Source organism: Streptomyces sp. NPDC018610, assembly GCF_044391765.1.
Taxonomy (GTDB): Bacteria; Actinomycetota; Actinomycetes; order Streptomycetales; family Streptomycetaceae; genus Streptomyces.
The window spans coordinates 204,648-259,646 of record NZ_JBISAL010000004.1 but is presented as its reverse complement, the minus strand read 5'-3'; the positions used below and the strand labels follow the sequence as shown (position 1 = coordinate 259,646).

53 protein-coding genes and 1 pseudogene (2 of these 54 running past the window's edge) are annotated in these 54,999 nt (G+C 71.8%); 20 read left to right on the top strand and 34 right to left on the bottom strand.

The window, feature by feature from the left end; all coding sequences use genetic code 11:
* Nucleotides 1–680 carry the 3' portion of an alpha/beta fold hydrolase gene (locus ACH5A8_RS13025; protein ID WP_399001083.1) on the top strand. It extends 79 nt beyond the left edge of the window, so only the last 680 of its 759 coding nucleotides appear in the window; its start codon lies beyond the left edge, outside the window; its stop codon occupies nucleotides 678–680.
* 36 nt (nucleotides 681–716) lie between these two features.
* Here ACH5A8_RS13025 and ACH5A8_RS13020 read toward each other — a convergent pair whose 3' ends face one another.
* From ACH5A8_RS13020 to ACH5A8_RS13005, 4 genes are all read right to left on the bottom strand, one after another.
* A complete protein-coding gene (locus tag ACH5A8_RS13020; RefSeq protein WP_399001081.1) occupies nucleotides 717–1,400 on the bottom strand; it encodes a GNAT family N-acetyltransferase in 684 nt (227 codons plus the stop codon).
* 380 nt (nucleotides 1,401–1,780) lie between these two features.
* Nucleotides 1,781–2,989: a PLP-dependent aminotransferase family protein gene (locus ACH5A8_RS13015; protein ID WP_399001079.1), complete on the bottom strand. Its 1,209-nt coding sequence runs from the start codon at nucleotides 2,987–2,989 to the stop codon at nucleotides 1,781–1,783.
* 317 nt (nucleotides 2,990–3,306) lie between these two features.
* Entirely contained in the window at nucleotides 3,307–3,747 is a 441-nt protein-coding gene (locus tag ACH5A8_RS13010) for a hypothetical protein (protein ID WP_399001077.1), read from the bottom strand.
* A 200-nt stretch (nucleotides 3,748–3,947) separates the two neighbouring features.
* Nucleotides 3,948–4,526 (bottom strand): TetR/AcrR family transcriptional regulator, encoded by a 579-nt coding sequence (locus ACH5A8_RS13005; protein ID WP_399001074.1) that lies wholly within the window; start codon nucleotides 4,524–4,526, stop codon nucleotides 3,948–3,950.
* A 69-nt stretch (nucleotides 4,527–4,595) separates the two neighbouring features.
* On the opposite strand from ACH5A8_RS13005, the gene ACH5A8_RS13000 reads away from it, so the two are divergent.
* A complete protein-coding gene (locus tag ACH5A8_RS13000; protein WP_399001501.1) occupies nucleotides 4,596–5,189 on the top strand; it encodes a dihydrofolate reductase family protein in 594 nt (197 codons plus the stop codon).
* Between the two features lie 285 nt (nucleotides 5,190–5,474).
* Here ACH5A8_RS13000 and ACH5A8_RS12995 read toward each other — a convergent pair whose 3' ends face one another.
* The 8 genes from ACH5A8_RS12995 to ACH5A8_RS12960 all read right to left on the bottom strand — a co-directional run bounded on the left by ACH5A8_RS12995 (nucleotide 5,475) and on the right by ACH5A8_RS12960 (nucleotide 12,387).
* Complete coding sequence (locus ACH5A8_RS12995; protein WP_399001072.1) at nucleotides 5,475–6,956, bottom strand: hypothetical protein; 1,482 nt, start codon at nucleotides 6,954–6,956, stop codon at nucleotides 5,475–5,477.
* Between the two features lie 352 nt (nucleotides 6,957–7,308).
* The gene (locus ACH5A8_RS12990) at nucleotides 7,309–7,581 is read right to left on the bottom strand and encodes a DUF4190 domain-containing protein (RefSeq protein WP_399001070.1); all 273 of its coding nucleotides are present in this window, start codon (nucleotides 7,579–7,581) and stop codon (nucleotides 7,309–7,311) included.
* A 169-nt stretch (nucleotides 7,582–7,750) separates the two neighbouring features.
* A complete protein-coding gene (locus tag ACH5A8_RS12985) occupies nucleotides 7,751–8,137 on the bottom strand; it encodes a DUF4440 domain-containing protein (protein ID WP_399001068.1) in 387 nt (128 codons plus the stop codon).
* A 368-nt stretch (nucleotides 8,138–8,505) separates the two neighbouring features.
* Nucleotides 8,506–9,273, bottom strand: a complete 768-nt coding sequence (locus ACH5A8_RS12980; protein WP_399001065.1) for an alpha/beta hydrolase — start codon at nucleotides 9,271–9,273, stop codon at nucleotides 8,506–8,508.
* A 427-nt stretch (nucleotides 9,274–9,700) separates the two neighbouring features.
* On the bottom strand, nucleotides 9,701–10,720 hold the full coding sequence (locus tag ACH5A8_RS12975; RefSeq protein WP_399001063.1) for an NADPH:quinone reductase: 1,020 nt from the start codon (nucleotides 10,718–10,720) through the stop codon (nucleotides 9,701–9,703).
* 49 nt (nucleotides 10,721–10,769) lie between these two features.
* On the bottom strand, nucleotides 10,770–11,327 hold the full coding sequence (locus ACH5A8_RS12970; RefSeq protein ID WP_399001061.1) for a TetR/AcrR family transcriptional regulator: 558 nt from the start codon (nucleotides 11,325–11,327) through the stop codon (nucleotides 10,770–10,772).
* A 437-nt stretch (nucleotides 11,328–11,764) separates the two neighbouring features.
* The gene (locus ACH5A8_RS12965; protein ID WP_399001059.1) at nucleotides 11,765–12,142 is read right to left on the bottom strand and encodes a fic family toxin-antitoxin system, toxin component; all 378 of its coding nucleotides are present in this window, start codon (nucleotides 12,140–12,142) and stop codon (nucleotides 11,765–11,767) included.
* Entirely contained in the window at nucleotides 12,142–12,387 is a 246-nt protein-coding gene (locus ACH5A8_RS12960; RefSeq protein WP_399001057.1) for a hypothetical protein, read from the bottom strand. The genes ACH5A8_RS12965 and ACH5A8_RS12960 overlap by 1 nt, the downstream gene beginning before the upstream one ends.
* Before the next feature lie 161 nt (nucleotides 12,388–12,548).
* On the opposite strand from ACH5A8_RS12960, the gene ACH5A8_RS12955 reads away from it, so the two are divergent.
* Together ACH5A8_RS12955 and ACH5A8_RS12950 are read left to right on the top strand one after the other, a co-directional pair.
* Nucleotides 12,549–12,986, top strand: a complete 438-nt coding sequence (locus tag ACH5A8_RS12955; protein ID WP_399001055.1) for a VOC family protein — start codon at nucleotides 12,549–12,551, stop codon at nucleotides 12,984–12,986.
* A gap of 165 nt (nucleotides 12,987–13,151) precedes the next feature.
* The gene (locus ACH5A8_RS12950) at nucleotides 13,152–13,733 is read left to right on the top strand and encodes a suppressor of fused domain protein (RefSeq protein WP_399001053.1); all 582 of its coding nucleotides are present in this window, start codon (nucleotides 13,152–13,154) and stop codon (nucleotides 13,731–13,733) included.
* A gap of 149 nt (nucleotides 13,734–13,882) precedes the next feature.
* Here ACH5A8_RS12950 and ACH5A8_RS12945 read toward each other — a convergent pair whose 3' ends face one another.
* Together ACH5A8_RS12945 and ACH5A8_RS12940 are read right to left on the bottom strand one after the other, a co-directional pair.
* A complete protein-coding gene (locus ACH5A8_RS12945) occupies nucleotides 13,883–14,284 on the bottom strand; it encodes a VOC family protein (protein ID WP_399001051.1) in 402 nt (133 codons plus the stop codon).
* Between the two features lie 267 nt (nucleotides 14,285–14,551).
* Nucleotides 14,552–15,562, bottom strand: coding sequence for a LacI family DNA-binding transcriptional regulator (locus ACH5A8_RS12940; RefSeq protein WP_399001049.1), 1,011 nt, complete (start codon nucleotides 15,560–15,562; stop codon nucleotides 14,552–14,554).
* A 126-nt stretch (nucleotides 15,563–15,688) separates the two neighbouring features.
* On the opposite strand from ACH5A8_RS12940, the gene ACH5A8_RS12935 reads away from it, so the two are divergent.
* Together ACH5A8_RS12935 and ACH5A8_RS12930 are read left to right on the top strand one after the other, a co-directional pair.
* Nucleotides 15,689–16,540 carry a phytanoyl-CoA dioxygenase family protein gene (locus ACH5A8_RS12935; protein ID WP_399001047.1) on the top strand — a complete coding sequence of 284 codons (852 nt, stop codon included), beginning with the start codon at nucleotides 15,689–15,691 and terminating at the stop codon, nucleotides 16,538–16,540.
* 347 nt (nucleotides 16,541–16,887) lie between these two features.
* Entirely contained in the window at nucleotides 16,888–17,865 is a 978-nt protein-coding gene (locus ACH5A8_RS12930; RefSeq protein WP_399001045.1) for an L-threonylcarbamoyladenylate synthase, read from the top strand.
* Nucleotides 17,866–17,934: 69 nt separating this feature from the next.
* Here ACH5A8_RS12930 and ACH5A8_RS12925 read toward each other — a convergent pair whose 3' ends face one another.
* Nucleotides 17,935–18,762 (bottom strand): alpha/beta fold hydrolase, encoded by an 828-nt coding sequence (locus tag ACH5A8_RS12925; RefSeq protein ID WP_399001043.1) that lies wholly within the window; start codon nucleotides 18,760–18,762, stop codon nucleotides 17,935–17,937.
* Between the two features lie 170 nt (nucleotides 18,763–18,932).
* Nucleotides 18,933–19,598 (bottom strand): DUF4097 family beta strand repeat-containing protein, encoded by a 666-nt coding sequence (locus ACH5A8_RS12920; protein ID WP_399001499.1) that lies wholly within the window; start codon nucleotides 19,596–19,598, stop codon nucleotides 18,933–18,935.
* 236 nt (nucleotides 19,599–19,834) lie between these two features.
* Between ACH5A8_RS12920 and ACH5A8_RS12915 the strand changes: the two genes are divergently transcribed.
* Nucleotides 19,835–20,626 (top strand): helix-turn-helix domain-containing protein, encoded by a 792-nt coding sequence (locus ACH5A8_RS12915; protein WP_399001041.1) that lies wholly within the window; start codon nucleotides 19,835–19,837, stop codon nucleotides 20,624–20,626.
* Between the two features lie 153 nt (nucleotides 20,627–20,779).
* Here ACH5A8_RS12915 and ACH5A8_RS12910 read toward each other — a convergent pair whose 3' ends face one another.
* From ACH5A8_RS12910 to ACH5A8_RS12895, 4 genes are all read right to left on the bottom strand, one after another.
* On the bottom strand, nucleotides 20,780–23,728 hold the full coding sequence (locus ACH5A8_RS12910) for a hypothetical protein (RefSeq protein WP_399001039.1): 2,949 nt from the start codon (nucleotides 23,726–23,728) through the stop codon (nucleotides 20,780–20,782).
* Between the two features lie 201 nt (nucleotides 23,729–23,929).
* Nucleotides 23,930–24,862, bottom strand: coding sequence for a GNAT family N-acetyltransferase (locus ACH5A8_RS12905; RefSeq protein ID WP_399001037.1), 933 nt, complete (start codon nucleotides 24,860–24,862; stop codon nucleotides 23,930–23,932).
* A gap of 209 nt (nucleotides 24,863–25,071) precedes the next feature.
* Complete coding sequence (locus ACH5A8_RS12900; RefSeq protein WP_399001035.1) at nucleotides 25,072–26,328, bottom strand: ATP-binding protein; 1,257 nt, start codon at nucleotides 26,326–26,328, stop codon at nucleotides 25,072–25,074.
* A gap of 615 nt (nucleotides 26,329–26,943) precedes the next feature.
* Entirely contained in the window at nucleotides 26,944–28,992 is a 2,049-nt protein-coding gene (locus ACH5A8_RS12895; protein WP_399001033.1) for a discoidin domain-containing protein, read from the bottom strand.
* Between the two features lie 726 nt (nucleotides 28,993–29,718).
* Here ACH5A8_RS12895 and ACH5A8_RS12890 point away from each other — a divergent pair.
* From ACH5A8_RS12890 to ACH5A8_RS12880, 3 genes are all read left to right on the top strand, one after another.
* Nucleotides 29,719–30,552 (top strand): PIG-L family deacetylase, encoded by an 834-nt coding sequence (locus ACH5A8_RS12890; RefSeq protein WP_399001031.1) that lies wholly within the window; start codon nucleotides 29,719–29,721, stop codon nucleotides 30,550–30,552.
* Nucleotides 30,553–30,873: 321 nt separating this feature from the next.
* Entirely contained in the window at nucleotides 30,874–31,245 is a 372-nt protein-coding gene (locus ACH5A8_RS12885; RefSeq protein ID WP_399001029.1) for a hypothetical protein, read from the top strand.
* 361 nt (nucleotides 31,246–31,606) lie between these two features.
* A complete protein-coding gene (locus ACH5A8_RS12880; protein WP_399001027.1) occupies nucleotides 31,607–31,774 on the top strand; it encodes a hypothetical protein in 168 nt (55 codons plus the stop codon).
* 388 nt (nucleotides 31,775–32,162) lie between these two features.
* On the opposite strand, the gene ACH5A8_RS12875 is transcribed toward ACH5A8_RS12880, so the two are convergent.
* The 4 genes from ACH5A8_RS12875 to ACH5A8_RS12860 form a co-directional block, all read right to left on the bottom strand.
* Nucleotides 32,163–32,738, bottom strand: a complete 576-nt coding sequence (locus ACH5A8_RS12875) for a hypothetical protein (RefSeq protein ID WP_399001025.1) — start codon at nucleotides 32,736–32,738, stop codon at nucleotides 32,163–32,165.
* Between the two features lie 448 nt (nucleotides 32,739–33,186).
* Entirely contained in the window at nucleotides 33,187–34,461 is a 1,275-nt protein-coding gene (locus tag ACH5A8_RS12870; RefSeq protein WP_399001498.1) for an MFS transporter, read from the bottom strand.
* A gap of 17 nt (nucleotides 34,462–34,478) precedes the next feature.
* Nucleotides 34,479–35,018 (bottom strand): ArsR/SmtB family transcription factor, encoded by a 540-nt coding sequence (locus ACH5A8_RS12865; protein ID WP_399001024.1) that lies wholly within the window; start codon nucleotides 35,016–35,018, stop codon nucleotides 34,479–34,481.
* Nucleotides 35,019–35,173: 155 nt separating this feature from the next.
* Complete coding sequence (locus ACH5A8_RS12860) at nucleotides 35,174–35,986, bottom strand: class I SAM-dependent methyltransferase (protein WP_399001496.1); 813 nt, start codon at nucleotides 35,984–35,986, stop codon at nucleotides 35,174–35,176.
* Nucleotides 35,987–36,316: 330 nt separating this feature from the next.
* Here ACH5A8_RS12860 and ACH5A8_RS12855 point away from each other — a divergent pair, with 330 nt between their 5' ends.
* Nucleotides 36,317–37,057, top strand: a complete 741-nt coding sequence (locus ACH5A8_RS12855; protein ID WP_399001022.1) for a class I SAM-dependent DNA methyltransferase — start codon at nucleotides 36,317–36,319, stop codon at nucleotides 37,055–37,057.
* 272 nt (nucleotides 37,058–37,329) lie between these two features.
* On the top strand, nucleotides 37,330–39,210 hold the full coding sequence (locus tag ACH5A8_RS12850; RefSeq protein WP_399001020.1) for a M1 family aminopeptidase: 1,881 nt from the start codon (nucleotides 37,330–37,332) through the stop codon (nucleotides 39,208–39,210).
* A gap of 139 nt (nucleotides 39,211–39,349) precedes the next feature.
* Here the strand turns inward: ACH5A8_RS12850 and ACH5A8_RS12845 are convergent, their stop codons facing one another.
* From ACH5A8_RS12845 to ACH5A8_RS12835, 3 genes are all read right to left on the bottom strand, one after another.
* A complete protein-coding gene (locus tag ACH5A8_RS12845) occupies nucleotides 39,350–39,715 on the bottom strand; it encodes a hypothetical protein (RefSeq protein WP_399001018.1) in 366 nt (121 codons plus the stop codon).
* A 244-nt stretch (nucleotides 39,716–39,959) separates the two neighbouring features.
* A complete protein-coding gene (locus ACH5A8_RS12840; protein WP_399001016.1) occupies nucleotides 39,960–40,388 on the bottom strand; it encodes a hypothetical protein in 429 nt (142 codons plus the stop codon).
* Nucleotides 40,389–40,607: 219 nt separating this feature from the next.
* Nucleotides 40,608–40,766, bottom strand: coding sequence for a hypothetical protein (locus ACH5A8_RS12835; RefSeq protein ID WP_399001014.1), 159 nt, complete (start codon nucleotides 40,764–40,766; stop codon nucleotides 40,608–40,610).
* A 165-nt stretch (nucleotides 40,767–40,931) separates the two neighbouring features.
* On the opposite strand from ACH5A8_RS12835, the gene ACH5A8_RS12830 reads away from it, so the two are divergent.
* Nucleotides 40,932–41,738, top strand: coding sequence for a hypothetical protein (locus ACH5A8_RS12830; RefSeq protein ID WP_399001012.1), 807 nt, complete (start codon nucleotides 40,932–40,934; stop codon nucleotides 41,736–41,738).
* 81 nt (nucleotides 41,739–41,819) lie between these two features.
* Entirely contained in the window at nucleotides 41,820–42,266 is a 447-nt protein-coding gene (locus ACH5A8_RS12825; protein WP_399001010.1) for a hypothetical protein, read from the top strand.
* Nucleotides 42,267–42,498: 232 nt separating this feature from the next.
* On the opposite strand, the pseudogene ACH5A8_RS12820 reads toward ACH5A8_RS12825, so the two are convergent.
* Nucleotides 42,499–43,020, bottom strand: a pseudogene (locus tag ACH5A8_RS12820) (aldo/keto reductase); the annotation flags it as partial.
* Between the two features lie 50 nt (nucleotides 43,021–43,070).
* A complete protein-coding gene (locus tag ACH5A8_RS12815) occupies nucleotides 43,071–43,547 on the bottom strand; it encodes a hypothetical protein (protein ID WP_399001008.1) in 477 nt (158 codons plus the stop codon).
* 388 nt (nucleotides 43,548–43,935) lie between these two features.
* Here ACH5A8_RS12815 and ACH5A8_RS12810 point away from each other — a divergent pair, with 388 nt between their 5' ends.
* Together ACH5A8_RS12810 and ACH5A8_RS12805 are read left to right on the top strand one after the other, a co-directional pair.
* Nucleotides 43,936–45,171, top strand: a complete 1,236-nt coding sequence (locus ACH5A8_RS12810; protein ID WP_399001006.1) for a S1 family peptidase — start codon at nucleotides 43,936–43,938, stop codon at nucleotides 45,169–45,171.
* A 104-nt stretch (nucleotides 45,172–45,275) separates the two neighbouring features.
* Nucleotides 45,276–46,235, top strand: a complete 960-nt coding sequence (locus tag ACH5A8_RS12805) for an XRE family transcriptional regulator (RefSeq protein ID WP_399001004.1) — start codon at nucleotides 45,276–45,278, stop codon at nucleotides 46,233–46,235.
* A gap of 91 nt (nucleotides 46,236–46,326) precedes the next feature.
* On the opposite strand, the gene ACH5A8_RS12800 is transcribed toward ACH5A8_RS12805, so the two are convergent.
* Nucleotides 46,327–46,707, bottom strand: a complete 381-nt coding sequence (locus tag ACH5A8_RS12800; RefSeq protein WP_399001001.1) for an antibiotic biosynthesis monooxygenase family protein — start codon at nucleotides 46,705–46,707, stop codon at nucleotides 46,327–46,329.
* 434 nt (nucleotides 46,708–47,141) lie between these two features.
* Between ACH5A8_RS12800 and ACH5A8_RS12795 the strand changes: the two genes are divergently transcribed.
* From ACH5A8_RS12795 to ACH5A8_RS12785, 3 genes are all read left to right on the top strand, one after another.
* A complete protein-coding gene (locus ACH5A8_RS12795) occupies nucleotides 47,142–48,371 on the top strand; it encodes an MFS transporter (protein ID WP_399000999.1) in 1,230 nt (409 codons plus the stop codon).
* Between the two features lie 136 nt (nucleotides 48,372–48,507).
* A complete protein-coding gene (locus tag ACH5A8_RS12790) occupies nucleotides 48,508–49,272 on the top strand; it encodes a helix-turn-helix domain-containing protein (protein WP_399000997.1) in 765 nt (254 codons plus the stop codon).
* Between the two features lie 232 nt (nucleotides 49,273–49,504).
* Entirely contained in the window at nucleotides 49,505–50,512 is a 1,008-nt protein-coding gene (locus ACH5A8_RS12785; protein ID WP_399000995.1) for a cation diffusion facilitator family transporter, read from the top strand.
* Between the two features lie 365 nt (nucleotides 50,513–50,877).
* Here ACH5A8_RS12785 and ACH5A8_RS12780 read toward each other — a convergent pair whose 3' ends face one another.
* A complete protein-coding gene (locus ACH5A8_RS12780) occupies nucleotides 50,878–51,480 on the bottom strand; it encodes a TetR/AcrR family transcriptional regulator (protein WP_399000993.1) in 603 nt (200 codons plus the stop codon).
* 199 nt (nucleotides 51,481–51,679) lie between these two features.
* Here ACH5A8_RS12780 and ACH5A8_RS12775 point away from each other — a divergent pair, with 199 nt between their 5' ends.
* Nucleotides 51,680–52,570, top strand: a complete 891-nt coding sequence (locus ACH5A8_RS12775; protein ID WP_399000991.1) for an NAD(P)H-binding protein — start codon at nucleotides 51,680–51,682, stop codon at nucleotides 52,568–52,570.
* Between the two features lie 53 nt (nucleotides 52,571–52,623).
* On the opposite strand, the gene ACH5A8_RS12770 is transcribed toward ACH5A8_RS12775, so the two are convergent.
* The 3 genes from ACH5A8_RS12770 to ACH5A8_RS12760 form a co-directional block, all read right to left on the bottom strand.
* On the bottom strand, nucleotides 52,624–53,607 hold the full coding sequence (locus ACH5A8_RS12770; protein WP_399001494.1) for a hydroxyacid dehydrogenase: 984 nt from the start codon (nucleotides 53,605–53,607) through the stop codon (nucleotides 52,624–52,626).
* A gap of 125 nt (nucleotides 53,608–53,732) precedes the next feature.
* Complete coding sequence (locus ACH5A8_RS12765) at nucleotides 53,733–54,614, bottom strand: carbohydrate ABC transporter permease (protein WP_399000989.1); 882 nt, start codon at nucleotides 54,612–54,614, stop codon at nucleotides 53,733–53,735.
* Nucleotides 54,611–54,999, bottom strand: the 3' end of a protein-coding gene (locus ACH5A8_RS12760) for a carbohydrate ABC transporter permease (RefSeq protein ID WP_399000987.1). The gene runs 604 nt beyond the window's last position; the window shows 389 of its 993 coding nt (coding positions 605–993); the start codon falls outside the window, past its right edge; it ends in the stop codon at nucleotides 54,611–54,613. Before ACH5A8_RS12760 ends, ACH5A8_RS12765 begins: the two co-directional genes overlap by 4 nt.

Sequence of the window (54,999 nt, the reverse complement as noted above, 5' to 3'; positions counted from 1 at the left end):
CCACCGTCGCTCCGATCGCCGAGCACTTCTCCGCGACCGCCCGCGCCCTGCTCCCCACCCACCCGGGCTGGAACGGCACGCCCCGGCCCGACGACTTCACCAGCGTCGCCGACCTGGCCGCCGCCTACCTCCGCCTCCTGCACGACCATCACCTGTCCGACGTCCTGGTCATCGGGTCCTCGCTCGGCGGCTGGATCGCCGCCGACATGGCGACCTCCGACGCCGAGGGCCTGATCAGCGGAACAGCCCTCGTCAACGCGGTCGGCATCGAGGTCGACGGCGCACCGGTGCAGGACTTCTTCGCCCTCGACGCGCGGGGCGTGGCGGAGTACGCGTACCACGACGCGGAGCGCTTCTACGTCGACCCGGCGACCGTCCCGGCCGAGCAACGCGCCGTCGTCCAGGCCAACATGGCGAGCCTGCGCGTCTACTCGGGCGGCCCCACGATGCACGACCCCACGCTTCGCCCCCGCCTCGCGGCCGTCACCGTCCCCACGCTCGTCCTGTGGGGCGAGAGCGACCGCATCGTGACCCCGGCCTACGGCAAGGAGTACGCCGCGTCGTTCAAGGACGCCCGCTTCGAAGTGATCGCGGAAGCGGGGCACTTGCCGCACCTCGAACAGCCCGAGCGCACCTACGCCCTGCTCGACGACTTCGCCGCGCGGACCACGCGCTCCTAGGGCACGGACATCCCGGCTGCGGCTCAGGCCTGCGTCCTACCGGGTGGCGGGAGCCACTGGCCGCCGGGCGATCAGGACGTCGGCTTCGTGGTGCCAGCCGAGGGACGAGTAGAGGCGTTGGCCTTCCTCACTGGCGATGAGGAGACCGGTACGGGCGCCCTGGGACACGGCGGCCTCCGCCAGGGCACTCATCACGGCGCGGCCCAGGCCGCGCCGGCGGTGCGCCGCGTCCGTCTCGATGCGATCGGCGATCGCGTCGCCGCCCACCACCGCGATGGTGCCGCGCGCCGCCACCTCTCCGGAGGGACCGCGGAGGAAGACATCCGTGACCGGACCCTCCGTGCGCACCTCGCGCTCGTACGGCGGGGCGGGCGCGTGCTGCGGGTGCTCGGTCAGATCGGTCGCCATGAGCCACTCGGACCGGTGCAGCAACTCCAGTCCGGCGGCGCCGACGGTGGCTTCGACGGCGCCCGGGCGCAGCGTGGGAACGGTGAGCCAGGTGATCTGCCGCGCGGTGGCCACGGCTGCCGCCAGCCTTGCCACGGATTCGGGCTCCTCGTCCGCACGCAGCGCGAACACCTCGACCTCGCGGCCGGGTTGGCCGCACTCGGACCGCAGACCGTCCCCGGCGGGCTCGGCCGGCTCGGCCTCGGGCAGGGAGCGGGCGACGGTCCAGCCGTCCAGCCAGCGTCGTATGAGCTCTGGTCCGATCTTCGTCATCCCGCGATTAGAGCATGGCCTCAGCCTCTGGGCCGGCGGGGTCAGTTCCCCTCGTCGGTGCCGTCCGACGCCGCCGTTCACGTGCCGGGGTGACGCCCTCGACCGTGCGGCACAGGCGAACATGTCCTCCATGGTCCGCAGCCACACGCGGTCACCACACCCGCACACGCGGCGCGCCGCCCCGCACAGGGCGAGTTCCACGGTCGGCTCGGGCCCGCGCGCCCGGTCGAGCGCGTGCCGCCCGCCTCAAGTCCTGGCGGGTCTTCCGTACACACGCCGCCACCCGAACCGCCCGACGCCCAGCACCGGAGCCGTACTCGCTCCGGAACGGCACCGCTGAGGAAGCTCGGTCGACCGCTGCGCCGACATCGCTTCCCGGGTCACTCGGCCACCGTGGCCAGCGCCTTGGCCAGTCGGCGCATGCCCTCGCCGATCCGGTCGGGGGTGTACGTGGTGAAGGACAGCCGCAGCGTCGCCGCATCCGGGTCGGTCGCGAAGAAGGGCCTGCCCGGGACGTAGGCGACATCGTGAGAGATCGCCGTGGGCAGCAGCGCCGTGGCGTCGTACCCCTGAGGCAGCGTGGCCCAGACGAACATGCCGCCGTCCGGTCGGTTCCAGGTGCTTCCGGGCGGCAGCGCGTCCGCAAGCCCGGCGAGCAGGGCGTCGCGCCGTTCACGGTAGGCGGCGCGGACCCGGGCCAGGTGGGCGTCGAGGTCGGCGTCCACCAGATAGCGGGCGGCTGCCGCCTGATCGACGGTGGAGGTGTGCAGGTCGGCTGCCTGCTTGGCGATCACGCAGGCGCGACGCAGCGCGGCGGGGGCGCGCAGCCAGCCCAGCCGCATGCCCGGCGCCATGATCTTGGAGAAGCTGCCGAGGAGCACCGTACGGTCGGCGGCTGCGTCGTACGACGCGATCGGCGCCACGGGATCGCCGTCGAACCGCAGCTCGCCGTACGGGTCGTCCTCGACGATCCACAGGCCGTGGCGCTCGGCCACCTTGGCGACCGCCCGCCGGCGCGCGGCGGGCAGGGTGCGGCCGGTCGGGTTCTGGAAGTTCGGCACGAGGTAGAGCAGCTTCGGGCGCTCACGCTGCACCAGTTCGGTCAACGCGGCGTGATCGACGCCCTCCGCGTCGCACGGCACGGGGATCACCCGGGCGCCGGCGAAGCGGAAGCTCTGCAGCGCGGCCAGGTAGGTCGGGTTCTCGACGAGCACGACGTCGCCGGGCTCGAGCAGTGCCGTCGCAAGGAGCGTGAGTCCTTGCTGCGATCCGCCGGTGACGAGGAGATCGTCCGGCAGGGTCGGGAGCCCGCGGGCGCAGAGCCGGGCGGCGACGGCCGCGCGCAGATCCGGGTCGCCTTCGGTGGTCGAGTACTGCAGCACGCGCTGGGGCGCGTCCGCGAGGACCCGGTCGTAGGCGGCCCTTATGCCGGCGGCGTCGAAGAGCTCCGGGGCCGGCAGACCGCCCGCGAACGAGATCACTTCCGGCCGCGCGGTGAGGACGAGGATCTCGCGGACCGGCGACGCCTCGACCGTGGCGGCGCGCTGGGCGAGGGCGGGGACATCAACTGCGGCAGGACGGCTGGTCATACCCGCACCGTACGGGAGCTCGATTCGGGACCCCTCTGTGTTCCGGCATGTGGAACCGGCCCCACCGGCCCTCCCCGGCCACCAGGCCGAGTCGGCGATTCAGGAGCGCCGGCTCCGGCGGCGGACCGCTGCGGTGGTCCGCCGCCGGACCCCGACCCCCACTGCGACGGCCCCCACATGGTGGGCGGACCGAACCCGGCGACCCCCGGCGGATGCACGGCGGGAACGACGGATCCGCGCCACCAGGGGTGGCAGGAGCCTTGGATCACCGCCCAAGAGCTGTACCGCGATCCCTGGCGGGGCAGTCGGGACAGCCTCTAGTTCCAGGCAGTGCAGTAGACGGTGACACTGCCCCAGTTACCACACGTGCGCACCCAGTAGCCGGGGCCGTCGTACTGGTAGCCCACTCCGGCGTTCCAGGTGCCGCGCGTGTAATCGCCGCCGGTGGTGACCTTCTGAGTGATCTTCCAGGTTTTTCCGCCGTCACGCGAGACGTCGAACCAGACGCCTCCCTCGCTGTCGAGGTTGGAGCCCAGGTAGCCTTCGACCCAGTTGTGCTTGTCGGGGCAGAGGAAGATGCGCATGTCGACCTCGGTGGTACCGAAGCCGGTCTTCTTCGTGAAGTCCTTCTTCCAGGTGCAGTCTCCGTCCGACCAAGCGGAGGCCGATCCGGCGGATACGAATACTCCGGCTGCCCCCATCAGCAGTACGGCAAGCGGTGCGACGGTGGCTCGTCTTGCGCGGGCGCTGATTCCCACGGCCTGTCCCTCCCGTTGACTGTTCAAAGGCTTGTTCTCTTCGTGACCGCGGAAACATCCTGACCTGATGACGCCGTCGTATTGACCGAAAGTTGAGGGTCATACGCGAGTCGAGGACTGGCCCGGGCCTGACCCTTGGCCTTGAACACTCCCACCGCGGCCGGCTGGAGCCGTTCCGGGGCCGGGTCTCCACTCCGCCGCTACTCCGCCGCCACGATGCGCTCCACCGCGGCCGTCACCAGTTGTTCGCGCTCGGCCTCCGTGAAGACGTCCGGCAGGGTGAGCTGTTCGACGATCAGCCAGTTCAGCGTCAGCATGAGCAGTTTGACGGCCGTGGTGTCGCCGGGGAGACCGGAAGCCTCGTGATAGGCGACGTTGGCGTCCAGGTCGGCGCGGACGCGCTCGGTGAGGACCTTGCGCAGTTCGGGACGGCGGGTGGCTTCGAGGCGGAGTTCCAGCAGAGCGAGGTAACCGGTGCGGAAGGAGGCGACGCGGCCGACGAGTTCGCGCATCAGCTCCGCGTAGGTGTCCCGGTCGCGGTCGGCCGCCTGCTGGCGGGCGATCGTGGCCTCGTCGGGCCGGAGCCGCTCGTAGACACGGGCGCCCGCCTGAGTGAACAGGTCGTCGCGGCTGGCGAAGTAGTTGGACGCCGTACCCGCGGGTACGGCCGCCTCGGCGTCCACGGCCCGGAACGTCAGGCCGCGTGCGCCTTCCCGGGCCAGCACCTCGATCGCCGCGTCGACGAGGGCCGCGCGCCGCTGGTCGTTCCGCCTCACCATTGACACCACTCCAGTCGTAGTACTACGTTGAAACCACTTCAAGCAGAGTACTACGTGTGGGAGATCATGTTGCGAAAGCTCGTGTACTACATCGGCGTCTCGCTCGACGGCCGTATCGCCGGTCCCGGCGGCGAGTTCGACTTCTTTCCGCAGGGCGACGAGCAACAGGCCGCCGACTATTCGGCCCGGATGACCGCCCTGTACCCGGAGACCATCCCGACCGCCTTCCGCGCGGCCCTCGGCGTCGCCGACGCGCCCAACCGGCGTTTCGACACCGTCGTCATGGGCCTCGGCACCTACCGCCCGGCCCTCGACAACAAGATCACCAGCCCGTACGCGCACCTGCGCCAGTACGTGGTGTCCAGCACCCTCGCGCCGGACACCGACCCGGCCGTCACCGTCGTGCCGAGCGATCCGCTCGCCCTCGTCCGCGAGCTCAAGGGCGAGGAGGGCGCCGCGCTGGACATCTGGCTCTGCGGGGGCGGCCGGCTCGCGGGCACCCTGCTGCCCGAGATCGACGAGGTGCTGATCAAGACGTATCCCGTCATCGCGGGAACCGGAATCCCGATGGTCGACGGCGCTTTCGACCCGACTGTCCTCGATGTCGCCGAGCGCACCGCCTTCCCCAACGGGGTCACCCTCACCCGCCTCACCCGCCGCTAGGGCGCGTTTCGAAAGTGGCGCTGTCCGCCCGAACGGCGGGCCCCGCGGCGTCTGGTGCGTGTGATCGCAGGGCGGAGGGTCGTCCTCGTACGCGGCGTACGTGGACGATCCCGACAACGCGGCGAGCGCGCGTGCCAAACGTCGCGGCGCAGGCGGGACTTTCGAAACACGCCCCCAGGGCCTCTCCGGCAGGGGCTCGTGGTCGCTTCGACCGAGGTCGACGGCTCGTCGGGGGACGTCAGGGCTGCCGACGAGCGCGTGCTCACCGCGCTTCGTCGCTCCCGGTCACGCCGAGGACAGCTGTTCCGCTATCTCCTTGATCCAAGCGGCGGTCCTCGCCGGGTCGTCGAGGGAGTCGGCCCATGCCTCAGGAGTCAGCCGCTGGTTGGCGGGGCCCGCTTTGAGTGCGACGAGGAGGGCTCTGGCGGATTCCCGCATCTCGGCCGTCGTCTCGCCGCTGCCCTTGATGTCCGGGCCCGCCGCCAAGGCGTAGATCCTGCGCGCCATGGCCTGGCGTTCGCCGTTCTCCACCTTCTTCCAGAATTTCAGGGCCTCCTTCAGCGCGTCCTCGCGGGATGCGGGCGCCGCCGGGGTCTCGTCCTGCGCCGCCCAGCGTTCGGGGTGACGGGCCCCGTCGTAGCGCTTCATGCCCGCGCGGGCCGCCTTGTAGGCGGTGACACCGAGGATGAGGCCGGCCGCACCCGCGGCGAGGCCCCAGCCGACCGGGTTGCTCGCCAGTCCGGCTCCACCCGCCGTGGCGGCGATCGCCGTCACCACGCCGCCCGCGGCCTTGGTGGATTCCCCCACGGCGGTGAACGCCTGCTTGCCCATCTTGTTGCGCTGCTTGGCGAGCGCGTACGTGAGCACCGTGTTCATCGTGTTCACGTCCTCGGCGCGCCGGAAGTCCCTGGCGGCGTCACGGGCGTCACCCATCGCCGCCCAGGCCGCGTCGATGGCTTCGGACACGCGCTCCAGCCTGTCCTCCCCCTCGTGGTCCCAGTGTGCGTCCAGCGCGACGTACGCCTCGGCCGCGGCCCATTCGGCGTTCTCCCGTGCCTGGTTCAGCCGGGTCAGTGCCCCCTCGTCGGTGCGGTCGGGTTTCTCGATGCCCTGCAGGGCACGGTACTTGCGGGCCGTCAGTCCGAAGCGGCGCGCGGCGCGCGCTCCCTTCACCGCGCCGACGACGCTGGAGCCGATGCCGCTCACCTCGGCCGCTTCCATGGCGTGTGCCGCCTTCTCCGCCTTGGTCAGCTCCTTGGCGACTCCGAGGGCGTTGTTCCCCGCGGCGGCGGCGCCGATGACCGCCTCGCTCGCCTTGGACGTGAACTTCTTGTTCGCCCCGTGAAAGGCGGCCCCTTCCTTGTGCTTCTCGGCGTCCTTCCTGGCTTTGGCAGCCTCCATGCCACCGAGCAGGGCGCCGACGCTCTCCGCGACGAGGCTCTCCGAGCCGGCGGCGCCTCCGGAGACGGCGGCGGAGTGTCTGAGACCGTCGTCGACCGCGGCGGAAGCCTGCTGGGAGAAGCCCGCGTTGGCGGGAACATGGACGCCCTTGACGAAGGTGTCGATGACTTCGAAGTTCTTCTTGAGCCTGTCGAGGATCGCGGCGATCCGGTCACGGTAACCGCGCGACCCGGCGGACGCACCGCCGTTCTCCGGAGCCTTCCCCGCGCTCCTGGCGCGCTGCACCATCGCGGTCGCGGCTCGGTTGCCGGCGCTGGACTGGATCGCGAGGACGGCGCGCTCCGCCGGGTTGCCGGGCGGGTTCACCGTCCGGACATGGCCCGGGCGCTGCCGATCCGGCGTCAGGAGAGGCCCGGAGTGCCGAGATGAAGTGCGGTGGACCGGGGCGCTCATGGACGTACCTCTCCTGTACTGGGCCGGGCGAGAGGACGGTAGCCGGGCCAAGCGAACAGAGGGGGAGCAGCAGGAGAAGGTTTGCACCGCGGCTGCGGCACGTCCCAGCGATTGTCGCCGACTCGGCGGTTCTCCCGACTCGGCACCCACCGCGGCCCCGTTCACGGCGTCGGGCAGGGGGCACGCAGGCCCACGCCCGCCCCGGCCGGCAGGAGAGCGCGGTGGGGGCGGGCGTGGGCGGGAGGGTGCGGGCGGGCAGTGTGGGTCAGCCGAAGTTCCAGGTGAAGCTGCCGCCGTTGTGGGCCGCGACGGCGAACATCACGATCATGAGCACGATGTCGACCACTCCGAGGCCGATGTCCCACTTCGCCATCGCGGAGCCGGTCTGACGCAGCGCGATGCCACCGAAGATGATGGCCAGCGGGCCGAGGATGATCGGCAGGAAGAGCAGGCCGACGATGCCGCAGACCAGTCCCGCGATCGCCAGTCCGCTCGTCTGGCTCGTCTTGTGCGCGCTCGTTCGACTGTAGGACGACATCGGTATCTCCCAAACTGTCGCGGTTGGTTTCCTCTACTCCTTCGGTTCCCTTCAGATTGCCCGTCACGGCCGAGTCATGCCTGAGTCATGCTCAGTCAAATCCTTTGGCCCGATCGGCAGTTGTCACGGCGCACGCCATCGTGGCGCGCGCACCCTGCAGGATGCGCGGTCAAACGCTCTCGGACGGAAGAGGGGTGGCCTGGTGGTAGTACATCTGCCACGTCGTGGCCGTACCCCGCTTGCGCCAGAGCGAACTCCGCCGTGCCCGGCGCCCGTCCAACGTGGTCTCGTACGTGAGGTGCACCAGCCCCGGTGCCAGCAGGACACCGGTGAACTCCGAGGGCTCGTAGCGAGGGCCGCTCTCCGCCGCGCCGTCCATCTCGGGCATCGCCGCGAGCATCTCGTCGTACGTCCACCGCCGCCCGGAAGCGCCGACCTCCGTGAATTCCGGGTCCAGCAGCTGCCGGGCGAGCGAGCGTGAACCGCGAACGCCGGGGTCCATGAGGCGCAGCTCGCCTTCGATCGCTTCGCGCACCGCGTCTGATTCTTGGCTCATGCAGGCATCTTCGCCCAGGAAGCCGAGTTCACCGCAACCGAGTTGCCTCCCGTGAGGGCGTCCACATCGGGCCGGCGTGCGCGGGCGTGGCGGTTCAGACGCCGGCGCAACCGGTGTCGCATCGATTCCGGTGGGTTCTTCGGCACGGGCCCATCCTTCCGGGTGTGACAGCGGGACCCTCGTGATCATCGGCAGCGGCGTCGGGCACCGCCGACGTCGTCGCCGATCGACGCGCTACGACAAGACACCCGCGGGCGGCTGTACGGCGGGGCCTCCACCGCGCGGAACCATCGTCTGGAGGCACGGCCTCACCCCGCACCCGCGGTGGCGGCGCCCGACCCGCCGGCCGGACGCCGCCACCGCTCACGTCAGGCCGGCGAGGCGACCGCTCGGCCGCAGTGCCGGGCGAAGAACCGGACCGCGCTGTCGGCCTCGAACCGGGGCAGCTCCTTGTGCCTGCCTGAGTTCACATGCAGTGACTTCTCCTTCGAGCCGAAGGCGTCGAACAGCGCGAGACCCTCTTCACGCGAAATGTGCTCGTCGTCCCACTGCAGGTCGAACTCGATCGGAACGGTGATCTGCTTCGCCTTCTCGGCCAGGACGTCGGGCCAGTGCTGACCGAAGACGGCGGCCGTGATCCTGGGTTCGATCGCCACGAACGGTATGCCGATCGCGGTGCCCATGTTGATGCCCCAGAAGCCGACCGGCCCGTCGGCGCCTATCTCGGGAAGTTCCTGCAGAGCGTCCAGGGCCATCTGGTACTCGGGCACGGCGAGCTTGGCCAGGTGGTCGTTGTAGCGCACGACGATCGGGCCTTCCGGCTCGCCCGCCGCCCTGGCCCGGAACAGCTCGGCGATTTCCGCCTCGTCGTGCGCTGTGCGCGGCCTGTCGCCGTGACCGGGCGCGTCGATGACGGCGACGTGGAAGCCGCAGCCGGTGACGAGCAGGCGGGCGCGGCCGGACATCGCCGGGTGCTTCTTGTGGTTGCCGCCGCCGTGGGCCATGAGAATCAAGGGGGCGCGATCGGCCACGCTGGAGACCGGCGACCAGAGGACGCCGGGGACGCCGCCCACGGTGAAGTCGCGTTCGACCATGCCGTTCGACGACGACTCGGCGGTGAACTGTGCAGGGTGCATGAGTGTTGTCCTTCGGGAGTGCCTTGTTGTCGAGGCGCTCCCGGCGACACCTACGTCAATCGCCCGACCGTGACGAAAGGGGGAGCACCCACATGGATACGGCGTTCATGGGTCTCACCTCCTCGGACGGTGTCGCGGTCATCTGAAAGCTATCAACCCGATCGTGGTCCCGGCCAACCCATTTCACCGCCCCGCGACCATCGCCGGCACCACCGGCTCCGCCGGGGACTCATGTACCTGCCGGAGGTGGTGGCACCCGTGTTCGGCTCGCGCGCGCCCGAGTCCCGGCCGGCACAGGGGCGCCGGTCGGCGAGCAACGAGCAGCCGTGCCGCTCCCGGGGACGCCCCAGGGGGACGCCACCTCCCGGCCGCCCCGTGCCGGGTTCCCCGGGGCGGCCGCGGCGTGCCCGCGGTGGGCGACCGGACGTCAGGCCGTGACGTCGACCAGGACTTTGCCGACCGCGCGGCTCTCGACCGCGCGGTGCGCGTCGGCGGTGCGGTCGAGGGAGAAGCGGATCAGCGGCAGGCCGTGCTCCTCGCCGACCGGCAGCGCGCCGTCGCGCACCGCGGCGGCGACGTCCTGGGCGGCCGCGGCGCGCGCCTCCGGACCGGCCGTGTAGAGCACCAGGAACTGGAAGCGTGTGTTCAGGACCATGTTCTGCAGCACGTTCAGTTCGACGGGCCGGCCACCGTCATTGGCGTAGGTGGAGATCGTGCCGCGGGTCCGCAGCACGGCCAGGTCCAGTGCGAGGTTCGCGCCGAGCGCCACCTCGGCGACGACGTCGACGCCGTCCGGGGCGATCTCGCGGATCTCTGCGGCCGGGTCGCCCTCGCGGTAGTTGATCACGTGGTGGGCTCCGGCGGCGGTGGCCAGCCGTGCCTTCTCCGGGCTGCTGATCGTGCTGATCACGGTGGCGCCGGCCCATCGGGCGAGCTGGATCACCGCGTGTCCGACCGCTCCGGCCCCGCCCGCGGCGAGGACCACCTTCCCGTCGAGCGCCCCGGGCCGCAGCCGCCGTGGCCCGTCCTCGGCGACGGTGAGCGCGCGGTGCGCGGTCAGCGCGGGGACGCCGAGTGCGGCGCCGACGTCGAAGCCGGCCCCGTCGGGCAGCGGCACGGCCTGTTCGGCGGGCACGACGGTGAACTCGGCGGCGGTGCCGGTGGGCCGCCCGGCGGCGGCCATGAACAGCCAGACCCGCTGACCGACCCGGCCCCGGTCGACGCCCTCGCCGACGGCGTCGATCGTGCCGGCTCCGTCGAGGTGCGGGGTGACCTCGGGGAAGTGCTTGGGGTGGCCGACGCCCGAACGCGCCTGCCAGTCGGTCGGGTTGACCCCGGACACGGCGACCCGGACCCGAACCTCGCCGGGGCCGGGCGCGGGCAGTTCGCGGTCGACGAACCGGAGAACGTCAGGGGTGCCGGTGTCACGGTAGATGATGGCCTTCATGATCCGTCCTCCAGACGGGTGCGGGCGGCGAAGGAAGCGGTCGTGGTGATCATGCGGCTGTTCCCTCGGTCGGTGTGCGCAAGGCGGTGTACAGCAGTTCGGCCTGGTAGAGGGCCATGATCCGGTGGGCGATCGGGGCGCCGAGCTCCCGGGCCTCGGCAGGCTCGCGACGCTCGACCCTGACGAGCCAGGCCGTGACGCAGTCGTGGAGCATCGCGCGCATGCGGTCGGTCATGTCGACGACGATGGCGTGGATGGCCGGATCGGTGGTCGCCTCGCCCCAGGTCTGCACGCCGACGCGGGCCTCGGCGGGGTCGATCGCGGCGTTCAGGCGGGAGAGCAGTTCGTCGGGGGAGGGCGGGACGTCGGCCGCGGCGTACTCGCCGAGGACGTCGGCGCGCTTGGCGAGCACCTCGCGGGCGGCGGCCCCGACGAGGTCGGCCTTGTTGCGGTAGTGCGCGTAGATCGAGCCGGCCGAGAGGCCGGACTCGGCGGTGATGTCGGCGATCGAGGTCCGCTCCAGGCCGTTGCGGCTGAAGCAGCGGACGGCGGCCTCGGCGATCTGAGTACGCCGGAGCTCCTTGCGCGCGTCGGTGAGCCGGGGCACCGCACCTCCCACAAAAAGAATCGCTGTTCCTCTTGCGGGAGACACTAACAGAACTGCCGTTTCGTTTACGGGGGTTGGGTCTCGCACGAGCGCGCCCGGTCGTCACGACCGGTCCCGCTTGCGATGGCGATCCGCCGTCCGGAGGGCAGCCGGCCGGTGCGCGCCGGTTCGGCCGCCCACCCTTCGCAGTCACCACCTGCGCTTCCGGGATCCTGACCGCTTCGAGCGAGGCTCAGCCGGTGGGCCGGACGTCTCGGACATCGGGCGGCACGCCGTCACGCGGCAGTCGACGGCGAGGGCAGGCGGCCGTCGCGCCGGCGAACGGCGGTCCGGCAACCGGCCACGGCCTGCCCTTTTGGTTCGGTCGGCGCGGGCGTCGAAGGTGTCGCGGTTCGCGGCGAGGTCCGCCCCGGTGTGCGGGGCGGGCACCGGTCGCTTCAGGTGGTGGTGGGCCAGGTCCGCAGCAGGGCGGCGATCTTCCCGGCGGTGCAGGCCGGGTCCAGCAGCAGGTCCTTGAGGGCGATGGCGTCCTCACGGGCGGGCTTGACCGTGATCCCGACGGCCTCGAGGTACATGACGCCGGACGCGGCGGCGACCGCGAGGTTGGAACGCTCCAGCCAGCGGCAACGGCCCAGCGTGTGCACCAAGGCCGCGGCCTTGGCGTAGGGGCCGTCGTAGACGGGCTGCTCGAACAGCTCGGCCCGGTGGCGGGCCACCGCCGAGATGGGGACGCCGTAGTCGTCGGGGGCCGGATCGTCCGCCCCGGCGGCCTCGGCGACCTGCAGGATCCAGGGGACGTCGATGTTCAGGTCCATCAGGCGGCGTGCGCCCCCCGGGCCGCCACCGTGTGCTGGGCGTCCTCGGCTTCGTCGAAGACCGCCTGGTGTTCGGCCAGGAAGCGGGCGGCGGCGTCGACCGCGCGGGCGCGCAGGCCGCTGGCGTCGTCCTGCACGAGCCGGGCGAGGTAGTCGCCGATGCTCAGTCCCAGGTCGGCGGCGCGCTTCTTCGCCAGTTCCGCGACGTCCTCGTCCACGCGCGCGCCCAGTTGTGTCTTCGCCATACCCGCATGGTAACAGCTGTTACCGCAAGGCGGAGGGTGCTGCGGGATCAGCCCGGTTAGGGCCGACCGGTTCCCGGCACGGAGGGCGGATGACCTGCCTGGTGCCCTGCTGCGTCCTCACCGGAAGTACCCGGTCGGTCCGGCTCGGTAGCATGCGACGCATGGCCATCAGACTTGAGAACGTCGGCATCGCCGTTCGCGACCTCGAAGCGACGATCGCCTTTTTCACCGACCTCGGCCTCACGGTCGTCGGGCGTGACACGGTCAGTGGTGAGTGGGCCGACACCGCCGTCGGCCTCGACGGCAATCACGCCGACATCGCGATGCTCCGGACGCCCGACGGTCACGGTCGCCTTGAGCTCTTCGAGTACATCCACCCCGAAGCGATCGAGACGCAGCCCACTCGTCCCCACGAGATCGGCATGCATCGCGTCGCCTTCTCGGTCGACGACATCGACGAGGCGCTCGAGACGGCCGCGAAGCACGGATGCCGTCCGCTGCGCGGTGTGGCGACCTACGAGGACGTCTACAAGCTCGCGTACGTCCGCGGTCCCAGCGGCATCATCGTGATGCTCGCCGAGGAGCTGAAGAAGAACTGACGGCCGACCGGGTCGATGAGGAGCCTCGTCGAGCGAGGACGACGGCCGGCCTGGCCGGTCGGGGCGGTCGGGGCGGTCGGGGCGGTCATCACCGACCCGCCGTGCCCGGGGCGGGCCCGGAGTCACGGCCAGGACACCTGCGCCTGCCGTGAGATCCTCTCCCCCATGTGCGAGAGCGAGCGCAGCCGGCGAGCGGTGGCGGGCGTCGAGGCCCACGTGCGCGGGTTCTTCACCGGCCACGCGATCACGGTGAGCGATGTCGACCTGGGACCTGGGCGGAGAGAAGCGGTTCCGGACCTGAGGATCCTCACCATCAGCCCGGGACCGCGTGCCGACAGCTGGGCATACGTCACCGCCGGCTGCTGGTCCACGGTCGAGCGGGACGGTCACGGCCTCGAATTCGTCCTCGCCGCGCCCGTGCGCGACGAACGCTTCGTCGAGCTGCTGGCCATGACCGCCCACTACCACGCCGGTCATCACCTCGATCTCGAGCACGGTCTGCCCGTCGGAGAGCCTTGGCTGCCCGGGTCGCTCTGCGACCACCTGCTGATCAGCCGTCCCTACCTCCACGGCCCTGACCTGGAGAACTGCCCGCTGGTGGATGCTCATGTCCGCATTCTCTGGGCTCTGCCGGTCACCGCGGCCGAGATGGCATACCGCCGCGAGCACGGTCACGAAGCCCTTGAACAGCTCTTCGACGAGCACGCGATCGTCCCGACCGACCCGAGAAGACCGTCCGTCGCCTGAGCCTCACGAGCATCGTCCGAGCACGAGCGGCTCACGAGCACGGTCATCGGCAGGCTGAACTCAGCGCGAGACCGGGGCAGTCGGGTCAGTGCGGTCGGGGCCTTCACGGGGTGGCGGGCCAGGGGGCGCCCTGGCCCGCCGTCGCCTCACTACGCCGTCGGCTGCTCCGGGTGGCTGCCGTAGGGCCGTGTGATGATCTCCATGCCGTGCCCGGCCGGGTCCATGAAGTACAGACCACGCCCACCGTGGTGGTGGTTGATCTCTCCGGGCCGCTTCAGACGCGGATCGGCGTAGTAGGTGATCCCGGCCTGCCGGATACGGGCGAAGGCCGCGTCGAACTCCTCGTCGGAGACGAGGAACGCGTAGTGCTGCGTGACGATCGACTCCGCCGGGACGGCGGCGAAGTCCAGGGTGACCCCGTTGCTGGTGGCCACGGGGATGAACGGGCCCCACTCGGCCCCGACTTCAAGCCCCAGGACGTGCGCCAGGAACTCGGCCGACTCCCGGTTGTCCCGGGCATGGACGATGGTGTGATTCAACTCGACTGACATGTGTGGAATGCCTCCGTAAGGCACCTCACGGCACCTCCATGTCTCACCCTGCCGGTGACCGACACGCGATGCGTGCGCATGATCCTAAGCGGCGGGGCTCACGCCGTCGAGGCGTTTTCCGGGAAGGCGGAACTTCTCGGCAGCGGCGCAGGGCCCGCCGCCGGGTACTCCGGTGACCGCCTCCTTACGGTTCGGCCGGCCGTGGCGGGGCGTGTGCGAAGGACTCGACGAGCGTGCGAGCTCCCGTGCGAGCCTGGCCGTTCTGTCTCACCGATGGGTACTGCCCCGGACGGCGAGCCGGTGGGGCACCACCACGTCCAGGGGCGGCACCTGTGCCGACGGGCTGTGGATGCGGTCCGCCAGGCACTGCAGGGCCCGTTCGGCGATCTGCCTCTTGTCGGGCACCACGGTGGTCAGCGGCGGGTGCGCGTAGCGGCCGTCCTCGATGTCGTCGAACCCGACGAAGGCCAGATCCTCGGGGACGCGCAGTCCCCTTTCGTGCGCCACGTGGAGCGCGCCGAGGGCGAGTTCGTCGCTGAAGGCGAAGACGGCGTCGGGCCGCGCCGCGGAGTCGAGCAGCGCGGTCATCGCCTCGGCTCCGTCCTGGCGGTGCAGTGACCGCACCGGCCGCCGCAGCGCCTCGTCGGGCTCCAGTCCGGCGCGTCGCAGGGCACGCAGGTGTCCCTCCAGTCGCTGGCGGGCCGTCTCGTTGTGCAGGTGGGGTTGCAGACCGATCGCGGCGATGCGCCGGCGTCCGGTGCCGAGCAGGTGGGCCGTCGCCTCGTCGGCCGCGAGGACGCTGTCGACCGCCACCCGGTCCGCGAGTCCCGGCGCGGGCTGCTCCCCCAGGAGGACCACCGGGACGTCGCGGGCGCGGGCGGTCAACTCCTCCGGGCGCAGGGACCACGGGCTGATGATCAGCCCGTCGACCACCCGTCCCCCGGTGCCTTCCAGCAGCCGCCGCTCCGCCTCGCCGTCGCCGTGGGTCTGGTCGATGACCACCGTCCAGGAGCGCTGCCGGGCGGCCTCGACGATCAGTCCGGCCAGTTCCCCGAAGTACGGCGAGTGCAACTCGGGGATCACGAGGCCGATCAGGCCGGTCCGGCCGGCGCGCAGGTTGCGGGCGGCGAGGTTGGGGCGGTAGCCCAGTTCGTCCAGCGCGGCCTGCACCCGTGCGCGTGTCTCCTCGGCGACGGGCCCGGTGCCGCTGACGACGTTGGAGACGGTGCGGATCGACACCCCGGCGAGGGCTGCGACGTCCTTCAGGCGGCTGCTCACGGTGGCCATCTTGGCACGGGCGCCATCGGCGGAACAAAGGGCGCGAGAAAGGTCGCGGCGAGGTGTTGCAACGTTGCATGCAGCGCTGCAACCATGAACCGAGGCCCGCAGTGCAAGGAGGCGCACATGAGCACGCACACTCATCCCGGTACGGCCGCCGACCAGTTGGACGTCGACGTGTCGGCCGACGTGGAGGCCCTGTACACCGACGGCATCACCGCACGGAAGGGCGCGTTCGCCCCCGAGTGGGCCGATCTGGTCCGTGAGGACATCGAGGAGGCGTTCGCCGAGGCGCTGGCCCGCCCCGGCGGCGCCGTGGGACGCGGCCCGAACCGCTACTACGTGGAGATTCACCCCGAGCAGCTCAGGGGCTTCGTCGATCTGGTCGACCACCCCTGGGTACGGTCCCTGTGCACCGCGGTGCTCGGGCCGGACTACCGCATCGTGGAGCTCGGTTTCGACGTCCCGCTGGAGGGCGCCGTCGACCAGCCCTGGCACCGGGACTTCCCCATGCCCGAGGAGACGCGGCGCGAACGCCGCCTGACCTCGCTCGCCTTCAACGTCACGGGGGTGGACACCGAGGAGGACATGGGGCCCTTCGAGATCGCGCCGGGCACCCAGTGGGACGACGGCCCGGAGTTCGAGCACGGCATGTTCCCGCCGAGGTCGCACTACCGCCGCTACGAGGAGCCGGCCGTGCGCAAGTACCCCCGGCGCGGCGACATCTCCTGCCGCACGGCCCTCACCGTCCACCGCGGCACGAGGAACCAGTCCGCCGCGTCGCGGCCCGTCCTGGTCCTCGGCGTCGACGGTCCGGAGGCGAACAACGGCGACCGGCACGACACGGCGGTCACCCGGGCCTTCTGGGAGTCGCTGCCGGAGCGCGTGCGCCGGCACCTGGACTGCCCGGTGGTGGACGAACTGCGGCCCATCACGCAGAAGCACACCATCGAGGGCCTGGTCATGGGCGACGTCTGAGACCGCCGTCGCCGCGGTGCCCTCCCGGTGCGCCCGGCCCCTCGCGCCCGCGCCGACGTCCCGGTTCCGGACGACGGATCCCGGCTCGACGCGCCCCGCCGCCGTCGATCGAATGCGCGCGGCAGGGTCTGGGCCACCGCGGGCCGTGGCCCCGTACGCCGTGCGGCGCCACCAGGGGGCGGTCGGCGGGAGCGGAGGCCCGGCCCCTCGTCCGGGGTCCGGGGCGTGAGCGTGGGGCCGCCGTGGACGGGAGTTCGAGCCGCCGGCAGCGGATCCGCAGGCCACGGCGGCGTAAGTCATACCGGCCACGGCCGTCGCCGGTCCGGCGTGCGCCTAGGATCGGGAGGGTGACGGCAAGTACCAGTGACATCGAGAAGGCAGCCGAGGTGCTGCGCGCCGGAGGGCTTGTGGCCTTCCCCACCGAGACCGTCTACGGCCTGGGCGCCAACGCCGAGGACCCGGCCGCCGTCTCGCGCACCTTCCAGGCCAAGGGGCGTCCGCCCTCCCACCCGCTGATCGTCCATCTCGGCGGCGCGGAGCTGCTCGACGACTGGGTCGAGGAGGTACCGGCGACCGCGCGCCTGCTGGCCGAACACTTCTGGCCGGGGCCGCTCACGCTGGTCCTGCGCCGCAGCCGCCGGGTGCCCCTCGAAGCGACCGGTGGCCTGGAGACGGTGGCCGTGCGGGTGCCCGACCACCCCGTCGCCCTCGCCCTGCTGGCGGCCTTCGGCGGCGGCGTGACGGCTCCGTCCGCCAACCGCTTCGGCTCGGTCAGCCCCACGACCGCGAGCCATGTCCGTACGGAGCTCGGCGACAGCGTCGACTTCGTGCTGGACGGCGGGTCCTGCGAGGTCGGCGTCGAGTCGACCATCGTCGACCTGACGGGCGACGCGCCGAGCATCCTGCGGCCCGGCGGGGTGACGCGCGAGGACCTCGAAGCGGTGCTGGGACAGCCGCTCGCGGTCCCCACGAGCAGCGGCGTCCGGGTGCCGGGCCAGCATCCGTCCCACTACGCGCCTCGCGCGCGGGTCGTCCTCGTCGAGCCGGAGAAGGTGGTCTCCGAAGCGGAGCTCGCGCGGGAACTGGGGCACCGCGTCGGCGTCCTGCTCCCGCCCGCCCTCACCGACGCCGCGGTGCGGGCGCACGCCGTGGTGAGGGTGCCCGCCTCGACGGCCGCCTACGCGCGCGGGCTGTACGGGTCCCTGCGCGAACTCGACCAGCGGGGCTGCGACCTCATCGTCGCGTCGCTGCCGGTGGAGGAGGGCCTGGGACTGGCCATCGCCAACCGTCTCCGCCGCGCCGCGGGGCCCCGGTCCACCGTGTGACCGGCGCTGGAACGGTGCCCTGACCGCGCTCACGGGTCGAGGGCGGGCGGACGTCCCGCCCGTCTGCCCTCAGTGGCTTTCCGGCCCCCCGTCGTCGAGGGCGGCCACCTCGCGTACGGCGTCGGCGACGGCCCGGTGGTCCTTCCTCAGGATCGCACCGTGGTTGCTGGCAACCGTCGCGCTGACGCGGATGTTCGCGTTGCCGGCGGTCGCCGTGCCGAGGCCGGCGCGTATCCGGTCCTGCTCGTCGCCGCGGCTGCCGAGGGACGTGCCCGAAGCGACGACGTAGCGCACCGGGACGGTGATGCCGTCCAGCACGGGGCCCAGCTCCCGCGCGCGGGAGAGCCTGCCGAGCTCGATGTTGCTGTCCGCCTGTTCCCCGGCGGTCATCCGCGGGGTCAGGCCCGTCGGACGCAGCAGCGGTGTGAACCAGCCCATCCGCCTGAACAGCTTGCGGATCCGCTGCGCCATGGCCTCGTCGAGCCAGTCGTACGGGAACGCGCCGTCGACGAGGACCGCGCCCGGGGTGCGGGCCGGGTGGCGCTCGGCCCAGTGAGCTGCGACGACCGCTCCGTAGGACCAGCCCACCAGCAGTGCCCGGTCGACGCCCCTGGCCGCGAGAACGGCGTCGACGTCACGGACGGCCGCTTCGAAGGAGTAGTCCGCCGAGCGCTTCGACTTCCTGCCGCGGGCCCGTTCGTCGAAGGTGATGTGCCGCCACCGCGGCCCCAGTTCGGCGATGACCCGCCGCCAGTAGCCCTGGGTGGCGAACTGACCGTTGAGGTAGATCACGGGGGTCCCGGGGCCACCGCTGTCGGTGACGGCCAGGGCCGTGTCGTCGACCGGCACCATGCCGGTCCACGGTGCGTGGGGCGAGGACGTGCTGTTCTTCTTCATGGGTTCCCCCTCATCGCGTGGAGTGCTTCGTCCGACTTCTCAGGGCGTCGCGTGTGGAGCGCGGGCGCCGGGGGCGGGCGTCGTCGTGGCGACGACGGCCGAGGGGGTCGCGGTCGCGGTGGAGCGCCCCCGGCCGGAGGGTCCCGGCCCTGCCCCTCGCAGGCCGCGGGTCAGAGGCTGCGGGCGGTGATGTCGCCGTGGGAGGTGGTGGCGCGGATGTCGAGTACGGCGGCGCCGTCGTTCTTGAGGGCGTTGCTGACGCGGCCGTGGCCGGTACCGGCGTCCAGGGTGGCCGGGACGCCGGCGGCGGCGCCGACCGTGATGTCGCCGGACCGGGTGCCGAGCACGACCGTGCCGCGCAGGGCCTCGGCGATCCGGATGTCGCCCCGGGCGGTGCTGATCTCCGCCGGGCCGCCCAGCCGGCCCACCTCGACGTCGCCGTCGGTCGCGGTGAGGCGGACGCTCGCCGCCTCGTCGATCTTCACGTGACGGTACGCGCCGTCGAAGACGACGTCCCCGAGGCGGCCGACGACGCGCAGCTCGCAGGCGGCGGCCTCGGCCTCGACGCGGGAGCCGGCGGGCAGTTGGACGGTGACCTCCAGGGATCCGGCCGAGCCGGATAGCCGGCTCCCGGGCTCGGAGGCGTCGATCCGCAGGACGCCGTCGGCGCAGCTGACGGTGGCCCGCTCGGCGGCCCGCACGTCGCGGCCGCTGCCGGGGTCGGCGGGCAGGATCTCGACGGTGGTGTCGGAGCGGTCGGCGGCGATGAACCGGACGCGGCCGGCGGGGACGGACAGGACGGCGGAGATCGGGGCGGGGGTGACGAACTTCTGCATCATGCTCTCCGGTGCTCGTTGTGGTTTCCGGCAACGGAAACGCTACGTTGCTTTCCAATAGACGGCAACAAGGTTGTTGCACTGGCGTCGAGTAAGTGCACGTCACAGCAGGTAAGTTGTTGCAACGGGCTGACATCTAACGCAACGGCAGCGATCACCATCATTGCAATGAGCGGTCGGTGAACGCTAAGGTGACGGAGCAGGTACCACCACGCGGCAGCACTGAGGAGAACGCGATGCCGGGAGGCAGGCTCACCCAGCAGGAACGCCGGCAGATCGCGCTGGGGCTGGCCGACAGCCTCCCCTACGCCGAGATCGCCCGGCGTCTGGAGCGTCCGACCTCGACCGTCACACGTGAGGTGATGCGCAACGGCGGCCCCACCGCCTACCGGGCCGACCTGGCCCACCGTGCCGCCGAACGCCGCGCCCAGCGGCGCGGATCCGCCCCGGTCCCGGGCGCGCGGCCGGTTCTCCAGCCGCCCGGGCGCGACGCCGAGGCCGTGGCCGAGTACGAGGAGTCACTGACCACCGTCCTCATGGCGACGGGCCTGCCCAAGATGCCGGCCAGGGTGCTGACCTGCTTGTTCACCACGGACGCGGGCAGTCTCACCGCGTCCCGGCTCGCCCAGCGCCTCCAGGTCAGTCCGGCGTCCATCTCCAAGGCCATCGCCTTCCTGGAGAGCCAGAGCCTGGTCCGCCGGGAACGCGACGAAGCCCGCCGCGACCGCTACGTCGTCGACGACGAACTCTTCTACCAGGCGACGATCGCCAGCGCCCGTTCCAACGACCGACTCGTCGCCGCCGCGCGCCAGGGCGCCGCCGTCCTCGGCCGCGACACCCCCGCGGCCGCCCGGCTGGAGAACATCGCCCGCTTCCTCGACTTCATCAGCGAGAGCATCACCCGCGCCGCCGAACAGGCCCGCGCGGTCCTGAGCACCGCACCCGCGACGCCCGCACCCGCGACGCCCGTTCACGGAACGCCCGCTCCCGCGACGCGTCCGTCTGCGGGCGGGACGGGGAGAGGCTGAAGGAGTATCTGCGTGGACGGCGCCCAGGACCATCCGAGCGCGGGCCGGCTCTTTTCGTAGACGCGGCCCCCCTCACCGTCATGTCAGCCGTGGACGAAGCCGCCTCCATAGGGGGGTGATGTGGTCGCGGCGGTCCCCCGGCGGAGCCTCTCGTCAGGGCCGCAGGCGGCAGACCGTGTGCGGGTCGGCCCCCTTGGGGCCGGGCGGTGGCGTGAGCGGTGCCTCGCTGCCCGCGGGGCGTCCGCACACGTTCACCGACCGCACCTCGCCGTCGTCATAGCTCACCCGCACGATCTCGTAACCGTGCCCGCGCTGGTCGGCGTAGGGCCGGCTGCCGGCGAAGCCGACCGTGCCGACCGGCAGGTTCGGGTTGGGGTGCCAGCGCAGGTCGGCCCAGGTCTCGGCGGCTGTCTGCGGGACGTCCCCGTTCCGCGCGGCCCGGTAGAGCACGGCCGTGGCGCTGTAGGACAGCACCGACTGCCCGCTCGAGAACAGCGCGTCGGTCCAGGGCCGTGCGGGATCGGCGAGCGCCGTCGGCCGTGATCCGGCGGGCAGCAGGTCCATGAGGACCCGGTGGGCGTCGACGTAGAAACCCGTCGTCGCCGCGAGGTCCATGGGAGCGAGGGCCACGTGGTAGAGGGTGACCTCGTCGGGGATGCGCAGGTTCTCCCCCTCCTCGTAGTTGCTCTTGGTGAGGTCGTCGCCGGTGAACACGGTGATGCCGCGTCCGGAACAGCCGGGTGTGGAGCCGAGCTGGGACATCAGGTTGGGCACGTCCTCCACCCGGCCCGCGAAGTAGAGGGCTCTCGGCACGGGCCGGCTGCCGCAGATGTCGCTGATGGGGGTGGTCAGTTCGGGTTCGCCCTCGGCGCTGAGCCGGTACGTCCGGGAGGGCGCCGGCGCGAAGCCGGCGTCGGCCAGCATGCGCTTGCCCACCCTGGCCTGTTCGGTGGTGTACAGGTCCTTCTCGCTGCCGACCGACCTGGACAGCACGACGGCCCGGGCGCCGGGCTCGCGGGCGGCCAGTTGGCGGGCGACGACCCGCAGGGCGTTCGCCTCCTCCTCGTCGGTGGCGGCCAGCCCGAACCAGTTCGACAGTCTGCGCGCCAGGTGGCTGCCGGAGTTGGTGGTGCTCACCACGGGCAGGCCGGCCCCCTTGAGGATCCGCGCGGCCTGCTCGGTCTCCGTGGTGTCGCGTCCCATGCCCACCACTCCGACGACGGAGCGGTCGCGCCGCGCCAGGTCGGCGATGTGCCGGGCCATGGGCAGCACGTGGAGCATGTTCTCGCCCGCGTTGGCCAGCAGGACCTTGATCTTGGTCGGCTGGTCGGTGCTGACGTTGGCGTAGTGCTGGTAGAGGTACACCCCCGTGATCTCCTCCAGCCCCTTGCGGGTGCCGGACTGCTCGGCGGCGGTGACCGGACCGGCGTAGACGATCGTCACATGGGCGTCGTGCGGTCCGATGGCCGCGTTCTCGGCCCTGATCGCCCGCTCCACCGCGTCGAAGGTGACGCCCTTGCCGGCGCCGGACAGGTTCAGCGTGTCGCCCTCGGCGAGCCGTACGTCCCCGGTGGCCACGCCGATGCACTCGCCGTCGTGGAGACCGGAGTCGGTGTTGGAGCCGAGCAGCCGGCCCTCGCAGTAGCGCGTGGCCAGGTAGCGGTTGCCGAGGAAGCCCGCGGCCAGGCCGAGGGCGAGGACCACGACGAGGCAGGGCCGGGACCACAGGAGCCAGGCCGGTGTCCGGCGGATCCTGTCGGTGGAGTGTTGAGCGGAGCGCCGGTGGCGCAGTTCGTCGGCGGGCATCGGTATGTGCAGGATCCACGGGAGTGCGGCGGCCCGGCCCGGGGACTGACCGGCGTTGAGGCTGGTCACCCACCGCTGGTAGCGGGCATCCGCTCCGAACGCCCCCTCCTCGTCCTCGCCTTCGGGGCGGTCCGGCCCGGCGCCCGGCTCCGGATCCACGGCGCCCGGCGGTCGCAGGCGCTCGGCCGCCGGGACCGCGGCCAGCACGAGCAGCGGGTCGACCTCGCTGCGCCGGCTGCGCACGTTGCTGAGGGTGCGGAGCAGCAGCAGACCGCCGTCGTCCTCGGTGGCCCGGGGAAGGTACACCACGGGCGGCACGGTGCGCTTGCGGCGGCGCAGGTCCAGCGCCCGCGGGCGGAAGTTCTCGCGCAGATCCTCCAGCAGCGCCAGCACCCTGAGCTCCAGGTGGAGTTGACGGGCGGTCACGTCTCCCGCCTGCGCGGCGACGACCTGCTCGGCGACGGCGAACGCCCGCCCACGGATCGTCTCCCAGGACTTCGCGGGCCGCCAGCGCGACCAGTCGGCGGCCGCCGGCCGGTCGCTGAGCGGGGCCAGGAAGGTGGTGGTCGCGAACCAGCGGCTGGCCCTGCGCAGCCACAGCAGTGGTGGGGCGCTGCGCGCGAGCAGGTGCACCAGGCCGAACACCGTCAACGCCAGCGCGCCGCCCCACACCGCCGTACGCCAACCGCCCTCCCCCAGCAGCACGCTGAGGCATGCGATGAACATCGCCCCTACGAATCCGGACGGGTTGACGACGGCGCCGACGGCCTCCGCCAGTGCCGGAGCGCGGCGCCGGCCCTCGCCGCCGTCCGGACCGCCGCCGGGCCGCCAGCGCAGCTCGGCCAGTCTGCGCATCAGGCGTTCACGGCGCTCCGCCGCCGTCCACACGGTCGTGACCTCGGCGCCGACCTCGGGCGCGGCCTGTTCGATCGCCCGCAGCAGGCGTGAGCGCGGGAACGCGAAGGGTTTGTACTGCGACTGCCGCGCGTTGTCCCAGGAGTGCTCGCACAGTTGGCGCACCATGTCGACGGCCGAGGAGTAGGTGTCCGGGCCGCCCCCGCCGTCGAGCCGTTTGGCGATCAGTCCCCGGGGCTGCTGGCTCCGGCGGACGAACTCCACCACCTGCGCGACCCGCCGGTCGAGGGCGCCGGTGGCGTCCTCCTCGGTGGCCTGCAGCACCACCAGCGGGGTCACCGGGGGGTTCGCCCGGAAGCCGTCGATGAGCCGCCTCATGAGGGCGAAGACCGCGTCGGCCGCCTCCACCTCGGCACTGCCTGTCCAGACCCGTCTTCCCATGTGCTCCGCCCCCGTCACATCGGCCTGCTCGAACATCAAGTTCGATGGGGATACCCGGACCGGAGTGCCGCTGCACCCCGGAGGCCCTGTGAAAGTCGGGGCGTACCGGGTCGGTTCCTCGGCCCGCCAGGGCGGGACACGGCAACTCGCTCCGGACGGCCGCGATACGCGCTCCGGAGCCACCGGCGGAGCAGGACCGGCCTACTTCGGCCGGCCGGTGGTGAGCGCCTTGCCGTACACCGTGGAACTGCGCCGGACCGTCATGCCTATCCGCTCGTACAGCGACAGCGCACCGGTGTCCGAGTGCGTCCAGAGCGTACAGGTCCGCTTCCCCCGGCGGTGGAACGTGCGGAACGTGTCCCGCAGGAGCATGCGGGCGATCCCCCGGTCGCGGTGGTCGCGTCGTACCGCGACCCGCTCGACGTATCCCTCGCCGGTGTCCGGGACGTCCAGCGACAGCACCGCGCCGACCATCTGGTCGCCGGCGAAGGCCACCGGTGACGCCCCCGGCTCGAACGAGGAGCGTTCGACCGTGTGCCGCGCCCATTCCTCGTAGGTCTTCCGCCGCTGTTGCCACTCGTCGAACGCGTCCTCGGTGAGTTGGTACGCCGCTTGTTCGTCGCCGGGCCGGAACGGTCGTACGGTGATGCCCGCCGGAGGCTCGGGAACCTCGGGTTCGACGGGCATGGCGATCTCCAGCAGCCACTCGGTGACGAGCGGGGAGTATCCGCGGGACCGCAGGAGAGCGACCGCCGCGTGATCGTCGTCGGAGACGGTCTGGGCCAGCCGGTCGCCTCCGAGTCGCCCGGCCCGTGTCTCGGTCCAGCCGAGAAGCGAGCCGCCGAGGCCCCGTCCGCGGTGATCGGGGTGCACGTGGACCGTGGCCCGCCGCCCCTTCACCCAGCCCCAGCCGGCCGGCTCTCCTCCGGGGCCGCGCACGAGCAGCGTGTCGGACTTCAACTCCAGGCCGGGCAGGGCGAGATCAGCGGTGATGTGGTCGGAGCCGGTCGTGACGCGACCGTGCAGCGCGTGTTCGCAGGCGGCGACCAGACGGTGGATCGCGTGGACGTCGGCGGTGGTCGCCGGGCGGCTCCGGTAGCCGACCGGCAACCACGGCGAGGAGGAATCAGGCATGAGGTGAACCCTGTCCCACCCCTATGCGCCTGTCGAGCGGATTGCCGGGCGGCCCGGCCGCGGGGCACGACAGCGCCCGGCTGCGGGGCACGACAGCGGCCCGGCCGGCCGCGCTCGGGGAAGCCGCGCTCCCGGCCGGAGTGCCGGCCGCACTCGCGGTCAGGCGGCCGTGCCGCGGACCGGCCGCGTTCGGCGGCGCCGTGCCGCGGTCACTCGGCGTTCCTCTCGCCGAGACGGGCGACGAACACGCTGCGGCCGTTGGTCGCCTCCTGCGTCTGGATGCAGAGGCTGATCTCGATCAGCCTGCCGTCGCGGTGGAGGGCGGGCATGGTCACCCGCCGGCCGAGGATGTGCGCCTGTCCGGTCAGCAGCAGGGAGGTGAAGGCGGCGATGTGGCGTTCACGCAGGTGTTCCGGGACGATCACGATGATCCGCTGCCCGACGAGTTCTTCCGGGCGCCAGCCCAGGAGTTCGGCCGCTGCCGCGTTAGCGGCGATGATGCGGTTGCCGTCGTCGGCGGCGATCGTCGGCGTGCTGGTGGCCTGCAGCTGCCCGGGATCCCAGGGTGCCAGCTCGGGGGCCGTGGCGCTCGGCTCGCGGGGCATCGCGGGCCAGGCGGTGGGACCGTGCCCGGAGAGCTGGTCGGTGATCTGTCCGAGGAGCCAGCGGGTGGCGGCGCGGATCTGCGGCAGTGCCGGCCTGGTCAACAGCCTTCCCTGGCTGGCCGCTTCGTTGGCCGCTTCGAGGACCCGGCCCAGGCCGAGCACGGCTTCGCGGGCGTCGGCGGGCATCTGTACGCGCAGCGTGTACAGGTCTCCGCGGGAGTGGCTCTCGGACACGGCGGCCAGACGCTCGTTGATGAGGTGGTTGGTGTCGTGCGCGGTCAGCAGGTCGTCCAGCGGGGCGGAGGACAGGTCGCCCGCGAACGCGGCCATCAGCGATTCACGCAGCAACGCCTCGCGGTGCTGCTGGGCCGCCCTGTGCAGCGCGCCGGGCAGATCGACCAGCTCCACGGTCGCCGTCGCGCCGAGGGGCGCCGCGGGGACGCTCCAGCCGGAGGCCGGCGGCTCCGGTGTGCCGGGCCACAACTCGAACCAGACCGTCTTGCGGTCCTCACCGACGAGGACCCCGTGGGTGGAGGCCAGCTGTTCGACCATGGCCAGACCCCGGCCCGTACCGGCGTACGCGCTGCCGTCGGCCGGGGGCACCAGGACACGGTCGGGTCTGTGGTCGCTGACCTGGACGTGCACCCGTCCGTCCACGGCCCAGGCCTGCACCTCCACCTCGGTGTGCGCGTGCATCACCGCGTTGGTCACCAACTCGCTGACCAGCAGCTGCGCGGTGTCCACGACGTCCGGGACCGCGCCGTCCAGGACATCGCGCACGAACCGCCGGGCCGCCGCGGCACTCTGCGGGCGCGGCGGCAACCGGCACGACGGCGCTCCGGCCGGACCAGGGGTAGCCATGACCCCAGTGTGCCTGCCGGACCGCCCCTGCCGTGGCCGCGGGCCCTCCGGTGACCAGGGCGTGTCCGGCTTCGGCCGCTGCGGCCGTGACGCATGGCGGCGGCCTGCCGGACCAGGGGTGAGGACGCGGTCCCGGCCACCGGACGACCGAGGGCGTGCGGCATGAACGCCACCGGGTCGGGTCCCGGAGGCCACCCGACCGGGCTACGGACGCCGCCCCACCGGGCCACGGACACCGCCCCACCGTGGCCGGTGTGCGGGGCCCCGGCCTGTGGCAGGCCCACACGGACGGAAGGAGTCGTCCCCGGTCGTGGCCGGCTCGCCTGACGCGCACCGAGGAGGGCGTTTCGGCCTCGTCGTCCACCCGTCCGTGGAGGAGAGGGATCTCCTCCACGGACGAGCGTCTTCCGCGGCAGCCGCGGGTGCTTGCCGGACCGGGCGTTTCCTCTCGTGCGCCCGGCCTCAGCCGGCCTCTCGGCCCGGGGCGCCGTCGCCGGTCAGGGGTGACCGTGTCCGCGGGAGGCGGTGAGGTTGCCCGCGGGAGGCGGTGAGGTTGCCCGCGGGAGGCGGTGAGGGTGCCCGCGGGAGGCGGTGCCGGCGCGGCGCGGTCGCCGGCTACTGCGACACACGCACGTAGTCGACGAGCATCTTCTGCGGCAGCACGGTGGTGGCGTCCGGAGATCCGGGCCAGTCGCCGCCCACCGCGTTGTTGAGGATGATGTAGAAGGGGTGGTCGTACACCCACGGCCCACGGGTCTGTTCCACCGTCGAGCGCTCCGCCGTGAAGAAGCTCTTGCCGTCCACGGAGAAGGTCATGCGGCTGGAGTTCCAGTCCAGGGCGTAGGTGTGGAAGGCGGCGGCGAAGTCGCTGCCCGCGACCGTGTAGGGGGAACCGTAGCCGTTGCCGCCGTTGTAGGCGGGGGCGTGCAGTGTGGAGTAGACGGAGTCAGCGACCTTGCCGACGTGTTCCATGATGTCGATCTCACCGCAGTTGGGCCAGGGCGTGCCGGTCTTGAAGTTCGATCCCAGCAGCCAGAAGGCCGGCCACAGGCCCTGCGTGCCCGACACCTTGATGCGCGCCTCGACGTGGCCGTACGTGAAGTTGAAGTGGTCCGAGGTGTTGATCCGGCCCGAGGTGTACCGTCCGTCGGCCTCCTTGCGCGCCTCGATGACGAGGTTGCCGTTGCCGTCCATCGAGGTGTTGTCGCCGTTGGTGTAGTACTCCAGCTCGCCGTTCTGGCCGTTGCCCGGGTCCTGGGACCACTTCGTGGTGTCCGGCTTGGCGCCCGCCGGGCCGTTGAACTCGTCGCTCCACACCAGGCGTCCGGGGTTGCCCGGGTCGGCCGGGGGCGCGGGCGGAGCGGTGGGGTTCCCGCCCGTGCCGTACACGTCGAAGGTCCACAGGGAGTAGCCGTAGCCGTTGCTGCGCGCGGTGCCGTACATGCGCACCCAGCGTCCCGTGCCGTCGACGTTCAGGGTCTCCTTGAATCCCTTGCCGTTGGAAGTCGAGTAGATGCTGGTCCAGTTGACGCCGTCGGACGAGGTCTGGATCTGGTAGGCGGTGGCGTAGGCCGGGTCCCACTGGAGGACGACCTTGGTGATGTGCGCGCTCGCGCCGAGGTCGACGGCGATCCAGCCGGGATCCACCCAGCCGTTGACGTCGCTGGTCGCCCAGCGCGTGGCCGGGTCCTCGTCGAACGCCTTGGCGGGGGTGCAGTCGACGCAGCTGTTGGCGTTCTGGTAGGTCGAGGCGGTGGCCGGCTTCTTGTACGACAGCAGGGTCGCGCCGCCGCCCGGCGGGGTCGTCGTCCCTCCGGTGAAGACCTGGAACTCCCAGAGCGAGTAGCCGTACTGGGTGGCGCGGGTGGTGCCGTACACCCGGACGTACCTGCCGGTGCCGTTCGTCGAGATCAGCTCGGTGCCGCCGGGGCCGGTGTTCGTGCTGTAGACGCTGGTCCAGGAGGAGCCGTCGTCGGAGACCTGGATCTGGTAGGCCTTCGCGTACGCCGTCTCCCAGCTCAACTGGACGCCGCAGACGCTCTGTACGGAGCCGAGGTCGACCTGGAGCCACTGCGGGTCGGCGGCCGCGCTGGACCAGCGTGTACCGGCGTCGCCGTCGACCGCGGCGGTGGCCGGGGTGCCGGCGTTCTCGGTGGAGGAGGCGGTGGCGGGCCTGCCGAGTGCGGCGTCGGCGGTCGAGCAGGTGCTGCCGGCGCCGGCCGTGCCGTACACCTGGAACTCCCAGAGGGACACCCCGTACTGGGTGGCGCGCCGGGTGGTGGTGAGGCGGACGTACCGCCCGGAACCGCTGACGGTGAGGTTCTCGGTGCCGCCTCGGCCCGTCGTGGTGGTGTAGACGCTCTTCCACGTGGTGCCGTCGGTGGAGGTCTGGATCTCGTAGGCCGTGGCGTACGCCGTCTCCCAGTTCAGGGTGACGGAGCTGATCGTCGATCCGGTGCCGAGGTCGACCTGGAGCCACTGCGGGTCGGCGGCCGCGCTGGACCAGCGCGTACCGGCGTCGCCGTCGACCGCGGCGGTGGCCGGGGTGCCGGCGTTCTCGATGGAGGAGGCCGTGACCGGCTTCCCCTGCGAGAGGAGGGTTCCCGCGGCGCGGGCCGGGGACTGGGTGACGGCCAGGGTGAGAGCGGCGACGAGCACCGTCACACAGGCCAGGACCGTCGTTCGGAAGGATCTTTGAGAGGACAGGGCCGGGGGTCTGCCGATCACAGCGTCTCCTTGGTGTCGCCGGGCGGTGCGGGAACGCGCTCTCCAGCCGGCGCGACGGCGTCCTGCCGGTGACGCGTCGGCGAGGCGAACGACCCGGACCTCCGCTCGGTTCGATGCCCGCACGGTCCACGTCCGTCCCTGGCCGTTCTCGTCACGGCCTTGGCCGGACGAGGCGCCAGGGCCGCGCCGACCGCGAGCACGGACTCACCTCCCAGGAGGCGGGTCGGAGAGCGGGGTCAGGAGAGCGCCCTCCGGAACCATGCCCGTCCGTCATGCACCGGTCAAGAACTTCAACGCCTTTTCTTTTGCCTTGACTTAAGAGAGTGGAGTTCTGTCAGGCGGCTCGAAGGGGTTCGCGAGCGACCGTGCGGAACCAGTCGCGTCCGGGGTTCCGGACGGCGGTCCCGAACCTGACCGACAGGCACGTCGTCGCTCATGGGCTCACTCGATGCGTCGGGCACGCGCGTTCGTGCGTGCCGGTGCCGCGATCGTAGGGCGAGGCGTCGAGGGTCGTCCTCGTTCGTCGTCGTGACGCGGAGGTCGCGTCCCGTCCCGATGCCCGGGAATACACCTCCGGGCGGGGCGTTCTGTCATCGAGGGGGCGTTCCCTCGCGCGCCCGCCGCTGATGCGGATCACGTATTTTCACACAGGAGGACCACCTCATGAACGACTGGCCTTTGACCCTCATGGCGGTACACGCCCACCCCGACGACGAGGCCACCGGAACGGGAGGCGTCCTCGCGCGGTACTCGGCGGAGGGTGTCCGCACGGTTCTCGTGACGTGTACCGACGGCGGTTGCGGTGACGGGCCGGGGGGCGTGAAGCCGGGCGATCCCGGACATGATCCGGCGGCCGTCGCCTCGATGCGGCGCCAGGAACTCGCCGCCAGTTGCGAGGTTCTGAAAGTCGGTCATCTGGAGATGCTGGACTACGCCGACTCCGGGATGATGGGCTGGCCGACCAACGACGCCCCCGGGTCCTTCTGGCGGACGCCCGTGGAGGAGGGCGCCGCCCGACTCGCGGAACTCATGCTGCGCTACCGGCCCGACGTGGTCGTCACCTACGACGAGAACGGCTTCTACGGCCACCCCGACCACATCCAGGCCAACCGCATCACGATGGCGGCGCTGGCGATGACCGGGCTGACACCGAAGGTGTACTGGACGACGGTGCCGCGCTCGATGATGCAGCGGTTCGGGGAGGTCATGCGCGAGTTCGGTGCGGAAGGGCAGGAGCCGGATCCCGCCGAGACCGCCGCGATGGCCGAGATCGGACTCCCCGACGAGGAGATCACCACCTGGGTGGACACCACCGAGTTCGGCGGCCAGAAGTTCGACGCGCTGGCCGCGCACGCGAGCCAGGGCGAGAACATCTTCTTCCTCAGGATGGGCCGGGAACGGTTCACCCAGTTGATGGGCGTCGAGACCTTCGTACGCGTCCAGGACACCACCGGCGCGGCCCTGCCCGAGAAGGACCTCTTCGCCGGACTGCGCTGATCCGCCCGCCCGCCGGGGCCCGGCGGGGCCCACGGTCCGCATGACTCGGGCCGGGCGCGCCACCACGTCGGCCGACGCCGGCCGGCCACCGGCATGCTCGGCGGCGGTCAGGCGGAGTGGCGCGCCCGGCGCCGGTGGCGGTCCGCTCCGGGCCGCCCCGGGGGCATGCCCGCGGCCTGCTGCATCGGCAGCACCGATGTCACCGGGTCGGGGGAACGGAACACCTGCTGCCGGGCCGGAGGCCCTGACCCGGTGTGATGATCACACGGAGACGATACGAGGGCTCCGGTCAGTCACCGCGCCCGGCAGGAGGACCCACCGATGAACCTCACCGTGAAGCACCTTCTCGGCGTCGCCGCGGCGATCGCCATGGGCGCGCCGGCTCTGCTCGGCACGGCCGCCTCCCCCGCCGTCGCCGCCCCAGGCGCCCACTGCGAGCGCGCCGAGCAGGACATGTGGGAGAGCGGGCCCAGCCGCAGCGTGACCGCCCGTGATTGCAGCATTCCGTCCTACGGGAAGCGCTGGTACACCGTCGAGATCGACACCCTCGTGCAGACCCACTACAAGGGCGACACCCTGGACGGCGGGGTCGACCGCACCAGGACCCTGCACGACCAGACCATCAGGTGCCTCGGCTACACCTCCGACGCCGACAAGGGCACGGTCGACTGGTTCGGCTGCCCTCCCGTGTGACGCCTGCGCATGCGTCGCCGGGCCAGGCGCGCGGGCCGGCGGGCAGGATCGAGCCGTCTCGGGCTCGGCCCGGATCCACGAGCGGCTGTTGTGGTTCCCTGTCATCCCGAGCACCGCAGCGGGCCGGCACCGGCCCGCACGGCGCTCGGCGGAGCACCGGGTCACCGATCCGTGTGCGGCCCGAGGCCGTCCCGCTAGTCATGACCGGGGAGCGTGCCCCATCGAGCCGAGCCGAGCCGATGCCGGCGCGGAGGACGCCCCGGTGTCTCGCCGTCACCCGCGTCCTCGCCCGGGAGGTCTGCGATCGCGTGGACCGGGCATACGGGCTTCACCTCTTCGGAAGTCGGAAAGGAGCTCGTTCATGCTCGGCATAGTCTCGGCGGTGCTGTTCTTCGTGGCGTTCCTGATCAACGCGGCGGACCTCAGCACCAACGATGTGTTCTCTTCGACGAACGTCATGCTGCTGGGGCTGACCGCTCTGGCCCTGCACGTGGCCGGAGTCGGCGCCGGCTGGGCCCGCAGACGCTGACTCCCCGTCCCCGGCCCCCGCTGAGCCCTGGCCGGCCGACCCGCACAGCGGCCAAGGACCAGCAGGGGCAGGCCGGTTCTCGAACTGATGGGGCGTCCGCGGTTCCGGCCTTCTGGTCAGTGGCTTCCCGCTCGGGCGAGGGCGTCGGCTGCCTGCGCTGCCGACGCGGCGACGAATCGGCCGCGTGCGGCCGGTCGTCGACGAGGTCGACGCCCTCGCCGGCCGGTGAACCCTTCCGGTCACGGCCCCAGCCCTCCGCCGCGGGAGACAGCGGCGGCCGGCTCGCCGCCGGCCGACCCGCCCATGGACGTCGGCGCGATGGGGTGGTGAACACCAGACGACTTCGTGAACGCCGGCGACGATGCCATGCCCGGCATCGTCGGTCCCTTCACAGGCCTTGGAGCGCCTTGCGGAGCCGTTCCTCCAGGGCGGCCCGCGCCGACGTCCATCTCCGCACGGCGTCTTGGGAGTCAGCGATCCAGTCCAAGGATTCCGTCCGCGCCCAAGAGCTCTCGTACGAGCCGATGTCGAGGCCGTGCTCGGCGAGCTGCTGCTCCCGACGTTCTTCCCACTCCCGGCGCTCATCGGCCTCGTGATGATCGATCCATGTCAGCCCCTTGAGGAACTGCTGTGCCAGCCGACGATCCTCGTCCTCCAGCACCTCGCCATGTCTGATCAGGAAGCCATTGATCTTCGGCACCTCGGCGCGCAGATCCCGTCCCCCCGGGTTCCAGCGTGACTGGACTTCTAGCTCACGGAGCTTGTCCAGCAGTTCCCGCAGGGCTTCGAGACGCTGCCGGTCGTACGTTCCGCGGGCGATACGACGTCGCTCCGCCTGCTCCAGTTCCCGGCGCGCCGCTTCGTTCTCGGCCTGTCGCCGCTCGCTGCGTCGCCACTGGAGGTAGCCCATGACGGCGACGAACACCGTGGCGCCCACGGGCAGCACAGCAGTCAGTAACTCCACGGGCGCATTGTGCAGGCGCGGTGTCCCCTTGGCCAGTACCCGAGTTCAGAGCCAGGCGCCACCGTGTCCGGCTTCTTCCGGATCACGCGCGGCTCCCTCCAGGTCGGAGTTCGCCGGCCCCGGCGCGGGCATCCAGGTGAGCGGCGATGCGTGCGGCCGTTGAGCGTGCGGCGTCGTCCTCCAACAGACGCGCCTGCGTGCACGACCAGTTCGTCGAAGTGGCACAGCCTCGCCTCCCGCTTCCGGGCACCGACGAAGCCGCCGCTCGGGATGCCCGGCCCGCGGCTTCCGCGCGGCCCTCGCGCATGATGAGTTCCTCGTTGGGCGTCGCCAGGTGTTCCGACCAGAGATCGGCCATGCCTCCGGGGCGAGATGGAGCGCGCTCGACTGGCCGCGCCTCGCGCCCCGTAGGGGCGCGCACCCGGCCTGTCGTGGCGCTCGGCAGGTGTCACACCAGGTCTGCCGCACGCTCCTGGGCGGGATCCTCGGGTGCCGGGTGATCCGGACCGTCGGCCGGGGCGGCAGCACGGAGCGCCGCTTCGACCCGGCGGTTGTCGGTCATGGAGGCCGTGACGGCCGTCATCGTCAGGAGGAGGGCGCCGGCGGCGTAGACCGGGGTGCGGATGTCGTAGGTGGTGGCCAGCCAGCCGCCGAAGAAGGCCCCGACGGGGGCGGCGCACATGGCGAGCATGCGGGAGGTGGAGGTGACCCGGCCCATGAGGTGGGCGGGGACGATCGCCTGTCGGAGGGAGGGGCTGAGCACCATGGTGGCGCCCATGCCGACCCCGCAGACGGCGAGCGCGAGGCCGGCGGCGTACGCGTCGGGAGCGGCGGCCAGGCACAGGATGGCGAGCCCTTCGACGGCGGCTGTGCAGGTCAACGCGGTGCCGGTGCCGAGTCGTCGGCCGAGGAAGGAGGCGATGCCCGCGCCGAGCAGGCCACCGGTGGCCTCCACCGTGAGGAGCAGGCCGAAGCCGTAGGTGTCGATGCCGAGGCGGTCGTGCGCGAAGAGGGCGAGGACGGTCTCGACCGCGAGGAAGGCGATGTTCCCGACCGCCGGGCGGAGCGCGAGCCCGAGCAGCAGCCGGTCCCGGAAGACGTACGAGGCGCCGGCGCGTGCCTGCCGCAGCAGTGGCTCGCGGACCTCCGGCACGGGCCGGGGCAGGGCGGGCAGCGTACGGACGAGCAGTGCGGAGAGCATGAACGACACCGCGTCGGCGAGCAGGGGAAACGCTCGCCCGAGCGCGAGCAGGGCACTGCCCGCAGGCGGTCCCGCGAAGCCGGACATGGCGGTCTGGGCCCCGCGCAGGCGGGAGTTGGCGCGCTCCAGAAGTGCGGGGTCGCGGTGGAGCAGGTCCGGCAGATAGGCCGTGGCGGCCGTGTCGAAGAGGAGTCCGCCGAGGCCGAGCAGGAAGGCGACGGCCGCGAGCAGGGGGATGCTCAGGACGTCGAGGGCGGCCGCCACCGCGGGTATCGCGAGCAGCGCCGCACGTGCCGTGTCCGTGACCCACATCGTGCGCCGGCGGTCCCAGCGGTCCACCAGTGCACCGCCGAGCACCCCGAAGAGCAGCCACGGCAGCGTTCCGGCGGCCGTGACCACGGCGAGCGCCATCGGGTCCCGCGTCAGCGTCAACGCGAGCAGCGGCAGCGCGGCATGTGTCACCCCGTCACCGAACGAGGACACCGTCTGCGCGGTCCACAGCCGTCCGAATCCGGTCGGCAACGTGCGAGCGTCCAAGGTCACTTGACGTCCCCCTCGGTCTGCTCGCGCGAGGCCGGGTGGAAGAGCGCGAAGACGAGCGACGCGTCGGGCAGCGAGGGGTCGGACAGCTCCCGGTACTCGTCCGCCAGTGCCTGCAGCCGTGCCCCCAGTTGTGCGAACTGCTCCTCGGTGAGCCGCAGATGGGCCATCCGTACGTGTCGTTCGCCGTCCGTCGGCGCCGCCTCCAGGTCCGCCACCGCATGCCGCATCAGCACATCCGGCCCTCCCTCGCCCGGATCCGGCAGGACGATCGCCCGCGCGGCCATCGCGTAGTACCGCTCGGTGACCCCCCGGACCTTCCGTGTCCGTACCACCTTCACCAGGCCGGCCCGCTCCAGCAGCCGCACGTGATAGCTGGAACTCCCCTTCGCGAGGCCGACCCGCTCGGCGATCTGCGTGATCGTCGCCGGCTCGAAGCGGAGCACGGCCATGATCCGGTGACGTGTGAGGTTGGAGACGGCGCGCAGCTGCTCGTCAGTGGTGACGTGGAACGTCTCGGGTAGGTCGTCGGTAGGCATGCGAGCAATGGTCAACGTTTCTTGACCATTGCGCAAGGGGATATCTCGAGCTGTCCGAAAACGGGCTGGGCCACGGTGGCGGCCTCTGGAAGCGAGGCGTGCGGCCTCGACGGGGGGTCCGGCCGATCGGAACTTCCGGGGAACCGGGGGACGCTCTACCGGCGGACCGCCGAGATCAGTCCGCCGGGCCGCTCCTCGCGCCGCGGCGGGGTGCCGATCGGGCGGCCGTAGGCGGCAGCGCGCTCGCGCAGGGTGTGGCAGGTGGCCTCCCAGCCGTGTCCGGCCAGCCAGGCCACCGGGTCGTCGGGCGTCTCCGAGACCCACAGGGACGCCGCCGATCCCGGCGCGGCGTCCGCGCCGAAGCGATCGATAACCCCCCGCGAGCCCAACGTCAGCCCCATCCGGCTCCCTGCCGCCGACCGCGCGCCGATCCGGGCCAGCAGCGTCTCCACCGCGTCCTCGGGCAGATAGATCAGCAGTCCTTCGGCGATCCACACGGTCGGCGCGGCCGGGTCGTGCCCCGCGGCGGCCAGCGCGCTCGGCCAGTCCTCACGCAGATCCACCGCGACGGTGATGCGCTCGCAGCGTGCGACGGCCCGCTCCTGGCGCAGCACCGATGCCTTGAAGTCCAGTGGCGCGCAGGTGTCGACCTCGAACAGCCGGGTGCCCTCGGGCCAGTCCATCCGGAAGGCCCGGCTGTCCATGCCGGCGCCGAGGAGCACGACCTGCCGGACCCCGGACGCGGAGGCCTGCCGCACCAGGTCGTCGAGGAACTTCGTCCTGATGACGATGGAGAACGACACGGCCAGCCGGCGGCGTCGCGCGGCCTCGTCACCGGGCGGCGGCGAGGAGGGCCACAGGCCGCCGGCGGCGGCGAAGGCCCGTGCCAGCGGGTCGCGGAACAGCGCGTCCTCCCGCTCGGTCTCCAGGGCCCGCACCCGGGCCACCCCCACCGCCGTGGCCCACACGCCCGACGGCCGCACCCGCTCTCGCTCATCAGTCACCGCGCCACCCTAGGAGATGGGTTCCAAGGGCTCCGGCGAGGGGGTCGCGTCACGCTCACCCGGTCCGCTGTCGGCTCCGCTCGCGGTATCCGTCCAGGACGTCCTGGCGCAGCAGGAGGCCGAACTCCACCGGCTTCTTCGGCACCGCCGGCACGGGAGGCCGGCGACGGCATCGTCGTCCGTCGACCAGCTCCTCCCCTCTTCATCCCCGTTGCCGGCCGGGCCGACGGAATCGGTCGAGGCCCGGGTAAATGCGTCGACAGGGCCTCTCGGCACCCGGCACAGTGGCTGTCCGTGACGAGCAGTGAGCTGTGGACCCGTGCGACCGCCGAACGCTACGACGCCGAGGAGACCGAGATGTCCTCGGCCGCCGTTCTCGGGCCGACTCTCGCCTTCCTCGCCGAGCTCGCCGGAGACGGCCGGGCACTGGAGTTCGCGATCGGAACCGGACGCGTGGGCGTGCCGCTCCGGGAGCGCGGCGTGCCGGTGGTGGGCATCGAACTGTCCGAGCCCATGGCAGCGGTCCTGCGGCGCAAGATCGACGAGGACACGCTCCCGGTGACCATCGGGGACATGGCCACCACCGTCGTGCCCGGCGAGTTCACCCTGGTCTATCTCGTCTACAACACCCTCTCGAACCTGCTCACGCAGGACGAGCAGGTCGAGTGCTTCCGCAACGCCGCGCGCCATCTGGCGCCCGGCGGCCGCTTCGTCATCGAGCTGGGCGTGCCGCCGCTGCGGCTCCTGCCGCCCGGCCAGGTCGCGGTGCCGTTCGACGTCTCCGAGCGGCATCTCGGCTTCGACACCTTCGACCTGGTCGAGCAGATCCTCGTCTCGCACCACTTCACCCGCGGCGGTGACGACGGCCGCTACCGCCGCGACGACTCCCGGCACCGGTACGCCTGGCCGGCAGAGCTCGACCTGATGGCACGGCTCGCCGGGCTGGAGCGGGAACGCCGCGTCGCGGACTGGGACGGGACGCCGTTCACCCAGGACTCCGCCAAGCACATCTCCGTGTGGCGCAAGCCGGCTTGAGGCCGGCCACCGGACCGCCGACGTCGGCCGCTGTCTGTCCTGAAACCTCTGTCGGGACGCTTCGCCTTCGGCTGCCCACCACCCACGAAGCCTGGCATGCCTCGGTCAAATCTGTCACTCTTTGGCAGTCGTGGCCCCGACCCCAGAGGGGCGCGACCGGATCCTGAACACCGCAACGCGCAAGCCCTACCCACGGCCGCCCCGGCGCACCCCAGCCGATCCGGCGGCCTTCGAGCAGGCCGGGACCCCGGCCGCCGTAGAAGGAGTAGCGTGTGAGACCGACCCCCCACAAGGCCCTCGGCATCGGTGCGCTCACCGTCGCCGCCGTGGCCGCCCTCGTCCTCCCCGGCTCCCCCGCCGCCGCCCGAACAGGTGCGGCTCCAGCCGCCGCCCGCTCGGATGTGGCCCCCGCCGCCTGCACTCCGGCCCAGGTGGTCACCAACGGCGGTTTCGAGAGCGGGACTTCACCGTGGACCCAGTCCACGTCCAGCGTGATCACCAGCCGCTCCGGACAGACCGCCCACGGCGGCGGCGCCTACGCGTGGCTGGACGGAACCGGCGGCACCCGCACCGACACCCTCACCCAGAGCGTCACGATCCCCTCCGGGTGCTCCACCGCCACCCTGAGCTACTGGCTGCACATCGACACCGCCGAGACGACCTCCTCCACGGCCTACGACAAGCTGACCGTGAAGCTGGGCGGCAGCACACTGGCCACCTACTCGAACCTGAACAAGAACACCGGCTACGTCCAGAAGACGGTCGACGTGTCCTCGTTCGCCGGGCAGACCGTGAACCTGTCCTTCACCGGCGCCGAGGACTCCAGCCTCCAGACCAGCTTCGTCCTCGACGACGTCGCCCTCGACACCTCCGGCGGCACGACCCCGCCGGCCGACTCCACCCGCACCCCGGCGGCGCCCGCGTACACCGTCAGCCTCAGCAGCGACACCGCCGGCACCGTCTGGAACGGCCACGAGAGCGTCACCTTCACCAACGCCTCCGCCACCGCGCTGAGCGAGGTCTACCTGCGGCTGTGGGACAACTACCACGGCAGCTGCGACGCCATGCCGATCAGGGTCGGCAACGTCACCGGCGGGACCGCCGGCGCCCTCTCGGTGGCCTGCACCGCCCTGAAGGTCGACCTGCCGACCCCGCTCGCCCAGGGCCAGAGCGCCACCGTCGGCTTCGACCTCGGCATCACCGTGCCCAGCGGCGCCGATCGGTTCGGCCACGACGGCGCGTTCAGCTTCATCGGCAACGCCCTGCCCGTCCTCGCGGTCCGCGACGGCGCCGGCTGGCACCTGGACCCGTACACCGACAACGGCGAGGCCTTCTACTCCCTGGCCGCCGACTTCAAGGTGACCCTCGACCACCCCAGCGGCCTGCTCGTCCCGGCCACCGGCACCTCCACCGACACCCCCGGCTCCAGCGGCCGTACGGTGACCACGGCCACCGCTTCGAAGGTCCGCGACTTCGCCTGGGCCGCCGGTCCGTTCAGCAAGATCTCCGGCACCTCGCCCGGCGGCGTCGCGGTGAACGTGTACTCCGTCTCGGGCATCAGCTCCGCCAACGCCCAGTCCATGCTGAGCACCGCCAAGAGCGCGGTCGACTCCCACGCCTCCCGCTTCGGCGCCTACCCCTACGGCGAGCTGGACGCCGTCATCGACAACAACTACTGGTTCGGCGGCATGGAGTACCCCGGCTTCGTCCTCGACCTGGTGAGCACCACCGCGCTGACCCACGAGATCGGCCACCAGTGGTGGTACGGCATCGTCGGCGACGACGAGTACAACAGCCCCTGGCTGGACGAGGCGTTCACCGACTACGCCACCGACCTCGCCCAGGGCAAGACCGGCGCCAACTGCTGGAGCGGTGTCTCCTGGGCCTCCGGCACCGAGAAGATCACCAACTCGATGGCCTACTGGGACGCCCACTCCTCGCGCTACTCCACCGTCGTCTACGGCTACGGCAAGTGCGCCCTGCACGACCTGCGCCGGCTCATCGGCGACAGCGCGATGACGAAGCTGCTGAAGGACTACGCCACCGCGCACTGGTACGGCGTGTCGACCACGGCCGAGTTCAAGGCGGCGGCCCAGGCCGCCACCGGCACGGACCTCACCTCCTTCTGGACCCAGCACCGCATCGACGGCTGACCGGGCCCGGCCCTCGTCGTCGCCCGGAGGGATGAACTCCGGGCGGCGGCGGCACAGTCGGGCGGCACCCGAGACGCGGTGCCGCCCGATCACCGCCGGAGGAGGCAGTCAGCCACGGTGAGCGGCCTCGCCGTCCTGGTCAGGCGAGATCCGTCAGGTCCTCCGCGAACACCTGTGACAGCGGCTGAGGCCCCACGTACTGCTGGCAGTTGCACTGGCCGGCCTCATAACGCAGCGGCTTCTTGTTCTCGTCCCAGGCCACCGGCACCTCGACGCGCTCATGGCACCGGCCCTTCCTGTCGTGCTTGGCGAGATGGTGCGTGCATCCGCACACCGGCTCCGGGGCCTTGTTCGCGGCTTCGACGGCCAGGCGCTCCTGTCTCGCCGCCTCCAGCAACTCCAGTTTGCGCTCATGCCGGTTACGCAGTGCGGTGCGGACGTTGTCAGCGACCCACGCGAAGCCACCCGTCCAGAAGACGATGAGCACCACCCAGAGCCAGTTCATCCGCCCTCTCCTCCCCCTGTGCCGCTGCGGACCAGCATAGGTGGCTCGTCACAGGCGCGGTCGCATGATGGAGCTCATCTCGTGGAACAGCGGGGTGGACGGGCCGCATCCGGGCATCGCTCCGTCCGGCCCGTCGACGCTTCGATCACGCCCCGGGGGGCGACTTCCGGCATGTACGCGGTCGCTCCGCACCGCGACATACCGGTCCCTCGTCCGGGCGTCGCCCACCAGGGCCAGATGCGCCCTAGAGGACGGCGACCGTCGTCTCGTCGCCGTACCGGAACCCGTCGTTGTCGAAGTAGAAGACCGTGACCTCGACCTTGTCCCCCTTGTCGAAGTGCGCGCCCGCGGCCGGGCGCATGGTCACCAGCGCGACGTGGTCGTTGTAGTCGCAGACCAGCTTGTCCTTCTTGACGGTGCCCGCGGCGATGGACTGGTCGTGCGGACTGTGGTTGAGCGTCGTGGCGTTGGCCACGAGCTCGTGGTCCATGCCGGTGTCGCAGGAGTAGGTGACCTTCACCTGCAGGCCGGGGGTGTGCAGCGACACCTTCCCGATCGACAGCAGGTTGGCCTTGGCCGCCGCCGAAGGCGCGGTCGCCAGGGCCCCGGCGCCGATCAGAAGAGCGGCGACCGCGGTTCCCGCGACGCGTCGGCGGAGACTGGATGACGTCATCCTGGTTTCTGCCTTCCCCCTTGCGCGATCACCCATGGTCGGTGCGTGGAGAGACTCCAGCTGGGCGGGTGACCGCGGAAGTTGATCAATTCGTCCTGGATGCTACGTGATCTCCCGACGAGCCCATGCCCGGATCGCCGACGATGCGTTGTGAGGAACCCCGCAGCCCTCCGGACGAACCACTCCCGGCTCGACGACGTCGGCGGCGGGGCGCACACCTCACTGTCCCGCGGGCCGGGTCCCGCTCGGCTGGTCGTACATCCGCACGTCGCGCGCCGTCGCCGGCGGCATCACCCGGGCGAGGCCGATCTCGCGGACGTGGCCCGAGTCGCGGTGAGCCGCGAACGCCGCCGAGTCGACGTACTTCTCAACGCTCACGAACCGCCGGGTGAGTACACGTCGCAGGAGAGACAACCCGGTTATCCGACACGCGGTGGTCAACTACCCATGACCGCAGCTCACTTCTGCCAAAAACCGATCACCCGTCAGACATGTCCCGTAGGCTTCCCCACGGACAACGCGTGACACGGGGGGATGGCGGCAGTGTCCGGTGACAGATCGAATCCTCGATGGGGGCCGCCCCACACGCCCTCGGCCGGTGACCGTCTGGACGCCCAGGCAGGTGACCAGGGCCGGATCTACCAGGCGGCGGGTGACGTCAACAGCAGCACGATCAACAACAACAGCACGGTCAACTACAACCGCCACACCGGATGGGCCGCCCTGGCCGTCGTGGTCGTCGCCGCCGTCGGCGTGGTGAGCGCGTACACCCTCACCCACGACCGGCCGGACAAGGGGTCCAGCCGCATCTCCTCCCTCTCGTCCCAGGGCTCCTCCGCCACGGAGCCGACGGCACAGGGCGGCACCGCCAGGTCGCCGGGTGGCGCCGCCGACCAGGGCGCCGCGAGCACCGCGGGCGCCCGGACGGCGACGCCGAAAGACCCTCCGCGAGGGCCGGCCGCCGAGCCCGTCGTCCAGTGGCAGGGCACACTGGTGCTCAGCCAACAGGGCATGAATCTCGACGGCAGCCACCCCAGCCAGAAGTCGTCCCTCTTCGACAGTGTCGACATTCAGCTCATAGCGCTCGGCTCCGGAGTTCAGCTCATGGCCTCCGCGGACAACGTGTCCGTCGCGCTGTGGAAGGGACAGGGTGCGGAGCCCGGGCAGGCGGAGTGCGACGAAGCGACCGACACCGGCGGACTGATGGCGGCGTCGTTGCGGCAGGGCGCCGTGGTGTGCGTGCGGACCGACCAGAACCGCATCGCCCGGCTGAAGGTCGTCAAGTCCTCCGAGGTGAACTTCGCCGCTGTCGTGGAGTTCGAGACCGTCGTGTGGAAGCCCGCCGCCTGAGCCGCGTAGGAGCGGCGACGTGTCGTCGTACATGCGGTCGGCCGGAAGGCAGTCAGCAGTCAGCAGTCAAGGGAAGGCGACATGGATCCTCTGGTGATGACCGCGGCGAGCGCCCTGGTGAGCTCGATGGCCACCGACGCCTGGCAGCAGGCGCGTTCCGGGGCGCTCACCCTGTGGCGACGAACGCACCCCGAGCGGGTCCCGGCCGTCGAGGGAGAGCTGGCCGAGGTGCGGGACGAAGTACTGGCGGCCCGGGAGAGGGACGACCAGGAGACCGAGGCCGAACTGGTCAGGGACTGGCGGCGGCGACTTCAGCGGCTGGTGGACTCCGACCCCGCTGTGGAGCAGCAACTGCGGCGGGTGCTGGAGGAGGTCCTGAACCCGCTCCTGCCGCGGAGCAGCGCGCCGAGCCCCGGTTCGGTGACGATGCGGGCGCGCGCCGGGGACGACTCCTGGATCAACCAAGCAGGCGGTGACATCACCATCCGTCACACCGACGACGAACGGAATGCGCGGGGCTCGGCCTGATGCGGCGGCAAGCCCGACGGCGGTACGGCACGGCGCAGCAGGGCACCCGTGTGCCCTTCTCCCCGGGTCCGGCACCTCCATGAGACTGTCGGCGGCCTCGACGACCTGCGCAGAGCCCGCCCCTGGGGTGGGGACCGGCCAGTGGGATCCGAACCGCGGACGGCCGGCGTGGGACGAAGACCTCCGGGGGCGAGATCCGGGGGCGCCGTCCACCCGGAGCGGGAGACGCGCGTCAGGGCTCCCGGGCGGGAGTCGGGACGTCCGGCGTGAGCAGGCCGCGTTCCCTCAACTCCGCCCAGAGCGCGTCCGGGACGGGCCGTCGGAGCAGGGCGGCGGCGTCCTCGGCCTCGGCGGCGCTGCGGGCGCCGGCCAGGACACTGGTGACCGCCGGGTGACCGAACGGGAAACGCAGGGCGGCGGCGCGCAGGGGAACACCGTGTCGCTCGCAGAGCGCCCGCAGGTCCCGGGCGCGTGCCAGCAGGTGCTCGGGCGCGGCGGCGCAGTCGAAGGTGGCGCCGGCGTGCGGGTCGGCGAGCAGACCGGAGTTGAAGACGCCGCCGATGACGACTCCGACGCCGCGCTCGGCCGCGAGCGGCAGCAGTTCGGCGAGGCCGTGCTGGTCGAGCAGGGTGTAGCGGCCGGCCAGCAGGACGGCGTCGACGTCGGTCTCCCGGATGAAGCGGGCGAGCAGGTCCGCCTGGTTCATGCCGCAGCCGATCGCACCGAGCACTCCTTCGCCGCGCAGCCGTTCCAGCCGCTCGGGCGAGCAGCGGCCGCCCACGAGGGATCCCGGGGCCGGGCCCGTCACCCCATGACCGCGCGGGCCGCGTCCAGGAACGCAAGCCGGTTGTCCTCCAGGTAGTCCCGCACGCTCTCGCCGTCCGGCAGGCCTTCCCACACCGTTCGGTTGAGGTCGAGGAAGTAGGCGCGGGCGGCGTCGTGCACGGGCAGGGGGAACTGGATGCGGATGAGCCGTTCCGCGACCCACAGTCTGTTCATGACGTCGCGGGTCGTGAGGAACCACTCGTGGGTGTCGTCCCACTCGGGGGGCCGGCTGAAGGCGGAGCGTTCGGCTTCGGCCCCCACTTCGACGAACCGCTCCAGCAACGCCAGCCGTTCCGCTCGCCGGGCCTCCGACAAGGAGATCTGCTGCCGTCGCTGTTCCGCGCGTTCCGCCGAGAGTTGAGTCCTGTGCTGCACGAGGTAGGACAACGAGCCGCCGAGGGCGACGCCGCCCAGCGATATGAGTGACACCCACACCTGACCTGACATGGCCGTCATCGTGTCACGCCGTGGATCTTCGGGACCCTCTTGCCGTCAAGATCGCCCGCCACGATCGTCACCGATCCGGGGCCGCGTCACCGATTCGGGATGGCCTCACCGATCCGGGATGGCGTCACCGGTCCAGGCCATCGTCACCGCTCCGGGTCGTCGTGACCGGTCCGGGCCCGTCGGCACCGGTCCGGTACGGGCACCGCCGATCTCGCCGGATTCAACAGTTAACCGCGTCCTGTTGAAAACGGACCGATGAACGCGTCTTGAACAACCTCCGGAACCTAAGCCAGAGTTCAGGGCGGCGGCGCACCCCCAAGCGCCGCTGGACCGGCATCGCACGTCCCGCCGACGGCTGTCTCCGCCATAGGAGACTCTCCGAATTCCCCACTCGCGGATGTGTCATGCCCATGCAGAGAGGAAAGCTGTGCACGTTTCTCGGATATCCCTGGTGGCCACCGCGGTCGGCACGCTGCTGTCAGCCGCCGTCGCCACGGGCGCCGCCCAGGCTGCCCCCTCCCCCACCGCACCCCGCTACCAGCCGGCCATGGTCGCCGCGCTGGCCGCCTCCCTCGGCGTCAGCGAGGACGCGACGGTGGCCCGGCTCGACCACCAGGCCTCCCAGCAGGACGAGTTGACCGAGCTCAGCCGCTCGGGCGTGGCGACGGACGGCGCCTACTTCACCGCGGACGGCAAGCTGACGGTGAACGTCTCCTCCGCCGCCGCGGCCGCGAGGGTCAGACAGCACGGGCTCGCCGCGCGCGTTCCGCAGCGCGGCGCGCGTGCCCTGGACCGCGTCAAGGCCTCGCTCGACGCGCGGGCCCTCCGCGACGCCCCCGACGGCGTTGCCTCGTGGTCGGTGGACCTGCCGAGCGACACCGTCACCGTGCACGTCGCCCCCGGCCGGACCTCCGCGGCGGCGAAGTCGTTCCTGGAGGCCGCGGCCTCCCACGGCAGCGCGGTACGGATCGTCCACGACGGGCAGCGGCTGGCCCCCCAGTCGACGGTCTACCCCGGCAGCAGGATGACCTGGAACAACAGCCAGGGCAGCTGGATCTGTTCCGTCGGCTACGGCGCCCACGACTCCTCGGGACGTCAGTACCTCGTGAGCGCCGGCCACTGCGTGGCCGACCTCACCGACCTGTACTACAACAACGCCCACTTCGCGAAGGGCGTCCACAGCCGCTACGCCCTGGGCCGCCGGAGCGTCGACATGGGCATCGCCCAGGTCGACACCGACGACTCGGTCGCCCCCCAGGTCGGCACCTGGGGCCAGGGGCCGAACGTCGCCGTCAAGGGCAGCAGGCGCGCGGCCTCCGGCGCCTCGCTGTGCAAGTCGGGGCAGACCACCGGTTGGACCTGCGGCGCGGTGAAGTCGTACAACGTCTCCGTCACCTACACCGACGAGCACGGCGGGCCCGACACCGTGGTCACCGGACTGGCCAGTTCATCGGTGTGCACGCAGGGCGGTGACAGCGGCGGCGCGTACATCTCCGGCAACCAGGCGCAGGGCATGACCTCCGGCGGCCCCACCGGCCAGCAGTGCTCGGGCACCGGCTCCGGCGGCTCGTCGTACTTCCAGCCCCTCGACGACGCCCTGTCCTACTACGGCCTGACGCTCGACATCAGCTGATCGCCGAGTCGCACGACACCGGGCGGGTCCGCTGAAGGCGGGCCCGCCCTGGCCAGGCGTATGATCCCGCACGACGGGACGCGCACCAGCGACGCGGAGGCGCCATGAGAAGGCCGCACCGGGCCGAACCCGCCGACGAGATCCCCACCTCCTCCGGGCACCTCGCCGCTCCGGACACCGCCGGCACCTTCGCCGCCGTCTTCCGTGACGCCGTCCAGCGACGCGGCCTCTCCCTCGACCGGGTGCGCGAGCGGCTGGCCGCCCAGGGCATCAGCGTCAGCCTCGCCACCCTGAGCTACTGGCAGCGCGGACGCAGCCAGCCGGAACAGGCCCACTCCCTGCGCGCCGTGGACGCCCTGGAAGACATCCTCGACCTTCCGTCGGGAACCCTGAGGTCCCTCATCGGACCGAGCCGCCCCCGCGGCCGCATCACCACCAAGGCCCCCGGACTGGACCTCTCCCGCAAGGTCTTCGGAGAGCGGTCCCCCGTCGAACTCGCCCTGGGTGCCGAATTCGCGGAGTTCAACGACGACTTGATCTCGTTGAGCATCCACGAGACGGTGCGGATCGACGCGCACCGCCGGTGCCGGGCCATCACCGTTAAGCAGGTCATGCGGGCGACGCGGGACGGGGCGCGCCACGTCACCGTCGTGCACGACGAGATACCCGCCGAGTCCGCGACCGTCACCGCTCACCACGGCCGGCTCGGCACGGTGCGCCGGCTGCCCGAGCTGCAGGCCGTCGTCGCCGAACTGGAATTCGGCCGCCCCCTGGCCCGCGACGAGTCCGCGCTGATCGCCTACACGCTGCGGTACGGCCCCGAGCCGGCGGAAGCGCTGCACCACGAGCGGCGTCTGCGCACCAGCCCGCACGAGTACCTGCTGCACATCTGCTTCCACCCCGACGCACTGCCGACGCGTTGTCATCGCTTCTTCAAGGAGCGGATCGACACACCCAGGCGCTACGAGCGCCGCATCGCCCTGGATGTGTCACACGCCTCGCACATGCTGCTCCACAAGTGCCCGCCCGGCGTACACGGCATCTCCTGGCAATGGCCCCGCTGACCGGCCGGTCCGAGACGACGCCGCCGGGTCGTTCCGAGCCGGGCCGGCCTGTCGGCGCGTGCGGGACGGGCGCCGACGTGGCCGCGGTGCGTCAGCCCGCTGTCGTGCCCTGCGGGGCCTGTTCTCGCGTGAACCCGTGGCTCCGCTCCACTTTCGCCACGTGCAGCGTGTAGCTCTCGTACCACTCGGCCCGCCCACGCTTCTGCGCCGCACGGTGCTCGGCGTTGCGCCGCCACTCCGTGAGGGAGTCGGCATCGCGGAAGTACCCGACGGTGATGGACAGCCCCCCGGGTGTCCGCGCGTGATCCATCCCCAGGAACCCGGGGACGTCCTTCACCAGTTCTTCCATGCGTGCGTCGGTCTCGCTGTAGCCGCTCTGGTCCTGGGTCCGCACCGAGGTGAAGACAGCCACGTAGTACGGAGGTTCATGGGCGCCGACGGGCGCGACAGGCAGTTTTGAGTGATCGCTCATGGCCGCCACCGTAAGGCGGGACGGGCCCGGCGATCCAGCGTCTTTCCCGAACGGGACGCTCGAGGGATCCAGCTCTTGACCGAAGCCCGCCGGCCGTCGGTCGGATCCCCGTGACCCACGGTCCTCCTTCTTCCGAGGCGGTCACACGCCTGTCGCCCGCTGCACGCGCCCGCCGGCCGAACCCGTGCGCACCGGGAGCGGAGCTCTCCGGCTCGATTCCGTCCGGGAGAGATCCCGCGAGCCACCTCGGCCAAGGGAGGGGCGCCTACACCGTCAGCGCCCTTCCGCCCCGCCCCGCGCCCGCACCACGGCCGGCAGGGACGCACGACCGGCACGGAGGGCACGACCGGCACGGGCGTGTGTGTGGCGGTTTCCGGATACTGACAGGCGGAATACGGGAAGCACGCCTGCCCCGGAACAACCATGGTGGACGGGTGACTTCGACCCAGGAAACGACCCGCCCCCGTGACATCGGCGGCTCTCCCGGACACTGGCGCCGGATGCGGATGTGGGCCACCGCCCATGCCGTCGACGACTTCTACCAGGGCCTCGTGCCCGCCGCCGTCCCCTACTTCGTGCTGGAACGGCACTTCGGCTACGTCGAGGCCTCGGGGCTGGCGCTGGCCGCGACGCTGGGCGGTGCGCTGCCCCAGGTGCCGATCGGGCTGCTGGCCGACCGGCACCGGCTCCGGTGGATGTCGCCGCTGGGGATCAGCCTGGCAGGCATCGGGGCGGGCCTGTCCGGGCTCGTGCCCGCCTATCCGCTGGTGTTCGCGCTGCTGCTGACGGCGGGCGTCGGCATCGCGATGTTCCACCCGCCGGCCGGCCGCGACGCCCGGCGCGCGGCCGGGGGCAGCGCCACCGCGATGAGCTACTTCGCGGCCGGCGGGAGCGTCGGGTTCTTCGTCGGACCGGCACTGGCGACACCGGCCCTGGACACCCTCGGGATCGGCGCGACCGCGCTGTTCATCCCGCCGGCCGTCCTCATGGGCCTCGTCCTGCTGCGTCACCACGACCGCACGCCCGGCGCCACGGCCGAGAAGGTCCGCCGTCACGGCACGGATCAGCCGGGGCGCTTCGCGGCCCTGACCTCCGTGGAGATCGTCCGGTCCACGATCTCGACCGGGGTGAACACCTTCATCTCGCTGTACTGGATCCGGCACCTCGGCGCCGGCAGCGGCCTCGGCGGGACAGCACTGACCCTCGAACTCGGCGGAGGCGTGCTCGGCACCCTGCTCGGCGGACGGCTCGCCGACCGCATCGGCATGGTCCGCACCGTGCAGCTCGGAAACGCCGCCATGCTGCCCGCCCTGTGGCTCATGCTGGCCTGCGACGACAAGTACGCGGCCCTGCCCCTGGCCCTCCTCGTCGGCCTCATCTCGAACATCCCGTTCGCCGTGCTCATCAAGCTCGGCCAGGACTACCTGCCCAGCCGGCCCGGGACCGCCGCCGGTGTCACCCTCGGACTCGCGATGAGCGCCGGAGGCCTCTTCATGCCGCTGCTGGGCGTCGTCGCCGGTCACTACGGCCCGCGAGGCGCGCTCACCGTCCTCGCCACCGTGCCGGTGATCGCGATCCTGCTCTCCACCGCGCTGCGCGAACCGGTCCACGAACCGGAGCCCCCCAGGGCCACCCCCTCGACGACGCATGACCGGCACCGGTGAACACCGATCAGCGCCCGGGGGTCCTCGTCGTCGGCGATCACGTCGATCGGCCCGATGCGAACGGCCACCGGGCCGAGGTGACGCGTCATGAGGAGCGACCCGGGCGGAGCGCGCCCTCCCCGTATCCTGCCTGCTGATGTCCGACATCCGCCACCAGCCCGTCGCGCCGACCAGCACCCAGTCCCGCGTGGGCGGAGACGTCATCGATCGCCACCGTCACGACGACCACCAGCTGATCTACGTCAGCTCGGGCGTCCTCGCGATCCGCACCGAGCACGGCTCCTGGATCGCACCGAACGACCGGGCCCTGTGGATCCCGGCCCACACATGGCACGAACACCGCTTCTACGGCCGCAGCCGCTTCCACACGATCGGCTTCCCGGCCCGGGGCAGACCTCTGTTCGACTCCCGGACACCGGCGGTCATCGCCGTCGACGCGCTCGTACGGGAACTGCTGATCGCCCTCACGAGCCCCACGCTCACCCCCGCTGAGACACGCCACATCGACGCGGTGCTCCGCGACCGGCTGCGGCGTGTCGCGGAGCAGCCGATCACCCTGCCCGCTCCTCAGGACCGGCGCCTGACCGACGCCTGCCACCTGGTGGAAGCCGACCTGAGCCGGCCCTGCTCCCTCGCCGAACTCGCCCGCCGCGTACACACAGGCGAGCGCACGCTGTCCCGCCTCTTCCGCGACGAGTTCAGCATGACCTACCCCCAGTGGCGCACCCGCACCCGCGTCTTCGCCGCCATGGTGATGCTCGCGGAGGGCGCCACCGTCACCGACACCGCCCACGCCTGCGGATGGGCGACGACCAGCGCCTTCGTCGACATCTTCGCCCGGACCACGAACACCACGCCCGGGGCGTACCGGGCAGGCGTGCTCAACCCGCGGGATCGATGAGGAACCGCTGGGACAGCCCTCACACCGCGGTCGTCGGCGGTCACCCTGGATGCCGGAGCGATGCGGTCGGCGCCGACGGAAGCGCGGGCACGGACCTCCGCCTGATCACCGCGTGATCACGAGGCGTCGCGGCTCGATGATCCGTCGCGGCTCGATGATCTCCCGGCCCGCACCCCTCCGGTCGTCGGTGTCCCCGACTGCGCGTGTCCGCGTGGCCTCCTAATGTGGCGACATGAGCGCACAGGGTGAGCCCGAGCAGAGCCCGAGCGGGCCTGTCCGCCCGCTTCTCGACCCCCGGGTCGGCTCCTCGAAGGGCCCCGGAGCGGGCGGGTCCGCCTTCACCGTGATCGTGGCAGCCGCCGCCAATTTCGGCGTCGCCCTGGCCAAGGCCGTCGCCGGCGTCCTCAGCGGTTCCAGCGCGATGCTGTCCGAGGCCGGGCACTCGGTCGCCGACACCGTCACCGAACTGCTCCTGCTGATCGCCCTCAAGCGCAGCAAGAAGCCCGCAGACGACGAACATCCGCTCGGATACGGTCCGGAACGCTACATCTGGGCGCTCCTCGCGTCCGTCGCCACGTTCGTCGGCGGTGGGGTGTTCGCCGTGTACGACGGCATCCGGGCTCTGGCTCAAGGCGAGAAACCCGGAAACCCGCTGGTCTCCTACATCGTGCTCGCGGTCGCCTTCCTGCTGGAGGGTTTCTCCCTGCGCACGGGAGTCAAACAGGCCACCGGGCGGGCCAGACACTTCCGCGTCCCGGTGCTGCGCTACCTGCGGCACACCCCGGACACGGCCGTCAAGGCGGTCGTCATGGAAGACACGGCGGCTCTCGCGGGCCTGGTGCTGGCCGCGCTCGGACTGCTCGGCGGGCAGCTCACCGGATCCGGCGTATGGGACGGAGTCGCCTCCGTCCTCATCGGCCTGCTCCTCGTCGTGGTGGCGTGGGTCCTGGGCCGTGCCAACACCGAGCTCCTCATCGGCCGGGCCCTGCCCGCCCCCGTCCGGGACGCCGTGACCCGCGAGCTGAGGGCCGTCCAGGACATCGACGACGTACTGGAGCTGACGACGATGGTGCAGGGGCCGGGGGAGATCCTCATCGCCGCCAAGGTCGACTTCCGCGACATCTCGACGTCGGATCAGATCGAGCAGGCGTGCGAAGAGGCCGAATCACGCCTCCGAGCCCTGATCCCGGCGGTCAGACGCGTCTACCTCGATCCGACACCGCCCAGGAACACCGACTGACGGCCGCGGCCGCCCCGGCTCCCGTCCGACCGTCCCCTCACGTTCCTGACTCCCGTCCCGATGTGCCGCATCCCCCTGGACATCGCGCGATCTGTGCGCGGCCCTTCCCTTTCGAGCGAGGTGTCGCGACGCCGGAGATCACGTCTGAGGGGTCCCCGTGAGCCGCGGCACGCCCACCCCACGGTGAAACGGGCGACGGACGACAGCCCGCCGGTCGAGGTCACGACGGCCAGCGGTGCCGCGCACGCGCCATGAGCCTGCCGCTGACGGGTCAGTGTGCTGGAGGAAGGGCTGCGGCACGAAGGGCGATCGGCCTGCGGATGCGACAGGGCGACCGAGTACCGTCGGTCGACGGGAGCGGGCGGTCATCGCAGTTGGGCGAAGGCCTGGTCGGCGTCGGCGACGGCTTCGGGGTGTACGTCGTGGGCGGTTCGGCCCTCGGCGATCTTCTGCCAGTTGGTGCGGGCGAGCACCCGTTGGACCGCGATCACCTGGGCCGCTTTCAGCCGTGCCCGGATGTCCGGGCCGGGGTCGAGGGCCCCTGCCAGCGCCTGCTCGTCCTCGAGCATGTACTGCGTGAGGCGTCCCGCCAGGCTCGGCGTGGTGAACACCAGGCGGTGGAACTCCACCACCGCGGGGTGGTCACTGAGGCCGGTGACGGGCTCGTACCGATCGAGGCCCGCCCGGAAGTGCTGGTGCAGGGCCGCCATGGGCGGGACGCCGGGCCGGCGGTCGCGCACGACACGTGCCGCCTCGCCCTGGTGGTCCGCGAACCGGTGCAGCAGCAGGTCCTCTTTGGTGGGGAAGTACCGGAAGAGGGTCGGCTTGGAGACCTCGGCCGCCGCGGCGATGTCGCTGACCGCGACCTGGTCGAATCCGTGCGCCAGGAACAGTGAGATCGCCGCGTCGGCGATGGCGTCACGGGTCCGCGCCTTCTTGCGGGCGCGCAGTCCCGTCGGCTCGATCACGCGACCAGCATAACCTTATTAACTCGGTTTCTTTTTTAACCGAGTAATGGTTTGATGCGTCAGTGACTCAACCAGACATCGCAGACGGTCAGACACCGAGCAGACCGCTTCCACGACGACGAAGGACGACCGCGATCCGCTCGCGCGTGCACGGCACGGCCGGCTCCACGCGCAGGCCCCGGACGCCGGGGAGGCGTTCATGACACGGACCCCGATGCCGCCGGTGCTCGTCACCGGGGCCACCGGCCGGATCGGTCGCGGCGTCGTCGACGAACTCCTCGGCGCGGGCGTGCCGGTCCGCGCCCTCACGCGTCGTGCCGAAGCGGCGGCGACGCTGCCGGCCGGCGTCGAGGTCGTCACCGGTGACCTCACCGTGCCCGCGTCCCTCGACGGGGCGCTGCGGGGCGCCGGCGCCGTCTTCCTCCTCTGGACCGTGCCGCCGACGACCGCCGCGGCCGTCGTCGAGCGTCTGGCGGCCCACACCCGGCGCGTCGTCCTCCTCTCCTCACCGCACCGGACACCGCACCCCTTCTTCCGGCAGCCGAACCCCATGGCGGCGCTCCACGCCGAGATCGAGCGGCTCATCGCGGCCACCGGAGTCGAGTCGACGATCATCCGGCCGGGGATGTTCGCGTCCAACTCGCCGGCCTGGTGGGGGCCCGCCGTCCGCGCCGGCGATGTCGTCCGCTGGCCCTACGGCGCCGCCGAGACGGCGCCCGTCGACGACCGCGACGTCGCGGCCGTCGCGGCACGGACGCTGTACCAGGACGGACACGCCGGCGGCGACTACGTCCTCACGGGCCCCGAGTCGCTGAGCCAGGCAGCGCAGGTGGAGATCATCGGGAACGTCCTGGGCCGCCCGATCAGGTTCGAGGAACTGTCGCCGGACGAGTTCCGCGCCGAGACGGAGGGGAAGGCGCCGCGCGCGGTCGTCGACATGCTGCTCAGCGCCTGGGGCGCGACCTCGGGAAGGCCCGCGTACCTCACCTCCGCGGTGTCCGACGTCCTCGGTGTGCCGCCGAGGTCGTTCTCGCAGTGGGTCGCCGACCACGTCGGCGCGTTCGAGCAGGGCCCGCTCCCGGCGCCCTGAGGGTCGCCTCGTGGCCCTCGCACGGCTCCCTCAGGCCGAGCGGCCGGGCTCCCTCAGGCCGAGCGGCCGATCTCCTCAGCCAGCACCGGGTGGGCGAAGGGAAGGCCGGCCGAGTAGCGGGCGAGTTCGTCCGCCGCGGCGGCGGCCATCCGGTGCAGTTCCCCGCCGAGCGAGCCGGCGATGTGCGGGGTGACCAGGACGTTGGGCAGGTCGTAGAGCGGCGAGTCGCGCGGCAGCACCTCGGGGACGGTGACGTCGAGCACCGCGTTCAGCCGCCCCGTGGTCACCTCCGCGATCAGCGCCTCCTGGTCGAGGAGGGAACCGCGGGAGGTGTTGACGAGGGTCGCCCCGTCCCGCATCAGGGCGAGCCGCCGCCCGTCCAGCAGATGGCGGGTCGAGGGCAGTTCGGGGGCGTGAACGCTCACCACGTCGCTGGCCGCGCACAGTTCGTCCAGCCCGACCGGGCGGGCCCCGAGGGCACGCGCCTCCTCCGCGTCCACGTACGGGTCGTGGAGCAGCAGGCGCAGGTCGTGCGGGCGCAGCAGTTCCAGGACGCGGCGGCCGATGCGGGAGGCGCCGACGATGCCGACCGTGCGCCCGTAGTTGCCGACGTGGGCGTAAGCGGCCTGCCAGTCGTACGGGTCGCCGCGGCGGGCGCGGTAGTCCTCCCGGATCCGCAGCAGTTCCTTGTTGGCGAGGAGGATCACGGCCACCGTGTACTCGGCGACGGGCAGGGCGTTGGCCCAGGCCGCCGAGGTCACCTGGATGCCGCGCCGCCAGCAGGCGTCGGTGATGTGATGCTTGACCGATCCGGCGGCGTGGATGACGGCGCGCAGCGCGGGCGCGCGGGTGAGCACCTCCTCGTCCAGGGGCGGGCAGCCCCAGCTGCTGACGATGACCTCGGTGTCGCGCAGCGCCTCGATCGCCCGCGGGTCGGTGAAGTCGTCGACGACGAGGGCCGGGTCGAGGTCGGCGAGGGTGGTGAGCCGGTCCAGGGTCGCCGGGTCGATCAGCCGTGCGGCGAGGTCGGTGTGCATGGCCAGCAGGGCGCGCGGACGCCGTCGCCCGGAGGGGGCGGAGGGAGCCGGGATCGGCTGCGCGGCGGGGGCGGTCGGGGGGTTGGACACTCGGTTCTCCGGTGCGGGTGCGGCAGGGGCGGACGTCACTTCACGCTCCCTGCGGTGAGGCCGGCCTTCCAGTGGCGTTGCAGCGCGACGAAGGCGACGACCAGCGGGACGATGCCGAGCAGGGAGCCGGTGACGACCAGCGGGTAGTACTCGGGAAAGGCGTGGGTCTGGGTGTTCCAGCTGTACAGGCCGAGACTGAGGGGGAAAAGGCGGTTGTCGGACAGCATCACCAGAGGGAGGAAGAAGTTGTTCCAGATGGCGGTGAACTGGAACAGGAAGACGGTGACGAAGCCGGGCATGACCATCGGCAGGCCCACCGACCAGAAGGTCCGCAGCTCGCCGGCGCCGTCGATGCGGGCGGCCTCCAGCACCTCGCCGGGCACGTATCCGGCGCAGAAGACCCGGGCCAGGTAGACCCCGAAGGGGTTGACGAGGCTGGGCACGAAGACGGCCCAGAAGGTGTTGACGACGCCCAGCTTCGAGGCCAGCAGATACATGGGCAGGGCGAGCGCGGTGGTGGGCACCAGCACGCCGAGCAGCACCAGGCCGAAGAGCTGCTCCTTGCCGGGGAAGCTGTAGACGTGGAAGGCGTACCCGGCGCAGACGCACACCAGCGCGCACAGCACGGCGCCGATCCCGGCGTACAGCAGGGAGTTGACGTACCAGCGGACGTAGATGCCGTCGCCGGCGGTGAACAGGGCGTGCAGGTTGGCGCCGAGGTGCCAGGTGGAGGGGGTCAGGGTGCGGCCGCCGAGCAGGTCGCCGGTGTTCTTGGCGGCGGCGGTCAGCAGCCAGCCCAGCGGCAGCAGGGTGTAGGCGGTGGCCAGCACCAGGACGCCGTTGACGGCGGCCTTGGACAGCGACCAGGGGCGGCCCGCGGTGCGGCGGGAGCCGGGGCGTGCGGTGGCGGTGCTCATGCGGCGCTCTCCGTTCGGTGCGCGGTCCGGCCCTTCCGGCCCTCGCCCCGGCCGCGGGTGGCCCGGGTGACGACGAAGGAGAGCACGGCGGCGGCCAGCGCGAGCAGCACGGAGGAGGCGGCCGCGAGTCCGTAGTCGTGCCGCTCGAAGGCCGCGGTGTAGGCGTACATGTTGGGGGACCAGGCCGAGACGACGCTGGGTGTGGTGCCGTGCAGGATCATCGGCTCGGTGAACAGCTGGAGCGAGCCGATGACGGTGAACAGGCCCACGACCGCGAGCGAGGAGCGGATCAGGGGGACCTTGATGCTGAGCGCGGTGCGCAGCGGCCCGGCGCCGTCGACGACGGCGGCCTCCAGCACCTCGCGCGGGACGGCCTGGAGCGCGG

What these genes read in the sequence shown, in the direction of transcription:
- ACH5A8_RS12935 (WP_399001047.1), top strand. Translation starts at nt 15,689, where the DNA reads ATGAGCACGCACACTCATCCCGGTACGGCCGCCGACCAGTTGGACGTC.
- ACH5A8_RS12790 (WP_399000997.1), top strand. Translation starts at nt 48,508, where the DNA reads ATGTCCGACATCCGCCACCAGCCCGTCGCGCCGACCAGCACCCAGTCC.
- ACH5A8_RS12785 (WP_399000995.1), top strand. Translation starts at nt 49,505, where the DNA reads ATGAGCGCACAGGGTGAGCCCGAGCAGAGCCCGAGCGGGCCTGTCCGC.
- ACH5A8_RS12770 (WP_399001494.1), bottom strand. Translation starts at nt 53,607, where the DNA reads ATGCACACCGACCTCGCCGCACGGCTGATCGACCCGGCGACCCTGGAC.
- ACH5A8_RS12885 (WP_399001029.1), top strand. Translation starts at nt 30,874, where the DNA reads ATGAACCTCACCGTGAAGCACCTTCTCGGCGTCGCCGCGGCGATCGCC.
- ACH5A8_RS12845 (WP_399001018.1), bottom strand. Translation starts at nt 39,715, where the DNA reads ATGAACTGGCTCTGGGTGGTGCTCATCGTCTTCTGGACGGGTGGCTTC.
- ACH5A8_RS13015 (WP_399001079.1), bottom strand. Translation starts at nt 2,989, where the DNA reads ATGACCAGCCGTCCTGCCGCAGTTGATGTCCCCGCCCTCGCCCAGCGC.
- ACH5A8_RS12815 (WP_399001008.1), bottom strand. Translation starts at nt 43,547, where the DNA reads ATGACGGCCATGTCAGGTCAGGTGTGGGTGTCACTCATATCGCTGGGC.
- ACH5A8_RS12910 (WP_399001039.1), bottom strand. Translation starts at nt 23,728, where the DNA reads ATGGGAAGACGGGTCTGGACAGGCAGTGCCGAGGTGGAGGCGGCCGAC.
- ACH5A8_RS12805 (WP_399001004.1), top strand. Translation starts at nt 45,276, where the DNA reads ATGAGAAGGCCGCACCGGGCCGAACCCGCCGACGAGATCCCCACCTCC.
- ACH5A8_RS12800 (WP_399001001.1), bottom strand. Translation starts at nt 46,707, where the DNA reads ATGAGCGATCACTCAAAACTGCCTGTCGCGCCCGTCGGCGCCCATGAA.
- ACH5A8_RS12960 (WP_399001057.1), bottom strand. Translation starts at nt 12,387, where the DNA reads ATGGCGAAGACACAACTGGGCGCGCGCGTGGACGAGGACGTCGCGGAA.
- ACH5A8_RS12975 (WP_399001063.1), bottom strand. Translation starts at nt 10,720, where the DNA reads ATGAAGGCCATCATCTACCGTGACACCGGCACCCCTGACGTTCTCCGG.
- ACH5A8_RS12810 (WP_399001006.1), top strand. Translation starts at nt 43,936, where the DNA reads ATGTGTCATGCCCATGCAGAGAGGAAAGCTGTGCACGTTTCTCGGATA.
- ACH5A8_RS13020 (WP_399001081.1), bottom strand. Translation starts at nt 1,400, where the DNA reads ATGACGAAGATCGGACCAGAGCTCATACGACGCTGGCTGGACGGCTGG.
- ACH5A8_RS12765 (WP_399000989.1), bottom strand. Translation starts at nt 54,614, where the DNA reads ATGAGCACCGCCACCGCACGCCCCGGCTCCCGCCGCACCGCGGGCCGC.
- ACH5A8_RS13005 (WP_399001074.1), bottom strand. Translation starts at nt 4,526, where the DNA reads ATGGTGAGGCGGAACGACCAGCGGCGCGCGGCCCTCGTCGACGCGGCG.
- ACH5A8_RS12890 (WP_399001031.1), top strand. Translation starts at nt 29,719, where the DNA reads ATGAACGACTGGCCTTTGACCCTCATGGCGGTACACGCCCACCCCGAC.
- ACH5A8_RS12865 (WP_399001024.1), bottom strand. Translation starts at nt 35,018, where the DNA reads ATGCCTACCGACGACCTACCCGAGACGTTCCACGTCACCACTGACGAG.
- ACH5A8_RS12915 (WP_399001041.1), top strand. Translation starts at nt 19,835, where the DNA reads ATGCCGGGAGGCAGGCTCACCCAGCAGGAACGCCGGCAGATCGCGCTG.
- ACH5A8_RS12950 (WP_399001053.1), top strand. Translation starts at nt 13,152, where the DNA reads ATGTGCGAGAGCGAGCGCAGCCGGCGAGCGGTGGCGGGCGTCGAGGCC.
- ACH5A8_RS12985 (WP_399001068.1), bottom strand. Translation starts at nt 8,137, where the DNA reads ATGAGCCAAGAATCAGACGCGGTGCGCGAAGCGATCGAAGGCGAGCTG.
- ACH5A8_RS12905 (WP_399001037.1), bottom strand. Translation starts at nt 24,862, where the DNA reads ATGCCTGATTCCTCCTCGCCGTGGTTGCCGGTCGGCTACCGGAGCCGC.
- ACH5A8_RS12965 (WP_399001059.1), bottom strand. Translation starts at nt 12,142, where the DNA reads ATGGACCTGAACATCGACGTCCCCTGGATCCTGCAGGTCGCCGAGGCC.
- ACH5A8_RS12880 (WP_399001027.1), top strand. Translation starts at nt 31,607, where the DNA reads ATGCTCGGCATAGTCTCGGCGGTGCTGTTCTTCGTGGCGTTCCTGATC.
- ACH5A8_RS12840 (WP_399001016.1), bottom strand. Translation starts at nt 40,388, where the DNA reads ATGACGTCATCCAGTCTCCGCCGACGCGTCGCGGGAACCGCGGTCGCC.
- ACH5A8_RS12980 (WP_399001065.1), bottom strand. Translation starts at nt 9,273, where the DNA reads ATGCACCCTGCACAGTTCACCGCCGAGTCGTCGTCGAACGGCATGGTC.
- ACH5A8_RS12945 (WP_399001051.1), bottom strand. Translation starts at nt 14,284, where the DNA reads ATGTCAGTCGAGTTGAATCACACCATCGTCCATGCCCGGGACAACCGG.
- ACH5A8_RS12920 (WP_399001499.1), bottom strand. Translation starts at nt 19,598, where the DNA reads ATGCAGAAGTTCGTCACCCCCGCCCCGATCTCCGCCGTCCTGTCCGTC.
- ACH5A8_RS12775 (WP_399000991.1), top strand. Translation starts at nt 51,680, where the DNA reads ATGACACGGACCCCGATGCCGCCGGTGCTCGTCACCGGGGCCACCGGC.
- ACH5A8_RS12900 (WP_399001035.1), bottom strand. Translation starts at nt 26,328, where the DNA reads ATGGCTACCCCTGGTCCGGCCGGAGCGCCGTCGTGCCGGTTGCCGCCG.
- ACH5A8_RS12825 (WP_399001010.1), top strand. Translation starts at nt 41,820, where the DNA reads ATGGATCCTCTGGTGATGACCGCGGCGAGCGCCCTGGTGAGCTCGATG.
- ACH5A8_RS12955 (WP_399001055.1), top strand. Translation starts at nt 12,549, where the DNA reads ATGGCCATCAGACTTGAGAACGTCGGCATCGCCGTTCGCGACCTCGAA.
- ACH5A8_RS12990 (WP_399001070.1), bottom strand. Translation starts at nt 7,581, where the DNA reads ATGTCGTCCTACAGTCGAACGAGCGCGCACAAGACGAGCCAGACGAGC.
- ACH5A8_RS12925 (WP_399001043.1), bottom strand. Translation starts at nt 18,762, where the DNA reads ATGAAGAAGAACAGCACGTCCTCGCCCCACGCACCGTGGACCGGCATG.